We start from the raw sequence: 55,420 nt of genomic DNA, 5'->3' as shown, positions 1-55,420 counted from the left end.
CTGGTGCTGGGCGTCATGGGCGGAGCATAGGAGCGCCGGCGCGGGGCTGTCTGTGACCTGCCACCCAGCGACCGCGACGCCGTCGGCGGGCGTGGCTAGAGTGCCTGGCAGTCGACGTCGACGTCGGCGACCCCACGAACCCCTCTGGAGGGCCTGGCATGTCTGACCGTCCCGTCTCCGTCATCGTCGCGGGAGCTCGCACCCCGATGGGCCGCATGAGCGGCTCGCTCAAGGGCTTCTCCGGCTCCGACCTCGGGGGCTTCGCGATCGCGGGCGCGCTCGAGCGCTCGGGCGTCTCGCCGCAGGACGTCGACTACGTGATCATGGGCCAGGTGCTCACCGCCGGCGAGGGCCAGATCCCCGCCCGGCAGGCGGCCGTCAAGGCCGGCATCCCGATGACCGTGCCGGCGCTCACCGTCAACAAGGTCTGCCTGTCCGGCATCGACGCCATCGCGCTCGCCGACCAGCTCATCCGCGCCGGCGAGTTCGACGTCGTCGTCGCCGGCGGCCAGGAGTCGATGACCAACGCCCCGCACCTGCTGCCCAAGTCGCGCGACGGCATCAAGTACGGCGACGCGACCCTGCAGGACTCCATGGCCTACGACGGCCTCTACGACGTCCTCACCGGCCAGGCGATGGGCTCGCTCACCGAGACCGGCAACAGCTCGGGCGAGCAGCTCTCCCGCGAGGAGCAGGACGCCTTCGCCGCGCGCAGCCACCAGGCCGCCGCGCAGGCGTGGGCCGAGGGCCGGCTCGCCGAGGAGGTCGTGCCGGTCGAGGTGCCCCAGCGCAAGGGCGACCCGGTCGTCTTCGCCCAGGACGAGGGCATCCGCGCCGACACCACCACCGAGAGCCTGGGCCGGCTGCGTCCCGCCTTCGCGAAGGACGGCACGATCACCGCCGGCTCGGCCTCGCAGATCTCCGACGGGGCCTGCGCGGTCGTCGTCATGAGCAAGGCGAAGGCGGAGGAGCTGGGTCTGGACTACCTCGCCGAGATCGGGGCGCACGGCGTCGTCGCCGGCCCGGACTCGAGCCTGCAGGCGCAGCCCGCGAACGCCATCGAGGCGGCCTGCGCGAAGGAGGGCATCAGCCCCGCCGACCTCCAGCTCGTCGAGATCAACGAGGCCTTCGCCGCCGTCGGCATCGCGTCGACGAAGCAGCTGGGCATCGACCCCGAGATCGTCAACGTCAACGGCGGCGCCATCGCGATGGGGCACCCGCTCGGCATGTCCGGCGCCCGCGTCGTGCTCACGCTCGCCCACGAGCTCAAGCGCCGCGGCGGCGGTGTCGGTGCGGCCGCCCTGTGCGGTGGCGGCGGCCAGGGCGACGCGCTCGTCCTGCGGGTGCCCAGCGCCTGATCGTGCCCCGACCCGTCGACGTCCCCTCTCTCGTCGCTGCGGCGAGGGAGGGGACTGCGCGTGCCGTCGCGCGGCTCATCTCGCTCGTCGAGGACGAGCACCCGGCACTTCCCGAGATCGTCGCGGCGCTCGCGCCGCACGTCGGGGGAGCCCATGTCGTCGGGCTCACCGGTGCGCCCGGGGTCGGCAAGTCGACGACGACGAGCGCGCTCGTCTCGGTCCTGCGGGCGGCGGGGCGCCGGGTGGCGGTGCTCGCCGTCGACCCCAGCTCGCCCTTCTCCGGCGGGGCCCTGCTCGGCGACCGCATCCGGATGACCGAGCACGCGGGTGACGACGGCGTCTTCATCCGATCCATGGCCAGCCGGGGCCATCTCGGTGGCCTGTCCGCGACGGCTCCCTCGGCGATCCGCGTGCTCGACGCCGCCGGCTTCGACGTCGTGCTCCTCGAGACCGTCGGCGTCGGTCAGTCGGAGGTCGAGGTCGCCCGGCTCGCCGACACCTCCGTCGTCGTCCTCGCCCCGGGCATGGGCGACGGGATCCAGGCGGCCAAGGCCGGGATCCTCGAGATCGGCGAGGTCTTCGTCGTCAACAAGTCCGACCGGGCCGGGGCCGACGACACCGTGCGGGACCTGCGCCGGATGGTCAGCCTCGGCGACCGCACCGAGCCGCACCTGTGGCGCCCGCCGGTCGTGCGGGCGGTCGCCCTCGACGGCACGGGCGTGAGCGAGATCGTCGAGGCGGTCGACGCCCACCTCGCGTGGTCGCGCGAGCACGGCGGGCTCGAGGCGCGACGTCGGCGACGCACCGTCGACGAGATCGAGGCGCTCGCCCTCGCGGGGCTGCGCCGCCGGTTCGCGGGCGACGCCGGTGATGACCGGCTCGACGCCCTCGCCCAGGAGGTCCTCGACGGAGGGCTCGACCCCTTCGCCGCCGCCGACCGCCTGCTCGAGCAGGCGGGTCTCAGCTCGTCGAGATCGTGAGCCCGTCGTAGTCGGTGCCCTCGGGCACCGTCGACAGGCAGCTCGCCGTCGCCGACTCGCCGGGCTGGACCGAGCTCGTCGTGCACAGCGCGTCCTCGACCTCGGTGCCGCCCTGGGTGAAGTTGACGTAGAAGAAGTAGGTCTGCGCGGTCGACGTCGTGTTGGTGACCTCGATGCCCGAGGGCTCGAGGCCGAGCGCGTTGGACGTGATCTCCCAGCCCGAGGCGATGCTGCCGTCCGAGATCGTCACGGCCTGCCCCTCGGTCACCGGGGTGCCCGCGCTGCCGCTCGAGGACGACGAGGTGTAGCTCTCGATCGCCTGGTCGGCCTGGTACGCGGCGAAGCCGAAGAAGCCGAGCACGCCGCAGCAGCACAGGAGGACGACGGCACCGATCCCGCCGAGGACCCACCACAGGGTGTTGTCCTTCTTCGGGGCCCCGTAGGGCGACGGTGCGGCGCCCGGGTACCCGGGCTGCTGGTAGGACATGGTGCTCCCCTTGCTCGTGATGCTGACGGGGACAATCTAGGCCCCAGGCCCGGGGCCCGCGCGGGTGCCACGACCGGGCGGGGAAGGGGACGTGGGGCCACCGACGGCGCCGACCCACCTATCGTGGGGTCGGTGAGCGTCAAGACCACCGAGCCCGGACCGGGCCTCGTCGCCGGGCGGTACCGCACCGAGCGGCCCGTCGGGCGCGGCGGCATGGGCGTCGTGTGGCTGGCCCGCGACGAGCGGCTCGGCCGGCACGTGGCGATCAAGCAGCTCGGCGCCTTCCCCGGCGAGACCGACGACCGCACGAGCCGCGCGATGCGCGAGGCGAGGCACGCAGCCGCGCTCAACCACCCCAACGTCGTCGCCGTCTACGACGTCGTCCAGCACGACGGCGCCCCGTGGCTCGTCATGGAGTACGTCGACGGGCCGACCCTCGCCCAGGCGGTGCGCGCCCGGGGACCGCTGCGACCGCGCGGCGCGGCCGATCTCGGCGCCCAGCTCGCCGCCGCCCTCGTCGCCGCCCACGCGGCCGGCGTCGTGCACCGCGACATCAAGCCCGCGAACGTCCTCATCGGCGACCGACGCCCCAAGCTCGCCGACTTCGGCACCGCGCGGGCCGGCGCCGACGACCAGCTGACGAGCACCGGCATGGTGACGGGCACGCCGACGTACATGGCCCCCGAGGTGGCCGACGGGCACGAGCCGAGCGAGGCGAGCGACCTGTGGGCCCTCGGCGCGACGATCTACTTCGCCGTGGAGGGGCACGACGCGTACCGCTCGCAGGGCAACCCGCTGGCGACCCTGCGTCACATCGCGACCAACCCGCCCGAGCCGGCGACCTCTGCGGGGCCCTTGGCCCCCGTGCTCGAGCGGCTCCTCGACCGCGACCCCGCGAGACGGGGGAGCGCGGCGCAGGCCCGGGCCGACCTGCAGCGCGTCGCCGAGGGTCAGGGCGTCCCGGCGACCTCCGCGCCCACGGCCGCGATGCGGCCGGTGGCTCCCCCTTCGCCGCCGTCGACCTCGACCCCGCCCTCCCGGGCGTCCGCGCCGCCCACCCGCTCTCACCTGCGCCAGGCGCGGCCGGCGCCGGTCCCGGCGCACCGCGGTGCGCACCGCTCGCCACGGCGCCGGTGGGTGCCCTGGCTCGCCGTGGGTGGTGTCCTGCTCCTCCTCGCCGCCGGTCTGGCCCTCCTCGCGGGTCGCGACGACGGGGCCGGGGGGCTCCGCGACGGCGCGGGGGCGGCGTCGAGCTCGGTCGGCGGCGGGAGCACCGCGCAGCCCGCGGGCGACGCCCCGGCCTTCCCCGAGGACGAGGTGCGCACCTTCGTCACCGACCACTACTCCCGGCTGTCCTCGGACCCCCGTGCCACCTGGCGCTCGCTCACGCCGCAGATGCAGCAGGCCGCGGGCGGCGAGGCGGCCTACGTCGAGCTGTGGTCCGGCTTCTCCTCGACGAGCGCCTCGCAGGTCGAGGTCGACGAGGACACCGGAGAGGTGAGCTTCACCCTCACCCGCGAGCACGACGGGACCCAGACGATGAGCGGTCAGAGCATCACGCTCGTGCGCGAGGACGGGGCCCTGAAGATCGACTCCGCCGGCTGACTGCCGGCTGAGAATCTCTTTACGATTTTGTGACCTTCGGCGATCTTTGCCACCCTGGATGGTCAGGCCGTCCCTCCGGCGGCCGTCGTCGAGTTGAAGGAAGCACATCGTGCACCGACCCATCACCCGTGCCCTGGGGACCGCCGTCGCGGTGCTCGGGCTCGTCTGCGCGCTCGTCGGCGGGTGGTTCGTGACCCAGCTCGGGACGTCGGGGACGGCCACCTTCACGGCCGCCCCCGGCGACTCGACGCTCGTCCTGCCGCCCGACGTGCTCAACCGCACGGACTCCGACGTCACCGTCCGCGCGACCGCCGACGGCGACGCCCCCGTGTGGATGGGTCTGGCCCGTCCCTCGGACGTCGACACGGTGATGCAGGACGCGCAGGCCGCCCGCGCGCAGGGCGTCTCCGTCACGGGCTGGGAGCTCGAGACGACGACGAGCGGGTCCGGCAGCGCCGACCCGCAGACCTACGACCTGTGGCAGGGCGAGACCCGCGGCACGGGACAGGCCCAGCTGACGGTCACCCAGGACGCCGCGCCCCAGACGCTCGTCGTCACGGCGGGCGAGGACGCCCAGCTGAGCGAGGTGTCGATGACCGTCACCGACAGCGGCTGGTCCACCCGTGCGATCGTCCTGCTCGTCGTCGGCCTCGTGCTGCTCGTCGGGGGCGTCTACCTCGCCCTCCGCGGCGGGCGTGGCCCGCGCGCCGGCGGCCCGGTCGAGGACGGTCGCGAGGACGAGGACGGCCGCCGGGACGAGGCCGTCCAGACCGACCCGGCGGACGGGGCCGACGCCGCCGACGAGACGCAGGTGCTCGGCACGGCCGACGCGACGGCCACCCCTGACACGACCGACGAGACCGGGACGCCCGCACAGCCGGCAGACCCGACGACGAAGGAGACCCGATGACCCCCCGCCGCACCCGTCTGGCCGCCCTGGCCCTGGCCACCCCGCTCGCGCTGGGCGGCTGCTCCTCGCTCGCCGGCCTGCACGACGCCCCCGCCGAGGACGCCCAGGGGCAGTCGATCTCCGACTCCGCGGGCGCGCAGGTCACCCAGCGCGTCCTCGGCGAGGTTGGCGTCGCGCTCGACGCCGAGGGCAAGGGCAGCGCGAAGGATCGCAAGACCGTGCTCACCGGCCCGGCTCTCGAGGCGGCCGACGCGAAGGTCGACGTCGAGCAGGTCGAGGGCGAGGGCGCGGCTCTGGCCCCCTCCGCCGAGCCGACCGTCATCGCCGTGAGCAAGGGCACGTCCTGGCCGCGCACGATCCTCGCGACCTCGCAGCAGGACGAGGAGCAGCACCTCCACGTGCTCGTCGCCGACAGCCCGCGCTCGCAGTACCGCCTCTACGCCTCGGTGCCGATGGCGGCGGGGGCCACCGTGCCCGCGCTCGCCGAGAGCGACGGCGCGGTCGAGGTGCCGACGAAGGTCGGCGCGAAGGACCTCCAGCCCGTCGCCCGGTGGGCGAAGGCCGTGTCCTACCCCGCTCCGAAGAGCGACCCCAAGGGCGTCGCCGTCGACGACCCCTTCTCGAGCGCGCTGCGCACGAACGCCGCGAAGCAGGCCAAGCGGCTCGGCGACCTCGCGAGCTACAAGGTCTCGCACACGCCCTCCTCGGACGGGATGGTCTTCCCGCTCGCCGACGGCGGCACGCTGACGATCACGACGCTCACCCGCACGGACACGATCTCTGCCGGCGAGGACGCCAAGGAGCTCACCCTGCCCGACGAGCTCACCGACCTCGTCGGCGAGGACACCGTCGGCGACCGGCTGAGCGTCCAGCACCTCGAGACCGTCGCCGTCGTCGCGCCGAAGGGGGGCGACGTCACCGTCGTCGGCGCCTCCGAGCAGCTCTCCTCGGCCAAGGGATCCTGACCCCGGGGCCGTCTGCGAAGATCGGGGCATGACCGAACCGCACTCCTCGCTCCGCGGCGCCGTCGACCTCGGCGCCCTTGGCCAGCCCGCTCCCGCCCCCGCTGCCGGGGGTGGCGCCGGACCGACCGGGGCGGGTGGTGGGGCCGCGGGCGGTGCGCCCGCGGGGGGCGACCCCTTCGCCTCGCCGGTCGTCGTCATCGGTGACGACGCGAGCTTCAACCAGCTCGTCCAGCGCTCGGTGAGCGTGCCCGCGCTCGCCGTCCTGTGGTCCTCGCAGAGCCCGCAGAGCCGGGCCGCGCTCGACGTCGTCGTGCCGGCCGCCGAGCGGCTCCAGGGGCGGGTGCAGGTCGTGAGCATCGACCTCGCCACCAACCCCGGCATCCTCCAGGCGCTGCGTCCGCCGCAGATGCCGATCACCATCGGCCTGCTGCAGGGCCAGGCGATCCCGCTCTTCCCGGACGTGCCCAGCGCCGAAGACCTCGACCGGGTGCTCGCCGAGTTCCTCCAGCTCGCCGTCAAGCAGGGCGTCACCGGTCGTGTCGAGGTCGGCGACCTCGGGGTCGAGCAGGTCGAGGAGGAGCTCTCGCCGCTGCACGTCGAGGCGTACGACGCCGTCGAGCGCGGTGACCTCGCGGCGGCGGCGGCAGCCTTCGAGCAGGCGCTGACCCAGGACCCGTCCGACGAGGACGCGCGTCTCGGCCTGGCCCAGGTCTCGCTCATGGCCCGCACCCAGGGCGTCGACCTCCAGCAAGCCCGCGAGGCCGCGGCCGCCGACCCCACCGACGTCGACGCGGCGATCATGGTCGCCGACCTCGACGTGCTCGGCGGGCACGTCGAGGACGCCTTCGCCCGCCTCGTCGACGTCGTGCGCGCGACGCAGGAGGACGAGCGCGAGCGCGCCAAGGCCCACCTTCTCGACCTCTTCGAGGTCGTCGGGGCCCAGGACGAGCGGGTCCGCCGCGGCCGCACCGCCCTCATGAGCGCCCTCTTCTGAGCGGCCCCCTCACTTTCCCGCCCAGGGCGGGAACATTCGACCTCGGGAAGGAAATGTTCTTTCCCGAGGTCGAGCTTTCCCGCCCTGGGCGGGAAAGCTGGGACAGGAGGTCGTGACCTCGCCTTGACATCACCGTGACCTCTCCGTGACCATTGACGACGGCCGGCGCGGCCTGGATCCCCCTTCGCGGGTGGGTCGTGGGGGCGCCGTGCGCACAGCCCTCGGGTGATCCCGGGGGCTGCGTCGCGGTCCGGCCCGGCCGTGTCCCCGTGAGAAACGACCCCCTGTGCGCCATCTCAGCAAGACCTCCGCCCTGCTCGCCGCCGTCGCCCTGGCTGCCACCGGCACCGCCGTGAGCGAGGTGCTCGCCCCCTCGAGCGCCTCCGCCAGTGACATCACGACCTCGCGCTCGAACATCTGGCAGTCCTACGTGCTCGCCAACAGCCGCGTCGGCGACACCCCGTACCGCTACGGCGGCACCTCGCTGTGGACGGGTGCGGACTGCTCCGGCTTCACCCAGACGGTCTACGACAAGCGCTCCGGGGCCAACCTGCCCCGCACCGCCGAGCAGCAGCGCCGCGCCGTGCGCGCGATTTCGAAGCGCTGGGCCCGCCCGGGCGACCTCGTCTTCTTCGGCGCCCCGGCCTACCACATGGGCATCTACGCGGGGAACGGCTACGTCGTCGACGCCTCCCGCTCCGGCTCCACGGTCAAGAAGCGCAAGATCTGGACCTCCGACGTGCGCTACGGCACGCTCCGCGCCTCCTGAGCGCACCCCGCCCACGACGAAGGGGGTGACCCGGCACCTGGCCGGGTCACCCCCTTCGTCGTGCTCTCGGCGGGTCGCTCAGGCGCCGCCGACGCCGCCGATCGGCGGGTCCGGGGCCGGGCGGGGCGCCGGGGCGGCGGCCACGGGAGCCGGCGTCCCGGTCGGCTCGACGGAGCTCTCCACGGACCGCTCGTCCGCGTCCGCGTCCGAGGAAGCGGCGATCGGGCGGAGGTAGATCGCGCTGAGCCGTGCGATGCGCACCTCGACCGAGCAGGGCTGCCCCTGCCACGGGTGCTCCTGCGCGGTGAGGACGACCCCGCCCTGGCTCGGCGAGCTGTGCTCGTCGAAGCCGGCGGTGTCGAGGACGACCTCCCAGTCGCCGCCGCGCGGCAGCCCGAGCCGGACGACCTCGCGGTCGGCGCCGCCGAAGTTCACCGCGACGGCGAGGACGTCACCGGTGCGGTCCCGCTCGCCGAAGCGCAGGAAGGACAGCGTGTTGCCGCCGTTGTCGTCGGCGTCCAGCCACTCGAAGCCTGCCGGCTCGGTGTCGAGCGCCCACATCGCGGTGCCGGCCGTGTACGTGGCGTTGAGCTCCTTGACGAGGTTGTGCACCCGGTAGTGCGACGCGTGGTCGAGCAGGTGCCACTCGAGCGAGCGCCCGTCCGCCCACTCGCTCGTCTGCGCGAACTCGATGCCCATGAAGAGCAGCTGCTTGCCGGGGTGGGCCCACATGTAGGCGAGGAAGGCGCGCAGCGTCGCGAGCTGGTCGTAGTCGCTGCCGGGGATCTTGCGGGGCAGCGAGCCCTTGCCGTGGACGACCTCGTCGTGGCTGATCGGCAGCAGGTAGTTCTCCGCGTACGTGTACATCATCGCGAAGGTCAGCAGGTTGTGGTGGTACTGCCGGTTGACCGGCTCCTCGCCGAGGTAGCGCAGCGAGTCGTTCATCCACCCCATGTTCCACTTGAGGCCGAAGCCGAGACCGCCCTGGTCGGTGGAGCGGGTGACGCCCGGCCAGGCCGTCGACTCCTCGGCGATGGTGATGACGCCGGGGACCCGCTTGTAGGCCGTCGCGTTGGCCTCCTGGAGCAGCCCGATCGCCTCGAGGTTCTCGCGGCCGCCGTGGGCGTTGGGCACCCACTCGCCGTCCTTGCGGCTGTAGTCGAGGTAGAGCATCGAGGCGACGCCGTCGACGCGCAGCCCGTCGACGTGGAACTCCTCGAGCCAGTACAGCGCGTTGGCGACGAGGAAGTTGCGCACCTCGAGCCGGCCGAAGTCGAAGACGTAGCTGCCCCAGTCCGGCTGCCAGCCCTTGCGCGGGTCGGGGTGCTCGTAGAGGGGCAGGCCGTCGAAGCGCACGAGCGCCCACTCGTCGGTGGCGAAGTGCCCCGGGACCCAGTCGAGGATGACCCCGATGCCGGCCTGGTGCAGCGCGTCGACGAGGTAGCGGAAGTCGTCGGGGGAGCCGAAGCGCGAGTTGGGCGCGTAGTAGCTCGTCACGTGGTAGCCCCACGACGGCGGGTACGGGTGGTCCATGACGGGCAGCAGCTCGACGTGGGTGAAGCCGAGGTCGGCGACGTAGTTGACGAGGTGCTCGGCCAGCTCGCGATAGCTGAGCCCCTGGCGCCACGAGCCGAGGTGCACCTCGTAGATGCTCATCGGCCCGGTGTGCGGGTTGCGCTCGGCCCGCTGCGTCAACCACTCCTCGTCCTGCCACGTGTACGTGCTATCGGTGACCACCGAGCTCGTCGCCGGGGCGACCTCGGCCCGCCGGGCCATCGGGTCGGCCTTGTGGCGCACGACGTCGTCGGCGCCGCGGATCGCGAACTTGTAGAGGTCGCCCGCGGCCATGCCCGGCACGAAGAGCTCCCACACGCCCGAGCTGCCGAGCGCGCGCATCGGGTGCGCCGTCTCGTTCCAGCCGTTGACGTCGCCGACGAGGCTGACCGCCTTGGCCCGCGGCGCCCACACGGCGAAGCTCACCCCTTCGACCTCGCCGAGCGGCCCGGGGTAGCGGCGCACGTGCGCGCCGAGGACGGTCCACAGCTCCTCGTGGCGGCCCTCGCCGACCAGGTGGAGGTCGAGGTCGCCGAGCGTCGGCGCGAAGCGGTACGGGTCGTCCTGCTCGACCTCGTGACCGCCCCACGTCGTGAGCACGCGGTAGTCCATCGTGCGCTCGGCGTCGGCGCGCGTGCCGGCGAAGATGCCGTGGTCCTCGTGCTCGAGGTCGATCTCGACGCCGTCCTCGAAGCGGACCCGCACGCGCTCGGCGAGGGGGCGCAGGACGCGGACCTGCAGGCCCTCGTCGAGCAGGTGCTGGCCGAGCACGTCGTGGGGCTGGCTGTGCCGCCCGTGCGCGAGCGCCCACAGGGCGCCGGGCAGGGCGGACTCGGGGATCGGGGTCACACGTCCTCCTGGAGGAGTCGGGTCACGGCTCGCACGGGGATCGCGAGCCAGGTCGGTCGGTTGCGCGCCTCGTAGACGACCTCGTAGAGGGCCTTGTCGAGGGTGAGCGCGGTGAGGACGGCGGCGTCGTCGCGGGCGTCGTGCCCGGCCTCGGCGTAGCCCTCGAGGAAGGCGCGGGAGGTCTCGGCCACCCAGGCCGCCGCTTCGGCGTCGGGCAGCCCGCTGGAGGCGCCCGCGTAGTCGATCGAGCGCAGCATGCCCGCGACGTCGCGAAGGGGGGCGTCGAGGGCGTTGCGCTCGGCGAGGGGGCGCAGCGGCTCGCCCTCGAAGTCGATGACGACCCACCCGCGGTCGGGCACGTGGAGCACCTGGCCGAGGTGGTAGTCGCCATGGATGCGCTGCATCGCCGGCCAGCGAGCGGCCCGGGCCCGGGTGAAGACGTCGCGGAAGGCCGGCTCGTGCTCGGCGAGGGCCGGCACCTCGCCGAGGGCGAGGGAGGCCCGGCGGCGCATGCCGGAGACCTGCGCGGCGACGAGATCGTCGTCGGCCGGCCGGGTCGGCAGCACCCGGGCGAGGGTGTGGTGGATGTCGGCCGTGACGACCCCGAGGGCGCGGGCCTCGTCGGCGAAGGGGGTGCCCGAGCTCGCCCGCTCGAGCGCCACCCGCCACGCGTCCCGGCTGCCGCGCAGGTACTCCTGGGCGACGGCGAGGTGGCCGAGGTGGGTCTGCCCGTCGGCGTCCCGCCACGCGCCGGCGACGTGGCCGACGGTCGCGGGGACGTACGGGCAGTTCGCCGCGCCGAGCGCGCCCTGGAGGGTGACGTCGGGGTTGTCGCCGGGGGAGAGGGTGCGGAAGATCTTGACGATGACCGGCTCGGCGCCGGTCTCGACGACGACCGAGGTGTTCGACTGCTCGCCGCGCAGGACCGAGCTGGTCACGACCTCGGGATCGCTCGTCCACGCCGGGTGCGGCGCCCCGGCGACGTCGGGCCTCGGGGTGTCGGAGACCGAGCCCTCCTGCGCCTGGGCCCGGCCCCGCACGAGGGCGAGCAGCTGGGAGACGTAGACCGGGTCGTGGGGGGCGTCGTAGACCCACCGGTGCCCGAGGACGGGGTGGTCGAGCTCGCCGACGAGGGCGTCGTCGGCCCCCGGCAGCGGGGCGCCGCGGTAGGTGAGGGGCACCTGGTAGGTGACGCCCGGCCCGCCGTCGGCGCCGGAGAGGTCCTCGTAGACGAGGGTCTCGATGCCGACCTCGCCGGCCGGGTCGTCGAGGCGCCACGAGTCGAGCCGGCGCAGCCGGGGGGTGCGCCCCTTCGCCTGGTACCAGCGCTGGGCGCCGACCCAGGCGAGGACGAGGTCGTCCTTGCCGGGGGTGAGGGTGACGTCGTGGACGGTGGCCATCAGCGCCCCCGCACCGCGAGGACGTGGACCGGCTCGCCGTCGGCGCCCAGGCGCACGAAGGCGTCCTGGCCCCACTCCCACACCGCGCCGGTCACGAGGTCCTCGACCTCGAAGCGCTCCCAGCCCTCCATGCCGAGCGCGCCCATGTCGAGGCGCACCGTGGACTCGCGGGTGCTGTGCGGGTCGAGGTTGGCCACGACGAGCACCGTGTCGGTGCTCCCGTCGGGCAGGGCCCGCGACTTGCTGAAGGCGAGGAAGTTCTCGTCGTCGACGTGGTGGCGGCGGTAGTTGCGCAGCAGGCGCAGCGACGGGTGGTCGCGCCGGATCCGGTTGAGCATCGTCAGCCACCCGGCGAGCGACTGCCCCTCGCGCGGTCCGCCGGGCTCGTAGTCCGACCAGCGGCGGTCCTTGTACTGGTACTTCTCGTTGTCGATCTGCTCCTCGGCGCCGGGGCGGGCGACGTGCTCCATGAGCTCGTAGCCGGCGTAGATGCCCCACGTCGGCACGAGGGTCGCGGCGAGCGCCGCACGGACCTTCCACGCCGCCGGTCCGCCGAACTGCATGTACGGCGTGAGGATGTCGTGCGTCGTCGGCCAGAAGCTGGGGCGCATGTAGGCCGCGGACTCGCCGGAGAGCTCGGTGAGGTACTCGTCGAGCTCGTAGGCGCTGTTGCGCCACGCGTAGTACGTGTAGCTCTGCTGGAAGCCGACCTTGGCGAGGGTGTGCATCATCGCCGGCTTCGTGAAGGCCTCCGAGAGCCAGATGACCTCCGGGTGGTCCTGGGCGACGTCGGCGATGAGCCACTGCCAGAACTCGACGGCCTTCGTGTGCGGGTTGTCGACGCGGAAGAGGGTGACGCCGTGGTCGACCCACACCTGGATGACCCGGCGCACCTCGGCGTAGATGCCCGCCGGGTCGTTGTCGAAGTTCACCGGGTAGATGTCCTGGTACTTCTTCGGCGGGTTCTCGGCGTAGGCGATGGTGCCGTCTGCGCGCGTCGTGAACCACTCGGGGTGCTCGGTGACCCACGGGTGGTCCGGCGAGCACTGCAGGGCGATGTCGAGGGCGACCTCGAGCCCCTCCTCGCGGGCCCGGGCGACGAAGGCGTCGAAGTCCTCGAAGGTGCCCAGGTCGGGGTGGATCGCGTCGTGCCCGCCGTCGGGGGAGCCGATGGCGTAGGGCGAGCCCGGGTCCTCCGGGCCGGCGTCGAGGGTGTTGTTCGGGCCCTTGCGCGCCGTCGTGCCGATGGGGTGGATCGGGGTGAGGTAGACGACGTCGAAGCCCATGCCCGCGATCGCCGGCAGGCGCTCGGCAGCGGTGCGCAGGGTCCCCGAGACCCAGCGCCCCGTCTCCTCGTCGAGGTAGGCGCCCTCGCTGCGGGGGAAGATCTCGTACCAGCCACCGGCGAGGGCGAGCTCGCGCTCGACGAGCAGGGGCAGGTCGTCGCTGGCGGTGACGAGCTCACGAAGGGGGAGCGTCACCTCGAGCTCGGTGCGCAGCTCGGGCGTCGACGCGGCGTGGAGCCGGGCACGCGGGCTGTGGTCGCCGGGGGCGGTGAGCGCCTCGAGGGCCTCGCGGACGAGCTGGCGACCGCCGGGGGAGCGGCCCGGCACGTCGAGGGCCCGCTCGAGGACGAGGACGCCCTCGGCGAGCATGAGCTCCTCGTCGACGCCGGCGTCGATCTTCACCGTCGCGTCGTGCAGCCAGGTGCCCCAGGGGTCGGACCAGCCCTCGACGCGGTAGCTCCACCAGCCGGGGCGGTCGGCGCTCACCTCGCGCACCCAGTGGCTCAGGCCCGGGTTGACGCACGTCATCGGCAGCACGCTCTCGGCCCCGTCGGGGTCGGTGAGCACGACGCTCGCCGCGACGGCGTCGTGGCCCTCGCGGAAGACGGTCGCGGTGACGTCGAAGGGCTCGTCGACGACCGACTTCGCGGGTCGGTCGCCGTGGTCGACGCACGGGCGCACGTCGAGCACGGGGATGCGCCCGAGCGGCACCTGGGGCGCCTGGCTGCGTGGCACGCGCAGGCGCGAGGTCGTGGCGGGCGTGGGGTCGGGTGCGGCGTCGGTCCTCACCGTCGCGACGCTACCGGCCCGGTGGGAGCACGGACGAGGGAAGGGGCAGGTGCATCGCCGTGACCTGCAAGGTCACGTCATCGTTTGCAAGAACCTGGCGAAGGGGGAGCCCGTGCGCTTACCCTTCGGGGTGTGAAGGCCATCCGTCGTTTCAGCGTCCGTACCGTCCTGCCCGAGCCGATCGCCGCCCTGGGCGAGATCGCGACCAACTTGCGGTGGAGCTGGTACAGCCCCGCCCGCGAGCTGTTCGCGAGCATCGACCCCGCGCGCTGGGACAGCGTGCGCCGCGACCCGGTCCGGCTGCTCTCCGCCCTCAGCCCGGCCGAGCTCCGCGCGCTCGCCGAGGACCCCGCCTTCGTCCTGCGGGTCCAGGAGGCCAAGGCCGACCTCGACCGCTACCTCGGGTCGCGCCAGTGGTACCAGGAGTACGCCGAGCGCACCGAGGGCGCGCCGAGCGCCATCGCCTACTTCAGCCCGGAGTACGGCATCACCGAGGTGCTGCCGCAGTACTCCGGTGGTCTGGGCATCCTCGCCGGCGACCACCTCAAGGCCGCGAGCGACCTCGGCGTGCCGATCGTCGGCGTCGGGCTCTTCTACAAGACCGGCTACTTCAAGCAGTCCCTCAACGCCGACGGCTGGCAGCGCGAGGACTACCCCGTGCTCGACCCGCAGGGCCTGCCGCTCTCGCTCCTGCGCGAGGACGACGGCACCCCCGTGACGATCACCCTGGCGATGCCGCACGGCCGCGAGCTGCACGCCCACGTGTGGCGCGCCCAGGTCGGCCGCGTGCCCCTCCTGCTGCTCGACAGCGACGTCCAGGGCAACGACGACGCGATGCGCCAGGTGACCAACCGGCTCTACGGCGGCGGCGGCGAGCAGCGCCTGCAGCAGGAGATGCTCCTGGGCATCGGCGGGGTCCGCGCCCTGCGCGCCTGGTCCCGGCTCACCGGCGCCCCCGCGCCCGAGGTCTTCCACACGAACGAGGGCCACGCCGGCTTCCTCGGCGTCGAGCGGATCAGCGAGCTCACCCAGCAGGGCTCGATGACCTTCGACGAGGCGATGGAGGCGACGAAGTCCGGCATGGTCTTCACGACCCACACCCCCGTCCCCGCGGGCATCGACCGCTTCGACGCCTCGCTCGTCGAGCTCTACCTCGGCGGCGAGCAGGCCCTGCCGGGCGTGCCCACCGAGCGTCTCCTCGAGCTCGGCGCCGAGACCTACGAGGGCGGCAGCCGCGGCGTCTTCAACATGGCGGTCATGGGCCTGCGGATGGCCGAGCGCGCCAACGGCGTGTCCCAGCTGCACGGCGTCGTCTCCCGCGAGATGTTCGACGGGCTGTGGCCGGGCTTCGACGACGTCGAGGTGCCGATCACCTCGATCACCAACGGCGTCCACGCGCCGACCTGGGTCGACGACCGGGTCTTCGACCTCGCCCGCGAGCACATCGGCGGCGCCGACCTCGAGACGGGCGACCGCTGGTCCGAGATCGGCGCGATCCCCGGCGACCGCGTCTGGGCGACGAAGCGCGAGATGCGCCAGCAGCTCGTCGACGAGGCTCGCCGCCGGCTGCGCTCGAGCTGGCTCAAGCGCGGCGCGAGCGAGGCCGAGCTCGGGTGGACCACCTCGGTGCTCGACCCCGACGTGCTGACGATCGGCTTCGCCCGACGCGTGCCGACGTACAAGCGCCTCACGCTCATGCTGCGCGACCCGCAGCGGCTCAAGGCCCTGCTCACCCACCCCGAGCGCCCGATCCAGCTCGTCATCGCCGGCAAGTCCCACCCCGCCGACGAGACGGGCAAGCAGCTCATCCAGCAGATGGTCCGCTTCGCCGACGACCCCGAGGTCCGCGACCGCATCGTCTTCCTGCCCAACTACGACATCGCGATGGCCAAGGACCTCTACCCGGGCTGCGACGTCTGGCTCAACAACCCGCTGCGCCCCTTCGAGGCCTGCGGCACGTCGGGCATGAAGGCCGCGCTCAACGGCGGTCTCAACCTCTCGATCCTCGACGGCTGGTGGGACGAGTGGTTCGACGGCGAGAACGGCTGGGCGATCCCGACGGCCGACGGCGTCGAGGACCCCGACCGTCGTGACGACATCGAGGCCGCCGCGCTCTACGACCTCGTCGAGAAGCACGTCGCCCCGATCTTCTACGACCGCGACGAGCAGGGCCTGCCCGTGCGCTGGCTGGAGATGCTGCGCCACACGCTGAGCACCCTCGGCCCGAAGGTCCTCGCCACCCGCATGGTCCGCGACTACACCGAGCGGCTCTACACGCCGACGGCTCGGGGCAACGCCGCCGTGAGCGCCGACGGCCACGCCGGTGCTCGTGACCTCGCCGCTTACAAGGGCAAGGTGCGCGCCGCCTGGCCGAAGCTGAGCGTCGACCACGTCGAGGCCAGCGGCCTGTCCGACGACCCGCAGGTCGGCGAGACCCTCCACGTCGACGCCTACGTCTCGCTCGACGGGCTCGACCCGCAGGACGTCGACGTCCAGGTCGTCACAGGCACCGCGGCCATCGCCACGGACGACATCTCGGACTGGACCGCGAGCTCGTTGTCCTTCGTCGAGCGCTACGACAACGGCACGGCGAAGTACGCCGGGTCGGTCGCCATCGAGACCACCGGCCAGTTCGGCTACACGGTGCGCGTGCTGCCCACGCACGAGCACATGGCCTTCCAGTCCTCGATGGGTCTCGTGACCAACGCCTGACCCCCCCTTCGCCGAGGTATGGCAGATCGGCCCCGGATCCGTGGATCCGGGGCCGATCGCCATACCTCGGCGTAGTCCGGGGCGGCATCATCGGGTCATGGACCCCGCACGCAGCGCTGCCGCCCTCGACGACGAGATCGCCCGGATCGAGGCGCTGCTGCGCGACGCGTCGCCGCACGACTGGAGCCGGTCGCTGCCGACCTGCCCGCGGTGGGAGCTCGCCGACCTCGTCGGGCACCTCGGCGGCGTGCACCGCTGGGTCGTCGGCGCGGTCCGCGAGGGCCACGGGCGCACGGAGAGCACGCCACCGCCGGCGGAGGGGCTGGCCGGGTGGTTCGGCGAGGGCGCCCGCGAGCTGCGCGAGACGATCGCCGTCGACCCGGCGAGACCTGCGTGGACCTTCGAGCGGGGTGACCGCACCGTCGGCTTCTGGCAGCGGCGGCAGGTGCACGAGCACACCGTGCACCGGGTCGACGTCGAGCTCGCGCTCGTCGGCGAGACGAGCCCGGTCCCCGTCGACGTGGCCGCGGACGGCGTGGCCGAGGTCGTCGAGGTCTTCGTGCCCCGGAGGCTGGCGAAGGGGTGGCTCGACCCGATCCCCGCGGCGGTCCGGCTCGTCGCCACCGACGCCCCGGTCGACGTCGTCGTCGGCGACGGCGACCCGGTCGCCCAGGTGAGCGCCCCCGCTGCCGACCTCTACCTCGCGCTGTGGCAGCGCGCCCCCCTCGACGACGAGCGCACGACGTACGAGGGCGACGAGGTCGTCGCTCGCGAGGTGCTGAGGATGCCCCTCACGCCGTAGCGAGGGGGTGGGCGGTGGTCTCGAGGCTCGCTGGCGCTCGCACCTCGACCAGCAAGGTGACATCACTGGTCTCGAGGCTCGCTCGCGCTCGCACCTCGACCAACGAAGGGCGCTGGCGCTCGCGCCTCACCAGCGACGGGTCAGGCGGGGGTGGCGACGTAGAGGCGGATGCTCGCGGCGGTGACGTCCACCCCTTCGCCCGCGGGCACGTGCACCCGCTCGCCCTCGTCGGGGCGCTCCCAGGCCGAGTCCCACCACAGCTCGAAGCCCGCCACGCCCGGCGGGGCGGGCAGGACGACGTGACCGTCGTGCCCGGCGCCGTGCAGTACCACGAGCGCGGACCGGTGCCCGAGCGGAGCGCCGTCGAGGTGCATCTGGAGGACCCGGCGCGAGGAGTCGCCCCACTGGTGGGTCATCGCCGACCCGTGCTCGTCGTACCAGCCGATGTCGCTCGCCCCGTGGTCGTCGAGCGGGCTCCCCGTGTAGTGGCGGCGATGCCGCAGGGTCGCCAGCTCGTGGCGCCACCCGCTGAGGGCGCGGGTCGTCGCGAGCAGGTCCTCCTGCTCCGCCCCGAGGTCCCAGTCCAGCCACGTGAGCGGCCCGTCCTGGCAGTACGGGTTGTTGTTGCCCTGCGTCGTGCGGCCGATCTCGTCGCCCGCGGCGATCATCGGCACCCCGGTCGACAGCAGGAGGGTGGCCAGGAGGTTGCGCCGCGAGCGCCGGCGCAGCGTGAGCACCTCGGGGTCGTCGGTGGGCCCCTCGACCCCGTGGTTCCACGACCGGTTGTGGTCGCTGCCGTCGCGCCCGTCCTCGCCGTTGGCCTCGTTGTGCTTGACGTCGTACGCGGTGAGGTCGGCGAGGGTGAAGCCGTCGTGCGCGGTGACGAAGCCGATCGAGCTCGCCGGGCCCCGCTCCCCGCTCCCGAAGAGGTCGCGCGAGCCGGCGAGCCGGGTAGCGATCTCGCGCACCCCGTGGGTGCTCGAGCCCTGACGCGCGCCGCGCGCGACCGCGAGGTCGGAGAGCCAGAACTCCCGAGCCGCGTCGCGGTACCGGTCGTTCCACTCCGCGAGCGGCGGGGGCATCTGCCCGGTGCGCCACCCGTGCGGCCCGACGTCCCACGGCTCGGCGATGAGGTGCACGCCGCTGAGCACGGGGTCGGTACGCAGCGCGGTGAGGAAGGGGTGGCCGGGGTCGTAGTCGTCGTGGGTGCCGCGGGCGAGCGCGACGGCGAGGTCGAAGCGGAAGCCGTCGACCCCGCACTGCGTCACCCAGTAGCGAAGGGAGTCGAGCACCATCCGCTGCGTCGTCGCGTCGCGCAGGTCGAGGGTGTTGCCGCACCCCGTGACGTCGACGTCACGGCCGCGCTCGTCGAGCCGGTAGGACGTGCGCCCGGCCAGACCCCGCCAGGACAGCGTCGCGCCCTGCACCGACTGCTCCGCCGTGTGGTTGTAGACGACGTCGAGGATGACCTCGATGCCGGCGGCGTGGAGCATCTTCACCATGCCCTTGAGCTCGTCGAGCGCGCCCTGCGGGTCGGTGGTCGACGCGTACGGCAGGTGCGGGGCGAAGAAGCCGAGGGTGTTGTAGCCCCAGTGGTTGACGAGCCCCCGGGCGAGCACCTCGGGCTCGGAGACGAAGTGGTGCACCGGCAGCAGCTCGACCGCCGTGACGCCGAGCGAGAGCAGGTGCTCGACGCACGCGGGGTGCGCCATGCCGGCGTAGGTGCCGCGGAGGTGCTCGGGCACCCCGGGCATCGTGGCGGTCATCTCGCGCACGTGCACCTCGTAGACGACGCTGTCGGCGAGCTCGCGACGCGGTCGGGGGTGCTCGCCCCAGTCGAAGCGCTCGTCGACGACGACCCCGAGCGGGGCGACGCCCGCGGAGTCGAGATCGCTGCGGACGGCGATGTCGGCGCGGCCGTCCTCGCCGACGACGTGGCCGAAGAGCGCGGACGGGTAGGCGTCGAGCACCCGGTCGACCATCCGCGCGTAGGGGTCGAGCAGCACCTTCGCCGGGTTGTGCCGGTGGCCCGCCTCCGGCTCCCACGGCCCGTCCACCCGGTACCCGTAGCGCTCGCCGGCGCCCACCCCGTCGACCCGGCCGGACCACCAGCCGCGCCGCCGCTGGACGAGCCGCACCTGACGCTCCTGCGCGGGGTCTCCGCTGGGCCCGAAGAGGCACAGCGTCACCGCCGTGGCGAAGGGGGCGTGCACCGCCACCTCGAGCCCGCCGGCGACGAGGTGAGCCCCCGGCACCGGGGCGTGGTCGAGCGGGGTGGCGTCTCGACGCGGGGCTGCTGCCGCGACGTCGTCGAGGCGGGTGTGCGGCGGCATGGTCGCAACTGTAGGCAGTAGGTACGTTGGGGGGCATGAGCGATCCCACCGCACTGCCGAACTTCACCCCCAGCACCGGCGGCCCCGCCCAGGGCGGCGACGACGCCCCCGCCGAGGCCCCCCTTCGCGACCGTGTCAACGAGGCCCTCACCGAGCTCGGTGTCGAGTCCCGCATCGACGACGACGGTGACGTCGCCTTCGCCTTCGAGGACCAGCAGCTCTTCGTGCGCTGCGCCGACGACGAGTCCAACGTCCTGCGCGTCTTCGGCCAGTGGTCCCTCGAGGACCCGGTGCCCGCCGACGAGCTCGAGCGCCTCAAGATCAGCAACGACGTCAACGTCGCCTTCAACCTCGTCAAGGCCGCCGTCGCCAACGACACCCTCCTCGTGACGAGCGAGCACATCCTGCCCCGCGGCGCCGACGTGCGCGGCCTGCTCGGCATCGCCGTGCCCCTCGTCATCCAGGGCGTGCAGCTGTGGCACCAGCGCGCGACCGGCCAGGTCCCCGGCATGCAGCCGGGCGAGGGCGAGCCGGGCGCCGACGCCGCGGCCCCCGCCCCGGGCGAGGGCGAGCTGCCCCGGTGAGCGACTTCGTCACCCTCGAGGTCGAGGGCGGCATCGGGGTCATCCGGATCGACCGCCCGAAGATGAACCCGCTCAACGCCCAGGTGCAGCGCGAGCTCGTCGCCGCGGCCGAGGAGGCGACCGAGCGCTCCGACGTGCGCGCCGTCATCCTCTACGGCGGGGAGCGGGTCTTCGCGGCCGGCGCCGACATCAAGGAGATGCAGACGATGTCCTACACGGACATGGTCGACCACTCCCAGGCGCTGCAGGACTTCACCCGCAAGCTCGCGGGCATCCCCAAGCCGACCGTCGCCGCGATCGCCGGCTTCGCGCTCGGCGCGGGCTACGAGGTCGCGCTGTGCGCGGACTTCCGGGTGGCGAAGGTCGGCACGAAGGTCGGCCAGCCCGAGATCCTCCTCGGGGTCATCCCCGGGGCCGGGGGCACCCAGCGTCTCGCCCGCCTCGTCGGGCCGGCCAAGGCCAAGGACCTCGTCTTCTCGGGCCGCTTCGTCGACGCCGAGGAGGCGCTGGCGATGGGTCTCGTCGACCGGGTCGTCGAGGGCGACGTGCTCGAGGCGGCCAAGGAGATGGTGGCGCCCTACGTCACCGGCCCGGCGTACGCCCTGCGCGCCGCGAAGCAGGCCATCGATGCCGGTCTCGAGGTCGACCTGCAGACCGGGCTGGAGATCGAGCGGATGCTCTTCGCCGGGCTCTTCGCGACGAAGGACCGCACGACCGGCATGCGCTCCTTCGTCGAGGACGGCCCGGGCAAGGCGACCTTCGAGGGCGCCTGATGCAGCAGCCGGCGAGCGCGCAGGACGTGGAGCGCGCCTGGGAGGACAACACCCTCGCCCAGGTGCTCTACCACGACTGGGAGGCGCAGACCTACGACGAGAAGTGGTCGATCAGCTTCGACGAGCGGTGCACCGCCGTCGTGCGCGACCGCTTCGAGCGGGTCGTGCGGGGCCGGCGGCTGCCGGGCGAGGAGGTGCCCTACGGGCGCGCTCTCGAGCTCGGCGCCGGCACCGGCTTCTTCTCCTTGAACCTCGTGCTCGCCGGCCTCCTGCGGGAGGTCCACGTCACCGACCTCTCGCCCGGCATGGTCGAGGTGGCGCAGGAGAACGCGCGCCGGCTCGGCCTCGAGGCCCACGGCCGGGTGGCCGACGCCGGGTCGCTGCCCTACGACGACGACAGCTTCGACCTCGTCGTCGGTCACGCCGTGCTCCACCACATCCCCGACGTCGAGGCGACGCTGCGCGAGGTGCTGCGCGTGCTGCGCCCTGGCGGGCGCTTCGTCATCGCGGGGGAGCCGACCCGGATCGGCCACCGGTACGCCCGCGCGCTCGGTCGGGCGACGTGGGAGGTCGCGACCCGGGTCGCCGCGCTGCCGCCGCTGCGCGCCCGCTGGGCCCGACCGCAGGCTGAGCTCGACGAGTCCTCGCGCGCGGCCGCCCTCGAGGCGGTCGTCGACCTGCACACCTTCGACCCCGACGAGCTCGCCGAGACCGCCCGCCGGGCCGGGGCCGAGCACGTGGGCACCGCGACCGAGGAGCTCGCCTCGGCCGTCTTCGGCTGGCCCGTGCGGACCTTCGAGTGCGCGGTGCGCGAGGACGCGCTCGGGCTGCGCTGGGCGATCTTCGCCTACCGCGGCTGGCAGCGCCTCATGCGCGTCGACGACGTGCTCGCGCGCGTCGTGCCGCAGCGCTTCTTCTACAACGTCGGCGTCACCGGCGTGAAGCCGCGGTGAGCCTCGTCGCGCGGCTGCGCCGCCCGTCCCTCGCGGCGGGGGAGCGCTGGGGCGCCGCGCGCTGGGTCGCCTGGGTCGTGAGCAACCGCGCGTGGACCCACCACCACCTCCTGGGATACCTGCGGATGATCCGCGCCCGCGCGGCGAACCCCGGTCTCGTCTTCGAGGGCCCGTGCTTCATCGGCCCGGACGTGCGCTTCGAGGTCCGGCCCGGCTTCGGGCGGCTCGTCGTCGGCCCCTTCGTCCACATCGGGCCCCACTCCCGCCTGCGCGCCCACGAGGGCACCCTGCGCATCGGCGCGAAGACGGTCATCGGCACCCGCAACACGATCAACACCTGGCTCGACATCGAGATCGGCAGCTCGTGCCTCTTCGCCGACGACGTCTACGTCTGCGACTTCGACCACCGCACCGACTCGCTCGAGACCCCGATCAAGGACCAGGGCATCGTCAAGTCGCCCGTGCGCATCGGTGACGACGTGTGGGTCGCGACGAAGTGCGTCGTCCTGCGCGGCACCGACGTCGGGGACCAGAGCGTCCTCGCCGCCGGCACCATCGCCCGCGCGAGCTATCCCGCCCGCTCCGTCGTCGTCGGCGTCCCCGGACGTGTCGTGCGCACCCGGGGCGAGGACCCGGCCGCGCCGACGACGGGGTGAGCCGCCCCCTTCGTGCGTGGACGTGTGGTGAGGGTCATGGCGCCTCGATGGCCGCGCGGCGCAGGCAGAGGGATACCGTCGGGGGAGTCGGCCTGCACCCGGCCCGGGGCACACCCAGGGGCGAGGCGGGGCCGGCGGACACCAGACCCACACGAGGAAGAGGACGAGCCAGCGATGAACATCGTCGTCTGCGTCAAGTACGTGCCGGACGCACAGTCCGACCGCACGTTCACCGAGGACCACACCACCGATCGTGACGGGGTCGACGGCCTCCTCTCCGAGCTCGACGAGTACGCCGTCGAAGAGGCCCTGAAAATCGTCGAGGCCACCGGCGAGGGCGAGATCACCGTCCTCACCATCGGCCCCGAGGCGGCCGCCGACGCCGTGAAGAAGTCGCTGCAGATGGGGGTCGACAAGGGCGTGCACGTCCTCGACGACGCGATCGCCGGCTCGGACGCCCCCGCGACCTCGCTCGTGCTCGCCGAGGCGATCACCAAGCTCGGCACCCCCGACCTCGTGCTCACCGGCATGGCGTCGACGGACGGCACGATGTCGGTCGTCCCGGCGATGCTCGCCGAGCGTCTCGGCCTGCCCCAGGTCACCTACGCCTCCGAGCTCACCGTCTCCGAGGGCACCGTGACGATCCGCCGCGACGGCGACACCGCGAGCGAGACCATCGAGTCCTCGCTGCCGGCGCTCGTCTCGGTCACCGACCAGATCAACGAGCCGCGCTACCCCTCCTTCAAGGGGATCATGGCGGCCAAGAAGAAGCCGGTCGAGACGTGGAGCCTCGCCGACCTCGGCGTCGACGCCGGTCAGGTCGGCCAGGCCAACGCGTGGACCGAGGTCCTCGAGACCACGAAGCGTCCCCCGCGCGAGCAGGGCGAGATCGTCACCGACGAGGGCGAGGGCGGCAGCAAGCTCGCCGACTTCCTCGCCGCGCAGAAGTTCGTCTGAGCCGCGCCCAGGACCAGGAGGAAAGACACAACCATGGCTGAAGTACTCGTGCTCGTCGACCACGCCCAGGGCGTGGTGAAGAAGCCCGCCGCCGAGATGCTGACGATCGCCCGCCGCCTCGGCGAGCCGACCGCCGTCTTCATCGGCCCCGGCGCCGAGACCGCGAAGGACCTGCTCGCCCGCTACGGCGCGGAGAAGATCATCTCCGTCTCCGACCCCGCCGTCGGGGAGTACCTAGTGGCCCCCCAGGCCGAGGTGCTCGCCCAGATCGTCGAGGCCAGCAAGCCCGTCGCCGTGCTCATCCCGAGCAACGCCGCCGGCAAGGAGGTCGCCGCGCGTCTGGCCGTCAAGACCGGCTCCGGTCTCATCACCGACGCCGTCGACGTCCAGGCCGGCGAGAGCGGCCCCGTCACGACGCAGTCGGTCTTCGCGGGCAGCTACAGCGTGAAGTCCCGGGTCACCCAGGGCGCCGCGATCATCACCGTCAAGCCCAACTCCGCCACCCCGGAGCAGGCCGCCGGCGCCGGCGCCTTCGAGGAGCTCACCCCGCAGATCTCCGACGCCGCCAAGGCCGCGAAGATCACCGCGTCCGAGCCGAAGAAGGCCTCCGGTCGTCCCGAGCTCACCGAGGCGGCCATCGTCGTCTCCGGTGGCCGTGGCACCGGCGGCGACTTCGCCCCGGTCGAGGCCTTCGCCGACAGCCTCGGCGCCGCGGTCGGCGCCTCGCGCGCCGCGGTCGACGCCGGCTGGTACCCGCACACCAGCCAGGTCGGCCAGACCGGCAAGCAGGTCAGCCCGCAGCTCTACGTCGCGGCCGGCATCTCCGGTGCCATCCAGCACCGCGCCGGCATGCAGACGAGCAAGACGATCGTCGCCGTCAACAAGGACGAGGAGGCGCCGATCTTCGAGCTCGTCGACTTCGGCGTCGTCGGCGACCTCTTCCAGGTGCTCCCGCAGGCCACCGAGGCGGTCAAGGGCAAGAAGGGCTGACGCCCCCTTCGCCTGCACGCGCAGCTCGCCCCCCGGCCGACCGGCCGGGGGGCGACGTGCGTCGCGGCGCGTTATCGAAATGTGACTTCACGCCCGGGTCTCGCTACTGTGGTGGTACCCCGGCTCGCCAGAGCCGGGTCTGCTCTGCCCCCGAAGCGAAGGTCTGCCCCCTGTGACCCAGCCTCCCAAGCACGCGGCGCGTCACGGTGCCCCTGCCCGGCGCTCCCTCTCGCGCACGCTGCCCCGCGGCGCGGCCCTGAAGTCCGCCGCCTGCGTCGGCCTCGTCGTCGGCGCCTCCGCCCTCGTCGCCGCGCCGACCGCGACCGGTGCGGCCTCCGCCGAGCCCACCCCCGACGCCTCCGCGTCCTCGCGGGCCAGCTCGATGCTCGAGGGCCGCGGTGACGACGCCGCGCAGCGCAGCACCGCGCGCGTCGCCCTCGCCGTCCCGACCGACCTGCCCGCCCCCGTGCTGCAGAGCGCGATGTCGGCCGGCGACCTCGACGTGGGCGCGGTGAAGAAGCCCGAGCCCAAGCCGGTCCCGAAGCCGGAGCCCGCGCCCGTGGTCGAGCAGGAGACCCCGGAGCCGGTCGAGCAGACCGAGGAGGCACAGCCCGAGCCGCAGGAGCAGGAGGCTCCCGAGCCCGAGGCGACGCCCGAGGAGACGACGCAGGCCCCCGCGCCCGCCGGTGGCCTCGACACGACGAGCTACCTCGCGCAGGCCCAGGCCGTCGGCCTCGGCCCGAACGCCCAGGCGGTCTACTCCGCGGTCCGCTCGCAGTACCCCCACCTGACGAACATCGGCGGCTACCGCGCCGGCGACCCCGGCGACCACGGCACCGGCAACGCTGTCGACGTCATGTGCGGCTCGGCCGACGGCGACGCCGTGGCGGCCTTCGTGCAGCAGCACGCGAGCGAGCTCAACGTGAAGTACGTCATCTGGAAGCAGCGGATCTGGATGCCCGGCGGCTCGTGGAAGCCGATGGAGGACCGGGGCGACCCGACCCAGAACCACTTCGACCACGTGCACATCTCGGTGGGCTGACCCAGCCCCCGCACGACCCCGGGCGGGACCACCCGCCCGGGGTCTCGCACGTCCGGCAGGGCATGATCCTCCTCGACCCACCCCCACCCCACAGGAGCACCACACATGGACTGGCTGCAGGCGATCGTCCTCGGCGTCGTGCAGGGGCTCACCGAGTTCCTGCCCATCAGCTCGAGCGCGCACCAGTCGATCGTCGGGCGCTTCTTCGGCGAGGACCCGGGCTCGGCCTTCACGGCGATCACCCAGCTCGGCACGGAAGCGGCGGTCCTCGTCTACTTCCGCAAGGATATCGCCGGGATCATCCGGTCGTGGTGCCTCGCCGTCGCGGGCAAGCTCCCGCACAGCGACCCGCAGGCGCGCCTGGGGTGGATGGTCATCCTCGGCTCGATCCCCATCGGCCTGCTCGGCATCGCGCTCAAGGACGTCATCACCGGTCCGGCGCGCAACCTGTGGATCACCGCGACGATGCTGCTCGTCTTCGCGCTCGTCATCGACGTCGCCGACCGCCGGGCGAAGCAGGACCGCCAGCTCGAGCAGCTGACCGTCCGGCACGGCCTGTACTACGGCCTGTGGCAGGCGCTGGCGCTCGTCCCGGGCGTCTCGCGCTCGGGCGGCACGATCGCCGGTGGTCTCTTCATGGGCTACACCCGTGAGGCCGCCGCCCGCTACTCCTTCCTCCTCGCGATCCCCGCGGTGCTGCTCTCGGGCTTCCAGCAGCTCTTCGACATCGCGGACGAGCCGGTCGAGCCGGCGTGGGGCCCGATCGCCGTCGCGACGGTCATCTCCTTCGTCATCGGCTACGCGGTCATCGCCTGGCTGCTGCGCTACATCTCCACCCACACCTTCCGCCCCTTCGTCATCTACCGGATCGGGCTCGCCCTCGTCCTCTTCGTCCTCCTGGGCACCGGCGTTATCGCCGCCTGACCGAGGGCGAAGGGGGATCCGACCCGGCAGGACGGGCGGGCCGCCCCCACAGGTGGGCGGCCTAGACTCGACGGCGATGAGCACCTACCTCGACCACGCGGCGACCACCCCGATCCGCCCGGTCGCCCGGGACGCCGTCCTCGCGCAGATGGCTCGCGTCGGCAACCCCTCGAGCCTGCACTCCGCCGGCCGCGCGGCCCGGCGCGTCCTCGAGGAGTCGCGCGAGGCGGTCGCCGACGCCCTCGGTGCCCGTCCGTCCGAGGTGATCTTCACCTCCGGCGGCACCGAGTCCGACAACATCGCCCTGCTCGGCTCCTACCTCGCCGCGCGCCAGGCCGACCCCGCCCGCGACCGCGTCGTGCTGTCCGGGATGGAGCACCACGCGGTGCTCGACGCGGCGACCCACCTCGCCGACACCTCCGGGGCGCGGCTGACCTTCGTCGAGCCGGGGGAGTGCGGCACGATCGAGGTCGACGCCGTGCGCGCCGCCGTCGAGGAGGACCCGGCCTCTGTCGCCGTCGTCAGCGTCATGTGGGCCAACAACGAGGTCGGCACCGTCCAGGACGTCGCCGCGATCGCACGGCTGTGCCACGAGCACGCCATCCCCTTCCACACCGACGCGGTGCAGGTCGCGGGCCACCTGCCCGTCGACTTCGCCGCGGTCGAGGCGGACACGCTCGCCGTGAGCGGGCACAAGTTCGGCGGGCCGACCGGGGTGGGCGTGCTGCTCGCCCGGCGCGACGCCCGGCTCGTCCCGACGAGCCACGGCGGGGGCCAGGAGCGCTCGCTGCGCAGCGGCACGGTCGCCGTCGCGGGCATCGCCGGCCTCGCCGCTGCCCTCACCGAGGCGGTCGGCGAGATCGAGACCGAGGCCGCCCGGGTCGCCGCGCTGCGCGACCGCTTCCTCACCCGCGCCCGCGAGATCGACCCGAGCATCCGCGTCTCCGGCTGCTGGGAGCTCGGCGACGTCACCCGTCGTCTGCCCGGCAACGCCCACATCACCATCCCCGGCTGCGACGGCGACTCGTTGCTGTACCTGCTCGACGCCGCCGGTGTCGAGGTCTCGACCGGCTCGGCCTGCCAGGCCGGCGTGCCGCAGCCCAGCCACGTGCTGCTCGCGATGGGCCGCAGCGAGGAGGAGACCCGCGGCTCGCTGCGCGTTTCGCTCGGGTGGACCTCGACCGAGGCCGACGTCGACGCCGCGCTCTCCGCGCTGCCCGACGCCGTCGACCGTGCCCGCCGCGCCAGCGGCGCTGCCTGATCGCCATGCGTGTCGTCGCCGCCATGAGCGGTGGGGTGGACTCCGCCGTCGCCGCCGCCCGGATGCTCGACGAGGGCCACGACGTCGTCGGCGTGCACCTCGCCCTGTCGCGCAGCGCCGCGACGCTGCGCGAGGGCGCGCGCGGGTGCTGCACGATCGAGGACTCCGGCGACGCCCGCCGGGTGGCCGACCGGCTCGGCATCCCCTTCTACGTGTGGGACATGGCCGGGGCCTTCCAGCGCGACGTCATGGACGACTTCGTCGCCGAGTACGAGGCCGGGCGCACGCCCAACCCCTGCCTGCGGTGCAACGAGAAGATCAAGTTCGCCGCGCTCCTCGACAAGGCGCTCGCCCTCGGCTTCGACGCCGTCGCGACGGGGCACTACGCGCAGGTCGAGCAGGGTCCGGCGGGGCGCGAGCTGCACCGCGCCGTCGACCCGGCCAAGGACCAGAGCTACGTCCTCGGGGTCCTCGACGCCGAGCAGCTGGCCCGCTCCTTCTTCCCGCTCGGGCGCTCGACGAAGCCGCAGGTGCGCGAGGAGGCGCAGGAGCGAGGCTTCTCCGTCGCCCGCAAGCCCGACAGCCACGACATCTGCTTCATCAGCGACGGCGACACCCGCGGCTGGCTCGCGGGCCGGCTCGGGGAGCGGCCCGGCGAGGTCGTCGACGAGCGCTCGGGCGAGGTCGTCGGCGCCCACACAGGCGCCTACGGCTTCACCGTCGGTCAGCGACGGGGGCTCGGCCTCGAGCGCAGCAGCCTCGACGGCGAGCCGCGCTTCGTCACCCGGGTCGACGCCTCGAGCAACCGCGTCTTCATCGGCACCTCCGACCTGCTCGGCGTGCGCCAGGTCATCGGCACCCAGCCGCGCTGGTGCGGTCCCGCGCCGACCGGCGAGGTGCGCGTGGGTGCGCAGCTGCGCGCCCACGGCGAGGAGATCCCGGCCCGCGCCCGCCTCGAGGGCGGAGACGGCTCCGGCCCTCGCCTTGAGGACGGAGACGGCTCTGGCCCTCGCCTCGTCGTGGACCTCGACGAGGCCGTGCGCGGCATCGCGCCGGGCCAGTCGGTCGTGCTCTACGAGGGCACTCGTGTCGTCGGCTCGGCGACCATCGCGTCCACCGCCCGCTGACCGCGCACACCCCCTCCGGGACCGCCGCCGCGTCATCACCGCGTGCGTCCTTCTACGTGCGCCGGTGGAAGTGGATCGTCGCGGTGTCGTCGGGTGCGCGGTGGGTGGTGTGCTGCCAGTCGGGTCCGTCGATCATGCGGTGGTGGTAGCCGCACAGGGGGATGGCGTTGAGCAGGTCGGTGAGACCGCCGTCGCGCCAGGCGTGGAGGTGGTGGATCTCGGTCCAGGCGAAGGGGCGTTCGCATCCTTGGGCGGCGCAGGTGTCGTAGCGCAGGGACAGGGCGAGGGCTTGGGCTTCGGTGAAGAGGCGCTTCTGTCGGGCGAGGTCGAGGGGCTGTGAGGGTCCGCCGAGGACGACGGGGATGATCCCGGCGGCGCAGGCCATGCGGCGGATGGTGCCGGTGTCGAGGTGGTCGCCGGCGTCGGTGCTCCCGGCTCGGCGCAGGTCTCCGGTGAGGTCGTCGAGGCGGGTGGTGACCAGGAGGGTGGCGGCGACCTTGCGGGAGAGGTGGTCGGTGGGGATGCGGGTGAGGAGGTCGGCGAAGGCCAGGCCGCGGCGGTGCTGCCAGTCGAGCTCGTCGACGCGGGTGTCGCCGGTGAGGCGGACGAGGTCGCTGGGCTCGGTGATCACGGTGTCCGAGCCGGGCTGGGTGCGTCGTCGGGGTGCGGTCATCGCGTCGATGACCTTGCCAAGGATTGCACCGGCGGCCCAGGGGACGGTGAAGTGCCCGGTCATGGTGCCGTCGTGGTTGTCGCGGATCCAGAAGGCCGACTCGTCGCGGGCGTGCGCCTCTTGCGCGGCAAGGATTTCGTCCTCGTGGGCGTCGACGACGTCCTCGTCGGGTTCGACGGCTGCGAGGACGCGCCTGGCGGCGATCCGTAGCTTGGCTGGGGCGCGGTTGACCGCGAGGAGGAGGAGCTCGGCCTCGCAGGTGCGGCGCTGCTCCTGGGTGAGGGTGTCGGGCAGGTCGGCCATCGCACCGGTGATGACCCGGGCGTGGTCGGCGCTGATCCGCCCGTCGTCGAGGGCAGCGGCGGTCTGCGCGAGCTCAGCCTGCGGCTGTGCGGGTGGCGTGGTGGTGGGGTCGGCGCCGACGAGGGTCAGGCCGGGGGAGTCGCCTTGCGATGGGGGCTCGATGGTGCTGGGTGCGGTGAGTGCAGTGGCGAGTCGGACGTCGCGTGAGGCGGGACGACGGTCGCCATTGGTGCTCTGCGCGACCCAGGCTCCGGTGTCGGTGTGCCCGGTGCGCTCGGCGACCCGCACGGAGTCCGCGCGGGCGACGAGGCGCAGCCGTGCGGCCTCGACCCGTCGGGCCAGGCGTTCGACCTCGACGAGGTCGGCGCGCAGCGCCCGCCCGGCGGTGCGCTGGTCGGCGGCGATCGCGTCCTGGAGGCTGTCGATGACGGCGTGGGCCTGGTCGAGGAGGGCTGGCACGCGGCTCTGGCCCGGGGTGCCCGGGTCCAGGAGCTGCGGCATCGTCGCCATGACCCCATGCTATCGAACAGGTGTTCGACAGGCCAGGTCTTTGTCGGTGAACGGTCAGCAAGGGTTTCGAGGCTCCGGGCCTGGCGGCCCTCGCGCCTCGACCGCCGATGGCGCGTCACCTCGACCTCCAGCTGTCGGGTGGCCTCGAGGCTCGGGCCTGGCGGCCCTCGCACCTCGACCACCGACGGCCCCGTGGTCTCGAGGCTCGGGCCTGGCGGCCCTCGCACCTCAACCACCAAGCGGCCCTCCCCCCTCGACCATCAGCCTTCACAAGGCTGACGGGGGGTGGTGCCACGATGGCGGGGTGGACATGGACTTCGAGGCGGAGGTCGTCGAGTGGCGGGGGCCGGCGCCCTACGTCTTCGCGGTGATGCCGGCCGCGCAGGCGCAGGAGGTGGCCGATGTCGCGCGAGACCTCACCTACGGCTGGGGGTGCATCCCGGTGTCGGGCCGGGTGGGGGCCACCGACTTCACCACCTCGCTCTTCCCCCGCGAGGGCGGCTACTACGTGCCCATCAAGGTCGCGGTCCAGCGCGCCGAGGGGGTGGGCGTCGGCGACACCGTGCGGCTGCGGCTCACCCTGTGAGCGACGCCGGTGCGATGATGCCCGGCGTGACCTCGACGAGCCCCGACCTGCCCATGACGACCCGGGTGAGCGGCGTCGGCAGCTGGCCGGGCGAGAGCCCCCGCGAGGCCGTCCGGGCCGTGCGCGACCTCCTCGGCGACGGCGTGCCCCACCTGCCCGAGCTCCCCGGCCGCGGGGTCGGGGCCGACATGGTCGGCCGCGCGGCATCGCTCCTCGAGGGCCTGCACGTCGAGACCCAGCCCTTCGGCTGGCGGCTCGTCGACCGCCCCGGCCGCGACGAGGGCCGGGCCGCGGCCCACCTGCGCCACGACCTCGACGAGCTCGCCGAGGCCTACGACGGCTGGCAGGGCCCGCTCAAGCTCCAGGTCAGCGGTCCATGGACCCTCGCCGCCACCCTCGAGCTCACCCGTGGCGAGCGGGTCGTCAGCGACCACGGCGCACGTCGCGACCTCACCGACTCGCTCGCCGAGGGCCTGCGCACGCACGTCGCCGAGGTCGCCCGCCTCGTCCCCGGCGCAGACCTCGTCGTCCAGGTCGACGAGCCCGCGGTGCCCGCCGTGCTCGAGGGACGTCTGCCGACGCAGTCCGGGTACGGGCGGCTGCGTGCCGTCGACCGCTCGGAGGTGCGCGACTCCCTTCGCGTCGTCCTCGACGCCGCCGGCGACCACCGCGCCGTCGTCCACTGCTGCGCCGCAGAGGTCCCCGTCGCGCTCCTTCACGAGGCCGGTGCCGACGGGCTCTCGCTCGACACGACCCTCCTCGACGGCTCGCGCTGGGAGCAGCTCGCCGCGGCCGTCGAAGGGGGAGCGCACCTGTGGGCAGGAGCGGTGCGGGTCGGCGCCGACTGGCGCAGCGCCCACGACCGGCTCACCGGGGCCTGGGGGCGGATCGGTCTGACGACGGCGAGCCTCGCCGACGTCGTCGTCACCCCGACGTGCGGTCTGGCCGGGGCCACCCCGGCGTCCGCCGTCGCGACCCTGCGCACCGCGAAGGACCTCGCCGAGGCCCTGGCCGAGAGCGGCCGGTGACGCAGACCGGCTCCCCGGGGCGACCCCCCTTCGCCCGGCGCCTCTGGCGCACGTGGTGGCAGATGACCCGGTGGATGCTCGGGCTCTTCGTCGTCGTCGCGCTCGGGATGATGGTCTTCATGGGGGACTGGCGGCACCACGCGCTCGGTCTCACCGACCGGCGCGAGGTGATGGTCACCCACGTCACGGCGAACACCGACCGGTGCGCGAAGAACGACGTCGGTGACCGCGTGGACGTCAGGTGGACCGACGACGACGGCCGGACCCGCACGGGCTGGTGGGTCGCCTGCCGCGGGGACGGCCGCGTCGAGACCGGTGACCGGCGCGAGCTCTGGGTCGCACCCGGTCGCCGGGGCTACGACTACTCGACGTGGTCGCTGTGGACCCAGCTGCCCAAGGCCGCCCTCCTCGCGAGCTCGATCCTCACGGCCGTCGTCATGTGGAACGAGCGACGCCGCCGGCGCTAGCCGAAGGGCATCCACCCGGGGAGCCCCGCGTCGCCCGCGTTGCTCAGGATCAGCAGCCCGACGATCGCGAGCACCCAGGCCACGGTCTCGCCGGATGTGCGCTCCATCCACGCGGCCACCCGCCGCAGCACCGGCTCGAGACGTCGCCCGAGACCCAGCCGCAGACCGAGCAGGAGCAGCGCCGGCAGCACCATGACGACGCAGTACCCGGCGAGCACGAGCGCCCGCTCGGCCGCACCGACGGGAGCGCTCGTGACGATCCCGATACCGGCGAGGTAGGGGATCATCGACGCCGCCTCGATCGCCGCCGCGGCGACGGCCAGACCGACGAGGGCCCCGGTGCCACCGCGCTGCCCGTCGACACCCATCGCCCGGTCGCGCCAGCGGTGCACCCGCCGGCTCGTCGCGCCGCCCCCGTCGCCCTTCTTCCTCGTCGGCATGAGGACGCCGGTCGCGAGCAGCAGCACGCCGACGGCCACCTGGACGCGGGTGCCGGTCGTCGTCGAGAGCCACTGCCCGAGGTCGCCGGCCACGGTGAGCAGCCCGGTCGCCAGCGCCACCCCGAGGACCCAGTAGAAGCCCGCGACCGTGCCGAGGAAGACGAGCACCCGGCCAGGGCGCACCCGGCCCGGCGCGAGCATGAACCACAGCGGGATGAGCAGGGTGCCGAAGCTCGTCGAGTCGACGAGGGCGAGCACGGCGAGGGTGAGCAGCTGGGGCAGGTCCATGGCAGCCACCGTGACCCGCGCGACGTGTCGCGCACATCGGCCGAAGGGGGAGCGGCCGCGGCCGCGGCGTCCGCCTTTCGGATGACGCCCGGTGCCGGGCCCCGTGATTCGATGACGTCGTGACGACGCAGCGCAGGGCCGAGGCGATCGGTCTCGACCTGCGCGGCGCAGCGCTCATGGCGCTCCTCGGCACGGTCCTCGTCGCCATCGACCTCGTCGACATCTGGGGCCAGGGCACGCGCGGCCCGAGCGGGCGCTGGTGGCACCTCGTGCCCCTGCTCCTGCTGTGCGCGGTCATGGTGTGGCGCAGGGTGCGGCCCCTCACCTGCCTCGCCCTGGGCGTCGTCGTCTTCGCCGTCGAGACGGCGTACGGCGGCAGCATCGGCTCGCTCCTCGTCATCATCGAGCTCGTCTACGCCGCCGGGCTGCACGGCCGGGGCCGCGCTGTCGTCTCCCTCGACTGGGCCATCGGCATCGGTGTCGCCGCGAGCGGTCTGGCGGTCTGGGCGCTCACCGGCGACCTGCAGGACGGCGTGCTCACCGCGCTCACCGTCTTCGCCGTCTTCGGCACGTCCTTCTGGTGGGGGCGCTCGAGCCGTCGCTCCCTCGACCTCCTCGCCGCGCAGCGCCGGCAGGCCCAGGACGAGGCCCGGCTCGCCGAGCTGCGCGCCCGCGAGGAGCGGCGGGGCGAGCGCGAGCAGATGGCCCGCGACCTCCACGACGCGCTCTCCGGCAGCCTCGCGGCGATCACCATCCATGCCGAGGCCGGGCTGCACGACGAGAGGTCGCAGCGGCGCGCCCTCGAGGTCGTCCGCGCCACCTCGAAGGACGCGGTCCGCGAGCTCCAGTCGATGCTCGCCGTCCTGCGACCGGACGTGCCGATGACCGTCTCGCCCTCCCTGGCCGACCTCCCCGCGCTCGTCGAGCACTCCCGGTCGCGGGGCACCGAGGTCGCCCTGCGCCTCGACCCCGACCCGCTGCCCGAGCTGCCCGCCCCCACCGGCCAGGCGCTCTACCGGGTGCTCCAGGAGGCCCTGCACAACGTCGCCCGCCACGCCGCCTCCCCGCGGGCCGAGGTCGCCGTCGCGGTGCAGGACGACCTCGTCCTCACCGTCGTCTCGCCGCTGCCCCAGGGGCCGGACCGCGACGAGCCGGGACTGGGCCTCGGGCTGCGCTCGATGCGAGAGCGCGTCGAGGCGCTCGGCGGCCACCTCGAGGCCGGCCCGTCCGGGGACTCGTGGCGCGTGCGCGCCGCCGTGCCCCTCCACCGCGCGAGCACCCGCGACACGAGCACCCATGAGGCGAGCGCCCACGAGACGAGCACCCGCACGCCGGGCACCCAGGAGAGCACCGCATGACGAGCGTCCTCATCGCCGACGACCACGCGACCGTGCGCTCCGGGCTGCGCCTGCTCCTCGAGGCGCACGGGCTCGACGTCGTCGGCGAGGCGGGAGACGGCCGGGTGGCGGTCGAGCAGGCCCGCGCCCTGCGGCCGGACGTCACCCTCATGGACGTGCGGATGCCCGGTGTCGACGGCATCGCCGCGACCCGCGAGATCGTCGAGCAGTCGTTGTCGCGGGTGCTCGTGCTCACGAGCTTCGAGATCGACGAGCACGTGTCCGGCGCGCTGCGAGCGGGGGCCGACGGCTACCTGCTCAAGACGGTCGACGCCGGCCCGCTCGTCGACGCCGTCGAGCGCGTCGCGGCCGGCGAGGCGGTCCTCGCGCCCGAGGTCACCCGGCACGTCATCGCCGGCTTCGCGGCGGCTCCCGAACCCTCGCCGCCGGCCGAGGAGGTCGAGGGGGGCTCCCCCTTCGCCCTCACGCCCCGCGAGGTCGACGTGCTGCGTGCGCTCGCCCAGGGTCTGTCGAACGCCCAGATCTCCACCGCGCTGCACATCTCGGAGGCGACGACGAAGACCCACGTGTCGCGCGTCCTCGCCAAGCTGGGCTGCGCGTCACGGGTGCAGGCGGCGATCCTCGCCCGCGAGCGCGGTCTGGCCTAGACCGTCGCGCGGCTGCGCAGCCGGATGTCGGCGCAGGCCTCGCAGGTCTCCTCGGGGATGACGCCGAGGCGCATGAGGTGACCGAAGGCCCAGCACCCGGCGCAGAAGCCGGCGGCCGACTCGAGCAGCGCGAAGACCGTGAGCACGCCGAGCAGCACCGCGGCGGCGGTCGTCAGGCCGAGGCCCAGCGCGAGCACGGCGGCGGTCGTCGAGACCACCGCGCCGATGCCCTGGGCGAAGCGCTTGGGCGGTCCCGGGGTGAGGACCGGCTCGCCCAGGCGCGGCGCGACGACGCGCATCGCGACCCAGCCGAGGGGGCTGAGCCGAGGCCCGGCGAGCACCCGTCCGAGGAAGCCCAGCGCGAGCGGCACCGTGATCCACCACCACCCGGTGACGAGGACGAGGGCGCTCGTCGCGGCGACGACCGCCGCGACGGTCCGGGCCGCCTTCTCGTTGACGGGGTTGGGGAAGACGAAGAAGCTCACCGACAGATCATAACGTCGGGTTATGGGAGCCATAAGCACGAAGGGGGTGGCCTGGGCCACCCCCTTCGTCACGTCACGACCACCGGGTCGCGACGCGGGTCACTCCGCGGGCGCCTCGACCGAGCGGCGCAGGATCTTGCCAGTGGGCCCCTTCGGCAGCTCGTCGAGCTGCCAGATGCGGCGGGGGTACTTGTACGCGGCGATCCGCTCCTTGACGTAGGCCTGGACCTCCTCGAGCGTCGTCGTCGACTCCGGCGCGAGCGCGACGGCCGCGCCGATCTCCTCGCCCATGAGATCGTCGGGCACGCCGACGACGGCGCACTCGACGACGTCCGGGTGCGAGTAGAGGACCTCCTCGACCTCGCGCGGGTAGACATTCATCCCGCCGCGGATGATGAGGTCCTTCTTGCGGTCGACGATGGTGAAGTAGCCCTCGTCGTCGACCGTCGCGAGGTCACCGCTGCGGAACCAGCCGTCGGGGATCGCCGTCGCGGTCTCCTCGGGCTTGCCCCAGTAGCCCTTCATGATGTTGTCGCCGCGGATCGCGATCTCGCCGACCCCGCCGCCCGGCGGCACGTCGTTGCCGTCGGCGTCGACGAGCTTCATCTCGCAGCCGGGGATGGCCCGCCCGATGGTGCCGGGCTTCGTCGGGGCGTCGGGCATGTTGAAGGACGCGACCGGCGAGGTCTCCGACAGGCCGTAGCCCTCGAGGATCTGGGTGTCGAAGGCCTCCTCGAAGCGGCGCATCGTGTCCTCGGGCAGCGCCGAGCCGCCGGAGACGCAGGTGCGCAGGCTCGACGTGTCGGTGGTCTGCGCCGACGGGTGGCCCAGCATCGCGCCGTACATCGTCGGCACGCCCTCGAAGATCGTCACGCGGTCGCGCTGGACGACCTCGAGCGCCTTCGCCGGGTCGAAGCGGGGGATGAGGGTGAGCGTCGCGCCCGACCGCACGGCGGCGTTGAGCCCGCACGTGAGGCCGAAGACGTGGAAGAGCGGCAGGCAGCCCATGATGACGTCGTCGGAGGTCATCTCCATGATGTTCTCGGCGGAGCGCTGCGCGTTGAGGTCGAGGTTGCGGTGGGTGAGCTCGGCCCCCTTCGGGCGCCCGGTCGTGCCCGAGGTGTAGAGGATGACCGCCGTGTCCTGGGGGTCGCGCTCCGTCGGCTCGGCGATCGGGTCCGCGGGGGAGAGGTCCTCCTCCGACGGGCCGAGCGGGCCGGAGCGGATGACGCGGGTGCTCAGGTCCTGCGCACCGCTCACCGCCTCGTCGACGAAGTCGCCCCAGACGAAGGCGAGCTTCGCGCCCGAGTCGGAGAAGAAGTACTCGATCTCGCCGGACTTGAGCAGCGGGTTCATCGGCACGACGGTGCCGCCGGCGAGGAGCGTGCCGTAGAAGAGCACGGGGAAGGCCGGCACGTTGGGCAGGATGAGCGCCACCCGGTCACCGGGCTCGACACCGGCCGCCCGGATCGCCCCGGCGGCCTTCGCGGCGAGGCCGTGCAGCTGGCTCCACGTCAGCTCGGCGTCGTCGAGCCGGATGGCCACCTCGTCCGGGTGCTTCTGGGCGGTTGCGACGAGGTTGCTCGCCAGGTTCGTCATCGGTGACTCCTCGGTAGGTCGGCGGGAGCCCTCATCCTCACCCGCCGAGCCCCTCAGCGGAAGAGCGGGTCCGGGGGTTGTCCGGCGAAGGGGGGTCCGCCGGTCAGGAGCCGCGGGCGTCCCGGACCTCGACGGCGGGGAGTCCGACGAGGGTTCCGATGGCCTCGGCAGCGGTGCGCGGGTCCGCGGAGGTCATGAGCACGGCGCTCGCGAGCCGGTGGCGGCGCGGCATCTCGTGCCCCGTCCATGGGGCGGGCTCGCGGGCCGGCAGCGCCGCGTCGTGGGCGAGAAGGAGGCCGATCTGGGGGTCGGGGCCGGCGGTGAGCGCCGGCCACCCCGTCGTCTGCGGCGGCCGGCCGACGTCGCCGTGCCGCACCTCGACGACGTCGCGGACGGGCACGACGAGGTCCTCTGTGAGGAAGGCCGGTGAGGTGATGACGAGGTCGTCGCCGACGCGCTCGACGGTCGTCGGGTTCGTCCGGGCGCGCCACGCGGCGGCGAGGAGGTTGCCCGCCGGGGTGGCGAGCGCCGCGAAGACGGCCACCTGGACGAAGGCGCCGACACCGGGCGAGCGGGTCGTGAGGAAGGCCCGCAGGATCATGCCGACGCAGCCGAGCAGCCACACGGCGGCAAACCCCCAGCGCAGGCCCGCCCGCCCGGTCTCCGGACGCCCGAGGTCGACCCGGGCGTCGTGCGTGCGGGGCGTCTCGTCCATGGCGACATCGTCCCACTGCCCGCGTCGCGCTGTCGGTGCGGTGCGGCAGGATTGGCGGGTGAGCGAGATCCCCGAGACCTCCGGCGACGCCGCCGCCGAGCACACCCCGGAGACCCCGGACCAGGTGCCCGACGCCCTGCGCGAGGAGTGGAGCGAGCTGGCCGACCAGGCGACGGCGGCGCAGTTCGCCTACCACGTGCGTGACGCGCCGACGATCAGCGACGGCGAGTACGACCGCCTCATCCGCCGCCTGCAGGAGATCGAGGAGGCGCACCCCTCCCTGCGCACCCCCGAGAGCCCGACGCAGCGCGTCGGCGGGGCGATCTTCTCCACCGACTTCACCGCCGTCGACCACCTCGAGCGCATGCTCAGCCTCGACAACGCCTTCAGCGCGCAGGAGATGCAGGAGTGGGCGGCCCGCGTCGAGCGCGAGGTCGGCTCGGACGTGCACTACCTGTGCGAGCTGAAGATCGACGGCCTGGCCGTCAACCTCCTCTACGAAGGGGGACGCCTCACCCGGGCGCTCACCCGCGGCGACGGGCGCACCGGCGAGGACGTGACGATGAACGTGCGGACCATCGCCGACGTCCCCGAGCGCCTCGAGGGCGGCGACGCCCCGGTGCCCGACCTCGTCGAGATCCGCGGCGAGGTCTTCTTCCCGCTCGAGGGTTTCGCCGAGCTCAACGCCGGGCTCGTCGAGGCGGGCAAGGCCCCCTTCGCCAACCCGCGCAACTCCGCCGCCGGCTCGCTGCGGCAGAAGGACCCGCGGGTCACCGCGTCGCGGCCGCTGCACATGCTCGTCCACGGCACGGGCCGGCGCGAGGGCTTCGAGATCGACAGCCAGAGCCACGCGTACGAGCTCATGCAGGCGTGGGGCCTGCCGACCTCGACGCACTACCGGGTGCTCGGCTCGATGGACGAGGTCACCGACTTCATCGCCGAGGTCGAGCGGCGTCGGCACGACTACGAGCACGAGATCGACGGGGTCGTCGTCAAGGTCGACGAGATCGCGCTGCAGCGGCGGCTCGGCTCGACGTCGCGCGCACCCCGCTGGGCCATCGCGTACAAGTACGCGCCCGAGGAGGTCAACACCCGCCTGCTCGACATCCAGGTCAACGTCGGCCGGACCGGGCGGGTCACCCCCTTCGGCGTCATGGAGCCGGTGACCGTCGCCGGGTCCACGGTCTCGATGGCCACCCTGCACAACGCGCACGAGGTGCGCCGCAAGGGCGTGCTCATCGGCGACACCGTCGTCCTGCGCAAGGCCGGCGACGTCATCCCCGAGATCCTCGGCCCGGTGGCCGAGCTGCGCGACGGCAGCGAGCGCGAGTTCGAGATGCCGACGCACTGCCCGTCCTGCGGCACGCGCCTCGCCCCGCAGAAGGAGGGCGACAAGGACATCCGCTGCCCCAACGCGCGGTCCTGCCCCAGCCAGCTGCGCGAGCGGCTCTTCAGCCTCGCCGGGCGCGGGGCGCTCGACATCGAGGCGCTCGGCTGGGAGGGCGCGATCAGCCTGCTCGACGCCGGGATCCTCGCCGACGAGTCGACCCTCTTCGACCTCACTGACGAGGACGTCGCCCGGGTGCCGCTCTACACACGGGCGGCCAAGAAGTCCGACCCGCCCGAGGCGGTCGTCGACGGGCGCGTGCTGTCGGCCAACGGCGCGCGGCTCGTCGCCAACCTCGAGCAGGCCAAGCAGCAGCCGCTGTGGCGCGTGCTCGTCGCCCTGTCGATCCGCCACGTCGGTCCGACCGCGGCGCGCGCGCTCGCCCAGCACTTCGGGTCGATGAGCGCCATCCGCGAGGCCAGCGAGGAGCAGCTGGCGGCCGTCGACGGCGTCGGCCCGACGATCGCCGACTCGGTGCGTGAGTGGTTCGACGGGCCGGGTGCCTCGTGGCACGGCCAGATCGTCGACCGCTGGGCGGCGGCCGGGGTGCGGATGGAGGACGAGCGCGACGAGTCCACGCCGCGCACGCTCGAGGGCCTCACCGTCGTCGTCACCGGCTCGCTCGAGGGCTTCAGCCGCGACGAGACGAAGGAGGCGATCCTCTCCCGTGGGGGCAAGGCGTCGGGCTCGGTGAGCAAGAAGACCGACTGGGTCGTCGTCGGCGAGAACGCCGGGTCGAAGGCGACGAAGGCCGAGGACCTCGGGCTGCGCATCCTCGACGAGGACCAGTTCCGCGAGCTGCTCGAGACGGGCACGGTCGCGGCCTTCGCCACGCAGGACGGGCGCGAGGAGGGCGGCGAGGACGAAGGGGACGGGGAGCAGGACGATAGCTCGGCGGGGGAGCAGTGAGCGGCGTGACCCGCGAGAGCGTCCAGTGGTACGTCGACACGGCCCTGGTGAAGATGCTCGGCCGGGCCGAAGACCTCGGTGACGAGCTGCTGAGCACCCGCCCCGACGTCGAGGGGGCCAACAGCGTCTACGCGCTCGTCGTCCACTGCTGCGGGGTCATGGAGCGCTGGGGCGGCGAGGCCATCGCGGGGCGCACCATCAGCCGTGACCGCGCGAGTGAGTTCACCGCCACCGGCACGCTCGCCCAGCTCGAGGAGCTCGTCGCCGCCCAGCGTCGACGCTGGGTCGACGACCTCGCCGGCTTCGATCCGGGGGCGGCCCCCCGCGGGCCCGCCCCGCGCGACGACGGCGACCCCGAGGTCATCACCCAGGAGTTCGTCGCGCTGCACGTCGTCGAGGAGCTCTTCCAGCACCTGGGCCACGTCGACCTCACCGTCGACCTGCTGCGGTCCTGACCTGCTGCCGGCCCGCCGGCTGGCCGGGCCGACGGCGCCCGGCCGACGGCTGGCCGGGCGGTCCCCCTTCGCCCCGGCGGTCCCCCTTCGCCCACGACGTGCGAGAGCCGCGCCGTCTGGTGCGACGACGCGGCTCTCGGGGTCTGGAGGGGGAGGGTCAGCCGAGCGAGGCGATGGCCGCGTCGTAGTCCGGCTCCTGGCCGATCTCGGGGACGAGCTGGCTGTGCAGGACGGTGCCGTCCGCGTCGAGCACGACGACAGCGCGGGCGAGCAGCCCGGCCATCGGGCCGTCTGTGAGGGTCACGCCGTAGTCCTCGCCGAAGGAGGAGCGGAAGGCCGAGCCCATCTTCACCTTGTCGATGCCCTCGGCGCCGCAGAAGCGGGCCTGCGCGAAGGGGAGGTCCTTGCTGACGTTGACGACCGTGGTGTCGGTGAGGTCGACGGCGCGCTCGTTGAAGGTGCGCACGCTCTGCGCGCAGATGCCGGTGTCGACGCTCGGGAAGATGTTGAGCACGACGCGGCCGGTGAGGTCGCCGGAGGTGAGCGGCGCGAGGCCCTCGCCGACGAGCTCGAAGGCCGGGGCCTTCGTGCGGGCGGCGGGGAGCTCGCCGACGGTCGTGACGCGGTTGCCCTTGAGTGCGGTGTTAGCCATGAGCCCAGCCAACCCCACGACGAGCCCTGATGTCACGCCGGGGTCCGCCTGGCGGCACCGGGCGGGTCAGAGCGGTCCGGGGCCCACGACGTGCTCGCCGTGCCCGTCGGCCCGCAGCCGCTCCCGCAGACGCTGCGCCGCCGACTCGAAGCGGTCGTCGGGCACGTCGCGCATCGGCGAGTGCGGCTCGACGTCGGCGGGCGACCACGCGGGCCACACGTGCACGTGGAGGTGCGGCACGAGGAAGCCCTCGAGGAGCATCCCGACCCGCGGCGCCTCCCACTCGGCCTGCTGCGCCCGACCGACGGCCATCGCCACCCGCTGGAGGTGGGCCCAGGTCTGCTCGTCGGCGTCGGTCCACTGCTCGAGCTCGGCGCGCGGCACGACCATGCAGTGCCCGTCGGTGAGCGGCTCGATGGTGAGCATGACGACGCACACGTCGTCGGCCCACACGAAGCGCCCGGGGATCTCGCCGGCGATGATCTGGCTGAAGAGCGTGGCCATGGCGCCACCCTAGGGGCCTACGGTGGGGTCATGCCCCAGGTGAGCGCCGACGTCCACGTGCCCGTCCCGCCCGAGCTGGCCTTCGCGGTCTCGCAGACCCACGGCGCGATCCGCCGTGGGTGGGACCCCTTCATCCGCGAGCAGCACTTCCTCGACGGGGCGCCGCACCCGGCGACCGGCGTGCGGACCTTCACCCGGTCGGCCTTCCTCGGCCCGATCAGCCCGACGATGGTCAGCGAGTACGTGTCGTGGCGCCCGCCGACGTCGGTCGGGATGACGATGGTCAGCGGCCCGCCCTTCTTCTCCCGCTTCGGCGGGGGGTGGCGCTTCACGCCCGAGGGTGACGGCACCCGCGCGGTGTGGAAGTACACCTACGACGTCGTCGGCCCGCCGTGGTTCCGCCGCATCGGCGTGACGATCGGGCAGTGGCTCCTCGGGCGCGAGATCCGCAAGCGGATCGACGCCTTCGCCGCCGCGTGCCGCGACGAGCAGGTCGTCTTCGTCGCGCGAGCCGACCTCGAGGCCCGCGCGGCGCTCGAGGCGCAGGAGAGCGCGAAGGGGGAGCCGCGTGCCTGAGCCCATGAGGGTCGCCGGGGTCCAGCTCGTCGCCTCGCACGACGTCGAGGACAACCTCGCGCAGGTCGTCGACGGCGTGCGGCGAGCGGCCGTGGCCGGGGCGCGTCTCGTCGTCTTCCCCGAGGCGACGATGGCGCCCTTCAGCCGACGGCTCGACACGGCCGCGCAGCCGCTCGACGGCCCCTTCGCCGACGGGGTGCGCCGAGCAGCGGCCGAGCACGGCGTCGTCGCGGTCGTCGGGCTCTTCACCCCCGCCGACGACGTCGAGGTCGACGGCCAGGTGCGGCACCGGGTGCACAACACGCTCCTGCTCACCGGCGCCGGGGTCGAGGAGACGAGCTATCGCAAGATCCACCTCTTCGACGCCTTCGACTCCCGCGAGTCCGACACCGTCGCCGCGGGGGACGCCGTCGTCACGGCGCAGGTCGACGGCTGGACCGTCGGGCTGGCGACCTGCTTCGACGTGCGCTTCGCCGACCACTTCACCGAGCTCGGCCGACGCGGCAGCGAGCTCGTCGTCCTGCCGGCGTCATGGGGCGACGGCCCCGGCAAGGCCGACCAATGGGACCTGCTCACCCAGGCCCGCGCCCACGACGCGCAGGCCTGGCTCCTCGGCGTCGGCCAGGCCTGGACCCCGCAGTCCGGCGACGGCCCCTTCGGCATCGGGCGCTCGGTCCTCGCCGACCCGACCGGCGCGGTCCGCTCCCGGCTCGACGCCGCCCCGGGGATGCTCGTCGCCGATCTCGACCCCGCCCCGGTCGCCGCCACCCGCCGTCGCGTCCCCATCCTCTGACCGCCTGCGTCCACCGGGAAGCCCAGCGGTGACCGGGCAACCCTTCGTGGGCCGAGGTATGTCTCGGTCGGCCCGGGGTTGCCCGGTCACGACCGGGCTGCCCGGTCGCGGCACGGCGAAGGGGGCCACGGCCACGTCGTCCCGGCCCCGGGTCGGGGGCGGCCGGGAGGTGGACGGGCCAGCCGCAGCGGTCCGTAGACTGGCGGCCATGTCCGACCTCACCCGCGACGACGTCGCCCACCTCGCCTCCCTGGCCCGGATCGAGCTCGAGCCGCAGGAGCTGGACCGGCTCGTCAGCGACCTCGACACCGTGCTCAGCCACGTCGCGCAGGTGCAGCAGGCGCCCACCGAGGGCGTCGAGCCGATGAGCCACCCCATGCCGCTCGTCAACGTCACCCGCCCCGACGAGGTCCGCCCCTCCCTCACGCCGGAGCAGGCGCTCGCCGCCGCCCCGCTGGCCGAGGAGCAGCGCTTCTCCGTCCCGCGCATCCTCACCGAGGACTGAGCGCCGCCGACGGGGGCGGCCACGCCCCCTTCGCACCCCGAGCCCGCCGCGACACCCGCCCCGAAGGACCGAACTTGAGCGACATCACCCGGCTGACCGCCGCCGCCCTGGCCGACTCCCTCGCCTCCGGAGAGATCTCCTCCGTCGAGGCGACCCGTGCCCACCTCGACCGCATCGACGCCGTCGACGAGTCGGTGCACGCCTACCTCCACGTCGCCGGCGCGGTGGCGATGGAGCAGGCCCAGCAGGTCGACGACCGCCGGGCGAAGGGGGAGACCCTCCACCGTCTCGCCGGCGTCCCGATCGCGGTCAAGGACGTCATGACGACCATCGGCATGCCGACGACGTGCGGCAGCCGGATGCTCGAGGGCTGGGAGCCGCCGTACGACGCGACCGTCGTGCGCCGCCTCAAGGACGCGGGCCTGCCGATCCTCGGCAAGACGAACATGGACGAGTTCGCGATGGGCTCGTCGACGGAGCACTCCGCGTACGGCGTCACCCGCAACCCCTGGGACCTCGAGCGCGTGCCCGGCGGGTCCGGCGGTGGCTCGAGCGCCGTCGTCGCCTCCTTCCAGGCGCCGCTCGCGACGGGCACCGACACCGGTGGCTCGATCCGCCAGCCGGCCGCCGTCACCGGCAGCGTGGGGGTCAAGCCGACGTACGGCGGGGTCTCGCGCTACGGCCTCGTCGCGCTCGCCTCCTCGCTCGACCAGGCCGGTCCGTGCGCCCGCACCGTCCTCGACACCGCGCTGCTCCACGAGGTCATGGCCGGCCACGACCCGATGGACTCGACGTCGATCGACGCCCCGGTGCCCGCGGTCGTCGCCGCCGCCGAGCGCGCCGACGTCTCCGGCATGCGCATCGGCATCATCCGCGAGCTCACCGGCGAGGGCTTCCAGCCCGGTGTGCAGGCCCGCTTCGACGAGGCCGTCCAGCACCTCGTCGACGCCGGCGCCGAGGTCGTCGAGGTCTCGTGCCCGAGCTTCACCTACGCGCTCGCCGCCTACTACCTCATCCTCCCGAGCGAGGCGAGCAGCAACCTCGCGAAGTTCGACGCCATGCGCTACGGCCTGCGCGTCGGCCCGAAGGGCGTCGAGGCCCCCTCCGCCGAGCAGGTCATGGCCGCCAGCCGGGACGCGGGCTTCGGCGACGAGGTCAAGCGCCGCATCATCCTGGGCACCTACGCCCTGTCCTCGGGCTACTACGACGCGTACTACGGCAGCGCCCAGAAGGTGCGCCGCCTCATCGCCGACGACTTCGCAAAGGCCTTCGAGAGCGCCGACGTCCTCGTCAGCCCCACCGCCCCGACGACGGCCTTCCGCTTCGGCGAGAAGACCGACGACCCGATGGCGATGTACCGCGGCGACATCGCGACGATCCCGGCCAACCTCGCCGGTCTGCCGGGCATGTCCCTGCCGAGCGGCCTGGCCGACGAGGACGGCCTGCCCGCCGGTCTCCAGGTGCTCGCGCCCGCCATGGCCGACGACCGCCTCTACTCCGTCGGGGCCGCGCTCGAGCAGCGTCTCGTCGCGCAGTGGGGCGGCCACCTCCTCGACCGCGCCCCGGCCCTGACCGGCACGACCACCACCCAGGGAGCCTGAGATGAGCACCACCCGCGCCGACGCCGTCCTCGGCTACGACGAGGCCCTCGGCGTCTACGACCCGGTCATGGGCCTCGAGGTCCACGTCGAGCTCGGCACCGCGACGAAGATGTTCTGCGGCTGCGCGACGACCTTCGGCGCCGAGCCCAACACCCAGGTCTGCCCGGTCTGCCTCGGCCTGCCCGGCGCCCTGCCGGTCGTCAACGCCACGGCCGTCGAGTCGGCGATCCGGATCGGTCTGGCGCTGCACTGCTCCATCGCGCCGTGGAGCCGTTTCGCCCGGAAGAACTACTTCTACCCGGACATGCCGAAGAACTTCCAGACCTCGCAGTACGACGAGCCGATCTGCTTCGACGGCTACCTCGACGTCGAGCTCGACGGGGGCGAGGTCTACCGCGTCGAGATCGAGCGCGCGCACATGGAGGAGGACACCGGCAAGAGCTGGCACGTCGGCGGCTCCACCGGCCGCATCCACGGCGCCGAGTACTCGCTCGTCGACTACAACCGCGCCGGCATCCCCCTCATCGAGATCGTCACCAAGCCGCTCGTCGGTGCGGGGGAGCGCGCGCCCGAGGTGGCCCGCGCCTACGTCGCCGCGCTGCGCGACCTCCTGCGCGCCCTCGACGTCTCGGACGTGAAGATGGAGCAGGGCTCGATGCGCTGCGACGTCAACCTCTCGCTGCGCGCGAAGGCCGGCGACGACGCCCGCTCGCCCGAGCAGCTCGCCGTGCCGCTGGGCACCCGCTCGGAGACCAAGAACGTCAACTCTCTGCGCTCCGTCGAGCGCGCCGTGCGGTACGAGATCTGCCGCCACGCGGCGGTGCTCGAGTCCGGCGGCTCGATCGTGCAGGAGACGCGTCACTGGCACGAGGACACCGGCATGACGACCTCGGGCCGCGAGAAGTCCGACGCCGAGGACTACCGCTACTTCCCCGAGCCCGACCTCGTGCCCGTCGCCCCCGACGACGCGTGGGTCGAGCAGCTGCGCGGCACCCTGCCCGAGCCGCCGGCCCAGCGCCGGAAGCGCCTGCAGGAGCAGTGGGGCTACTCCGACCTCGAGATGCGCGACGTCCTCAACGCCGGCGCGCTCGAGATCGTCGAGGCGACCGTCGCGGCGGGTGCGACCCCGCAGGCGGCCCGCAAGTGGTGGCTCGGCGAGCCGTCCCGCCGGGCCAACGGCGAGGGGGTCGACCTCGTGACCTACGCCGGTCAGGTCGGTCTGCTCCCGGCGCACGTCGCCGAGCTCGAGTCGCTCGTCGCCTCCGGTCGCCTCAACGACAAGATGGCCCGACAGGTCCTCGAGGGCGTCCTCGACGGCGAAGGGGGACCGACCCAGGTCGCCGACGCCCGGGGCCTCGAGCTCGTCCAGGACGACGGTGCGCTCGAGGCGGCCGTCGACACCGTCATCGCCGCCAACCCCGACATCGCCGACAAGATCCGCGCCGGCAAGGTGCAGGCCGCCGGCGCGCTCATCGGCCAGGTGATGAAGGAGATGCGGGGTCAGGCCGACGCCGGCCGGGCCCGCGAGATCATCCTCGCCCGCCTCGGCGCCTGAGCGACGCAGCGCCCGAAGGGGGCCGCCCGGGATCACCCGGGCGGCCCCCTTCGCGCGTCCTCGCGGTCAGGCCGGTCCGTAGCCGCCGATGTAGCCCTCCTGCTTCGCGCCGGTGAGGATCGGGCGCCCGGACAACGAGCCGGAGACGGTCGCCTCGCGCCAGAAGGAGTAGAAGGTCCCGTCGCCGTCGTCGGTCACCGGTCCGCTGGCGTAGAGGGTGAAGTCCGGCTCGATCGGCCAGCGATCGGTGCCGCGGCGCCCGACGATGAGGCCCTCTTGCTTCGCAGAGAGGCCGGTCGAGCTGACCCGGCCGACCTTCTGCCGCTCGAAGTTCTCGAAGGTCATCGTCTGACGGTGCACGCACCGCGACGACGCCCACGTCGGGCTGACGCTCGCGCCGGCCGGGCAGTAGTAGGAGCGCATCGACCCGCTGACGACGCCGTTGTCCGTCGTCAGCCTGACCTGGTGGCGGTTGCCCCGGATCGGCGGGCCGAACTCGTTCTGGAAGCCCCCGCCGAGCACGACCCAGCTCGTCGCGTAGCGGTGGTCGGTCGTCGGGGTGATGTCGCGCCCGGCGCCCCGCGGGTCCGGGGCGGCGCTGCTCGGCACGGCGCTCGCCGCGGCGAGGAGGGCCGCCCCTGCGAGGACGGCCGCGGAGCGGGCGAGATGACGCTGTCGGTGCATGATGGGTCCCTGCTCTCGTGCTCGTCGGCGCCGACGGCTCCAGCGCCGTCCTCATAGGGACCCACCACAGGCCCGCGCTGTCCATGAGCAGAAGTACTCAACCTAGACTCGCCGCCATGGTGACCGTCTCCTTCCCCGACCAGTCCTGGCTCGACGACGTCGGCCCGGTCGACGGGATCACGCCCGTCGTCTGGGACCCGGAGGGCCCGGTGCCCGACGAGGACGTCGAGGTCTTCGTCGCGCCGTACATGGGCGGCGCGCGCAGCGTCGAGCCGGTCGCGCAGAAGCCGTCGGTCCGCCTCGTCCAGCTCTTCTCCGCCGGGTACGAGGACGTCCTTCCCGTCCTGCCGAAGGGGGTGGCGCTGGCCAACGGCGCGGGGGTCCACGACGACTCGACCGCGGAGCTGGCCGTGGGTCTGGCCCTGGCCTCCCTGCGCGGCATCGACGACGCGGCCCGCGACATGACGAGCGGCAGCTGGACCGCCCACCGCCGCGAGCGCCGCTCGCTCGCCGACAGCCGGGTCCTGCTCCTCGGCTACGGCTCGATCGGCCGCGCGATCACCCGGCGGCTCGCCCCCTTCGAGGTCTCGGTCACCGCGGTGGCCTCCCGGGCCCGCGCCGGCGACGACCTCGTCGACAGCGTCCACGGCGTCGACGAGCTGCCCGAGCTGCTGCCGCAGCACGACGTCGTCGTCGTCATCGTGCCGCTGACCGACGCCACGGCGGGGCTGCTCGGTGACGAGCTGCTCGGCGCGCTGCCGGACGGCGCGCTCGTCGTCAACGTCGCCCGCGGACCCGTCCTCGACACCGACGCGGTGCTGCGCCACGCAGGGAGGATCTCCTTCGCGCTCGACGTCACCGACCCCGAGCCGCTGCCCGCCGACCACCCGCTGTGGTCCGCGCCGGGCGTGCTCGTCACGCCGCACGTCGGTGGGATGAGCACCGCCTTCCGGCCCCGCGGGGTGCGTCTGCTGCGCGAGCAGCTGCGCGCTCTCGGCGCCGGTGAGGACCCGATCAACGTCGTGGGGCACGGCTGACCCTGGCGAGCAGGCCCCGATGAGAGTTGACTAGCGCCATGACACGGGCAGCGGAGTCCAAGACGATCGTGCTGGTGCGTCACGCCGAGGCGGCCGCTGCCCCGCCAGGAGGCCAGGACGCCGAGCGGGCCCTCACCGAGCAGGGGCAGGAGCGCGCCGAGGACTTCGGGCGCTGGCTGCGGGCGCACGGCATGGGGTGCGACGAGGTCATCACCTCGCCGGCCGCCCGCGCCCGGCAGACCGTCGAGGCGATCGCCTGCGGCGGCTGCGCCGAGGCCGAGGTGCAGGTCGAGCGGCGGCTCTACGAGGGCGAGGTCGACGACGTCCTGCAGGTGCTGCGTGAGTCGACACCCGACGCCGAGCTCGTCCTCGTCGTCGGTCACGCGCCGACCGTGCCGGCCGCGGTGAGCCTGCTCGCCGACGGCGAGGGTGCCGACGCGGCGCACGAGGCGCTCTCGCTCGGCTTCCCGCCCGGTGCTGCGGCGGTGCTGCGCTACCAGGGGCAGTGGAGCGACCTCAGCTTCGGCGCCGCCTCCCTCGAGGACTTCCGCACCCCGTGACGAGCGGGGAGTGCTCCCCGTCGTCGCCAGGCCCCCCAGCCGATAGCCTCCGTGTGCGGCGACCGGCCGCACCACGTCACAGGGGAAGAAAGTGAACATGAAGACGATGATCCGGGGCGCTGCTGTCGCCCTCGCCGCCGTGGGCCTGACCGCCGCGACCGCCCTGCCCTCCACCTCGGCGCCGAGCGACGAGAGCCGCCGCGTCTACTACGGCGCGATCGCGATGAACACCCGCACGCTCGACGTCGGCTACATCAACGACTACGGCAGCTCGACCCTGGCGAAGCAGTACGCGCTCAACCGTTGCAAGAAGAACACGCAGTACTCGAGCAACGACGGCTACTGCAAGAACATCGTCGCCGTCCGCAACGGCTGCGCCGCCGTCGCGGTGAAGTACGACAGCAAGAACCGTCCGGTCCGCTACGGCTACGGCACGGACTTCGCGAAGTGGCCTGCCGTCCGCGAGGCCCAGCGCCAGGCCCAGGGCAGCTCCTCGGCCGGCACGGTCAAGACCCGCATCTACCTGTGCACGACGCGCTACTACTGAGCAACGCATCGACGCGACGGTCTGCGTGACCTGACGAGCAGCGGCGGTCGACCTCACGGTCGGCCGCCGCTGCTGCGCGTGGCGGGTCAGCCGGCGTCGAGCTCGAGGTGACGCCACGTCGAGGTGACGTGCATCCCGATGTGCTCGTAGAGGCCGAGCGCCCCGGTGCGCGAGTCGGTCGACAGCTGCCCGACGGGGAGCCCGCGCTCACGGCCGGTGGCGTAGGCCACCCCGAGCAGCGCCGCGCCGAGACCGCGCCCGCGGTGCTCGCGGTCGACGGCGAGCTCGTGGACGAAGGCGACGTCGCCCTCGGCCCCCGTGACGATCGCGACGCCGACCACCTGGCCGGACCCGTCGCGCGCCACCTGCAGGTGCCACGGCGCGGCGTCGTCGCGCTCGACGAAGGAGGCGCGCCAGTCCTCGTAGCCGACCGGCCGGCGCCCCTCCCACTCGCCGAAGGCGGTCTCGACGACCCGGTGCACGTCGGGCAGCTCCTCGGCCCGGGCCAGCCCGAGCTCGTAGCCGCTCGGCACCCCCGTGGGTACCGGGCTGTCGGCGGGCAGCTCGAGGATCCACGCGTCGTAGGTCGCCCGCCCGCCCGCGTCGACGAGGAGCTCCTCGGCGGTGCTGCCCACGGGCACGCTCTGCCCGTGGGTGGTGCCGCCGTCGCGCGCCACCGTGCGACGGGCCCAGGCGAGCAGGGCGGTCCCGATGCCCTGACCGCGGTGGTCGGGGTGCACGGCGAGCAGGCCGGTGTCGCTCGGCCGCAGGAAGCCCCCGGCGACGAGCGTCTCGCCGCGGTAGACCCCGATCGAGCGGCGCGCGAGGTCGAGGCTCGGCCCGCGCCACTCGGCCGAGACGTCCGCGTCCTCGATGAGCGCCTCGCCGGCGTCGAGCGCCTCGGTCGCCCGGACGAGCGTGACGAAGGGGGAGACGTCCGCCGCGGTGAAGGGGCGGGCGGCGAGGCCCTCGGGCAGGGCGATGTCGAGGGTGGGTGAGGCGTCCATCCCCGAAGGCTCGCGCACCCGCCCGCCCCTGTCACCCGGTTATCGGGTCGAGCGCTCGTGCTGGTCGAGGCGCGACGAGCGCAGCGAGGAGCCTCGAGACCTCTTGACCCGCGACGGGTCTCCCTTCGCTCCGGCAACTGTCCACGATGTGGTCCCCGCTGTCTCGAAGTTTGACACCGCGGCGAGGCCGGGAGGACAGTGCTCCCGTGGCCATCACCCTCGTACTTCACCGGCGCGCTGCCTGAGCGACTCGCTCGACCGCAGCGCGCGCCCTTCATGTCCTCGCCCCAGGACTGGAGGGTTTTTTCATGGGGCGGATGATGGTCCGGACCGACACGAGAAGTGGAGCCAAGCCGTGAGCGACAGCGCGACCCAGTCGTCGACGCCGCCTGCACCCAGCCCGGCGAGCATCGCTCGTCAGGCGCAGGCCGCGCACCCCCCTGCCCCCGTCCCGGTGACGGGCGCCCAGAGCCTCGTGCTCTCGCTCGAGTCGGTCGGTGCGGAGGTCGTCTTCGGCATCCCCGGCGGTGCGATCCTCCCGGCCTACGACCCGCTCATGGACTCGGTGAAGGTCCGCCACATCCTCGTGCGCCACGAGCAGGGCGCCGGCCACGCCGCCGAGGGCTACGCCACCGCGACCGGCAAGGTCGGCGTGTGCATGGCCACCTCCGGCCCGGGCGCGACGAACCTCGTCACGGCCATCGCCGACGCCTACATGGACTCCGTGCCGATGGTCGCCATCACCGGTCAGGTGGCCTCGGCCGCGATCGGGACGGACGCCTTCCAGGAGGCCGACATCCGCGGCATCACCATGCCGATCACCAAGCACAACTACCTCGTGACCGACGCCGCGGAGATCCCGCGCGTCATCGCCGAGGCCTTCCACGTCGCGAGCACCGGCCGACCCGGCCCGGTCCTCGTCGACATCGCCAAGGACGCCCTGCAGGCCCGCACCACCTTCGCCTGGCCCCCGCAGGTCGACCTGCCCGGCTACCACCCGGTGACCAAGCCGCACGCGAAGCAGATCCGCGAGGCGGCCAAGCTCATCGCGGCCAGCCGCCAGCCCGTGCTCTACGTCGGCGGCGGCGTCATCCGCGCCGGGGCCCACGAGGAGCTCGCCGCGCTCGTCGAGGCGACCGGCATCCCCGTCGTCACGACCCTCATGGCGCGCGGCGCCTTCCCCGACCAGCACCCGCTGCACCTCGGCATGCCGGGCATGCACGGGTCGGTCGCCGCGGTGACCGCGCTCCAGCGCGCCGACCTGCTCATCACCCTCGGCGCCCGCTTCGACGACCGGGTCACCGGCCAGCTGAGCTCCTTCGCCCCGGACGCGAAGGTCATCCACGCCGACATCGACCCGGCCGAGATCGGCAAGAACCGGATCGCCGACGTGCCGATCGTCGGTGACGCGAAGGCGATCATCGCCGAGCTCACCGCCGCCGTCGCCGCCTCCGAGGCCCCCCGCCCCGACCTGTCGGGCTGGGTGCGCCGCACCCAGGGCTGGGCGCGCAGCTACCCGGTCGGCTACACCCCGAGCGAGGACCCGGGCGCCCTCGCCCCCCAGCTCGTCATCGAGACGATCGGGCGCATCGCCGGCCCCGAGGCCGTCTACGCCGCGGGCGTGGGCCAGCACCAGATGTGGGCCGCTCAGTTCATCGACTACGAGCGCCCCGGCAGCTGGCTCAACTCCGGCGGCGCCGGGACGATGGGCTACTCCGTGCCGGCGGCCATGGGCGCGAAGGTCGGCCAGCCCGACCGCGTCGTGTGGGCGATCGACGGCGACGGCTGCTTCCAGATGACCAACCAGGAGCTCGCGACCTGCGTCATCAACGACATCCCGATCAAGGTCGCGATCATCAACAACTCGAGTCTGGGCATGGTCCGGCAGTGGCAGTCGCTCTTCTACGACAAGCGCTACTCCAACACCGACCTGCACACCTCGGTCGGCAGCCGGGTGCCCGACTTCGTCAAGCTCGCCGACGCCTACGGCTGCGTCGGGCTGCGCTGCGAGCGCCCGGAGGACGTCGAGGAGACGATCCGCCAGGCGATGGCGATCAACGACCGCCCGGTCGTCGTCGACTTCGTCGTCGAGCGCGACGCGATGGTGTGGCCGATGGTGCCCGCCGGGGTGAGCAACGACGCGATCCAGATCGCCCGCGACGCCGCGCCCCAGTGGGACCGCGAGGACTCCGACGCCGTCGAGCAGTCGACCGACGCCGACCACAGCAGCCAGACCGCCGCCGCCGACCAGGACGCGTGAGGAGCCGAGCATGAGCAGCAAGCACACCCTGTCGGTCCTCGTCCAGGACAAGCCCGGCGTCCTCGCCCGCATCTCCGCGCTCTTCTCGCGGCGCGGCTTCAACATCGACAGCCTCGCCGTCGGCCCGACCGAGCAGCCCGACGTGTCGCGGATGACCGTCGTCGTCGAGGTCGAGCAGCTGCCGCTGGAGCAGGTGACCAAGCAGCTCAACAAGCTCGTCGAGGTGCTCAAGGTCGTCGAGCTCGACCCGCTCGCCTCCGTCGACCGCGAGCTGCTCCTCGTCAAGGTCCGCGCGGACGCGAGCAGTCGCAGCGCGATCCTCGAGACCACCCAGCTCTTCAAGGCGCGCATCCTCGACGTCACCGCCGACGCCCTGACCATCGAGTCGACGGGCAACGCCGAGAAGCACCGCGCGATGCTCGAGATCCTCGACCCGTACGGCGTCAAGGAGATCGTCAAGTCCGGCATGGTCGCCATCGGCCGTGGTGGACGCTCGATCACCGACCGCGGCGGGCGTCACTGATCACCAGGCGTCACTGACCCATCGGGTGACGGGCCCAGCCCGTCACCGGCATCCCAGACCGAACCACACCGAAGCTGAAGGAGAGGCCCACCAATGGCCGAGATGTACTACGACGACGACGCGGACCTGTCGATCATCCAGGGGCGCAAGGTGGCCGTCATCGGCTACGGCTCGCAGGGCCACGCCCACGCGCTCAACCTGCGCGACTCCGGCGTCGACGTCCGCGTCGGCCTCCAGGAGGGCAGCAAGAGCCGCGCCAAGGCGCAGGACGAGGGCCTGCGGGTCGTCACCCCGGCCGAGGCGGTGGAGGAGGCCGACGTCATCGTCATCCTCACCCCCGACCAGGTGCAGCGTCACGTCTACGCGCAGGACATCGAGCCGGGCCTGACCGAGGGCGACGCCCTCGTCTTCGGCCACGGCTTCAACATCCGCTTCGGCTACATCCAGCCGCCGAAGGGGGTCGACGTCATCCTCGTCGCGCCCAAGGCGCCGGGCCACACCGTGCGTCGTGAGTACGTCGCCGGCCGCGGCATCCCCGACATCATCGCCGTCGAGCAGGACGCCTCGGGCAGCGCCTGGGACCTCGCGAAGTCCTACGCGAAGGGCATCGGCGGCACCCGCGCCGGCGTCATCAAGACGACCTTCACCGAGGAGACCGAGACCGACCTCTTCGGCGAGCAGGCCGTGCTCTGCGGTGGCATGAGCCACCTCGTGCAGGCCGGCTTCGAGACCCTCACCGAGGCGGGCTACCAGCCGGAGATCGCCTACTTCGAGGTGCTCCACGAGCTCAAGCTCATCGTCGACCTCATGTGGGAGGGCGGCATCGCCAAGCAGCGCTGGTCGATCTCCGACACCGCCGAGTACGGCGACTACGTCTCGGGCCCGCGCGTCGTCGACGACCGGGTCAAGGAGTCGATGCGCGGCATCCTCGCCGACATCCAGGACGGCACCTTCGCCCAGCGCTTCATCGACGACCAGGACAAGGGCGCCGTCGAGTTCGCCCGCCTGCGCGAGCAGGAGGCCGGTCACCCCATCGAGGCCACCGGCAAGGACCTGCGCGCCCACTTCGCGTGGAAGCAGAGCGACGACGACTACACGGAGGGCTCGGCCGCGCGCTGACCCCCTTCGGCGCCGCCGACGACGCCGGCTACCGCCCCGTACTGGTCGTGATGACGACCGGTACGGGGCGGTAGCGCGTCACGGGGGAGTCAGCGGGGCTGCGCGGCGAGCCAGGTCGCGAAGGGGGTGCCGCCCACCTCGGCGCCCGGGCCGGCGAGGATGCCGCCCTGCGGCCCGAAGGCGCGCATCGTCGCCCCGAGGGGCGGCAGCGCGAGGAGCCGGGGCGGACGTCGCCCGTCGTGCGCGGCGAGCAGCCGCTCGATCTCGCCGAGGTCGAGCACGTCGGGACCGGCGAGGTCGGGGCCCGGCCGCGGGCCGTCCGGGACCTCCCCGGTCGCCAGCTGCGCCATCCGCCGCCCGACCCACGACAGCTCCACGGGCTGCACCCGCATCCCGCGCACGCCGAGCGCGAGCGGCCCGAGGCGCAGCGCGCGCCCGATCTGAGCGGCGAAGGGGTGGAACTGCGTCGCCCGCACGACCGTCGCGGGCAGGCCGGAGGCGAGGACGAGCTCGTCGGCCGTGCGCTTGGCCCGGTAGTACGGGTAGGGCACCCGCTCGCAGCCGACGATCGAGATCGTCACGACGTG

At 73.4% G+C, this 55,420-nt stretch carries 53 protein-coding genes (2 of these 53 only partly in view); 37 read left to right on the top strand and 16 right to left on the bottom strand.

The window, feature by feature from the left end:
• On the bottom strand, positions 1–17 hold the 5' end (the start) of the coding sequence (gene mce, locus LIV55_RS04165) for a methylmalonyl-CoA epimerase (protein ID WP_229299264.1). 439 nt of this gene lie to the left of the window's left edge; 17 of the gene's 456 nt are visible here — the first part of the coding sequence; it begins with the start codon at positions 15–17; its stop codon lies beyond the left edge, outside the window.
• Between the two features lie 141 nt (positions 18–158).
• On the opposite strand from mce, the gene LIV55_RS04160 reads away from it, so the two are divergent.
• On the top strand, positions 159–1,358 hold the full coding sequence (locus LIV55_RS04160; protein ID WP_229299263.1) for an acetyl-CoA C-acetyltransferase: 1,200 nt from the start codon (positions 159–161) through the stop codon (positions 1,356–1,358).
• 2 nt (positions 1,359–1,360) lie between these two features.
• The gene (gene meaB, locus LIV55_RS04155) at positions 1,361–2,338 is read left to right on the top strand and encodes a methylmalonyl Co-A mutase-associated GTPase MeaB (protein ID WP_308012869.1); all 978 of its coding nucleotides are present in this window, start codon (positions 1,361–1,363) and stop codon (positions 2,336–2,338) included.
• Here meaB and LIV55_RS04150 read toward each other — a convergent pair.
• Positions 2,319–2,825 (bottom strand): hypothetical protein, encoded by a 507-nt coding sequence (locus LIV55_RS04150; protein WP_123092027.1) that lies wholly within the window; start codon positions 2,823–2,825, stop codon positions 2,319–2,321. The two genes, meaB and LIV55_RS04150, sit on opposite strands and share 20 nt — an antisense overlap.
• Before the next feature lie 132 nt (positions 2,826–2,957).
• On the opposite strand from LIV55_RS04150, the gene LIV55_RS04145 reads away from it, so the two are divergent.
• The 5 genes from LIV55_RS04145 to LIV55_RS04125 all read left to right on the top strand — a co-directional run bounded on the left by LIV55_RS04145 (position 2,958) and on the right by LIV55_RS04125 (position 8,068).
• Positions 2,958–4,430: a serine/threonine-protein kinase gene (locus tag LIV55_RS04145; RefSeq protein WP_229299262.1), complete on the top strand. Its 1,473-nt coding sequence runs from the start codon at positions 2,958–2,960 to the stop codon at positions 4,428–4,430.
• A gap of 109 nt (positions 4,431–4,539) precedes the next feature.
• A complete protein-coding gene (locus tag LIV55_RS04140; RefSeq protein ID WP_229299261.1) occupies positions 4,540–5,340 on the top strand; it encodes a hypothetical protein in 801 nt (266 codons plus the stop codon).
• Positions 5,337–6,305 (top strand): hypothetical protein, encoded by a 969-nt coding sequence (locus tag LIV55_RS04135; RefSeq protein WP_229299260.1) that lies wholly within the window; start codon positions 5,337–5,339, stop codon positions 6,303–6,305. Before LIV55_RS04140 ends, LIV55_RS04135 begins: the two co-directional genes overlap by 4 nt.
• A gap of 28 nt (positions 6,306–6,333) precedes the next feature.
• Positions 6,334–7,299: a co-chaperone YbbN gene (locus LIV55_RS04130; RefSeq protein ID WP_229299259.1), complete on the top strand. Its 966-nt coding sequence runs from the start codon at positions 6,334–6,336 to the stop codon at positions 7,297–7,299.
• A gap of 286 nt (positions 7,300–7,585) precedes the next feature.
• Positions 7,586–8,068, top strand: coding sequence for a C40 family peptidase (locus LIV55_RS04125; protein WP_229299258.1), 483 nt, complete (start codon positions 7,586–7,588; stop codon positions 8,066–8,068).
• Positions 8,069–8,146: 78 nt separating this feature from the next.
• On the opposite strand, the gene glgB is transcribed toward LIV55_RS04125, so the two are convergent.
• From glgB to LIV55_RS04110, 3 genes are read right to left on the bottom strand one after another with little or no spacing between them, the layout of a single operon-like run.
• Entirely contained in the window at positions 8,147–10,471 is a 2,325-nt protein-coding gene (glgB, locus tag LIV55_RS04120; protein ID WP_229299257.1) for a 1,4-alpha-glucan branching protein GlgB, read from the bottom strand.
• Positions 10,468–11,871 (bottom strand): maltokinase N-terminal cap-like domain-containing protein, encoded by a 1,404-nt coding sequence (locus LIV55_RS04115; protein ID WP_229299256.1) that lies wholly within the window; start codon positions 11,869–11,871, stop codon positions 10,468–10,470. Before LIV55_RS04115 ends, glgB begins: the two co-directional genes overlap by 4 nt.
• On the bottom strand, positions 11,871–13,946 hold the full coding sequence (locus LIV55_RS04110) for an alpha-1,4-glucan--maltose-1-phosphate maltosyltransferase (RefSeq protein WP_372456491.1): 2,076 nt from the start codon (positions 13,944–13,946) through the stop codon (positions 11,871–11,873). Before LIV55_RS04110 ends, LIV55_RS04115 begins: the two co-directional genes overlap by 1 nt.
• A gap of 132 nt (positions 13,947–14,078) precedes the next feature.
• Between LIV55_RS04110 and glgP the strand changes: the two genes are divergently transcribed.
• Positions 14,079–16,658: an alpha-glucan family phosphorylase gene (glgP, locus tag LIV55_RS04105; protein WP_229299255.1), complete on the top strand. Its 2,580-nt coding sequence runs from the start codon at positions 14,079–14,081 to the stop codon at positions 16,656–16,658.
• A 97-nt stretch (positions 16,659–16,755) separates the two neighbouring features.
• Complete coding sequence (locus LIV55_RS04100) at positions 16,756–17,460, top strand: maleylpyruvate isomerase family mycothiol-dependent enzyme (RefSeq protein ID WP_229299254.1); 705 nt, start codon at positions 16,756–16,758, stop codon at positions 17,458–17,460.
• A 140-nt stretch (positions 17,461–17,600) separates the two neighbouring features.
• On the opposite strand, the gene glgX is transcribed toward LIV55_RS04100, so the two are convergent.
• Complete coding sequence (gene glgX / locus LIV55_RS04095; RefSeq protein ID WP_229299253.1) at positions 17,601–19,793, bottom strand: glycogen debranching protein GlgX; 2,193 nt, start codon at positions 19,791–19,793, stop codon at positions 17,601–17,603.
• A gap of 35 nt (positions 19,794–19,828) precedes the next feature.
• Here glgX and LIV55_RS04090 point away from each other — a divergent pair, with 35 nt between their 5' ends.
• From LIV55_RS04090 to mnmA, 10 genes are all read left to right on the top strand, one after another.
• Entirely contained in the window at positions 19,829–20,377 is a 549-nt protein-coding gene (locus LIV55_RS04090; protein WP_068277741.1) for a T3SS (YopN, CesT) and YbjN peptide-binding chaperone 1, read from the top strand.
• Positions 20,374–21,150 carry an enoyl-CoA hydratase/isomerase family protein gene (locus LIV55_RS04085; RefSeq protein WP_068277739.1) on the top strand — a complete coding sequence of 259 codons (777 nt, stop codon included), beginning with the start codon at positions 20,374–20,376 and terminating at the stop codon, positions 21,148–21,150. The genes LIV55_RS04090 and LIV55_RS04085 overlap by 4 nt, the downstream gene beginning before the upstream one ends.
• A complete protein-coding gene (locus tag LIV55_RS04080) occupies positions 21,150–22,103 on the top strand; it encodes a class I SAM-dependent methyltransferase (RefSeq protein WP_229299252.1) in 954 nt (317 codons plus the stop codon). Before LIV55_RS04085 ends, LIV55_RS04080 begins: the two co-directional genes overlap by 1 nt.
• Complete coding sequence (locus tag LIV55_RS04075) at positions 22,100–22,759, top strand: acyltransferase (RefSeq protein ID WP_229299251.1); 660 nt, start codon at positions 22,100–22,102, stop codon at positions 22,757–22,759. Before LIV55_RS04080 ends, LIV55_RS04075 begins: the two co-directional genes overlap by 4 nt.
• A gap of 174 nt (positions 22,760–22,933) precedes the next feature.
• A complete protein-coding gene (locus LIV55_RS04070; RefSeq protein WP_068277733.1) occupies positions 22,934–23,716 on the top strand; it encodes an electron transfer flavoprotein subunit beta/FixA family protein in 783 nt (260 codons plus the stop codon).
• 33 nt (positions 23,717–23,749) lie between these two features.
• The gene (locus tag LIV55_RS04065; protein ID WP_191563216.1) at positions 23,750–24,706 is read left to right on the top strand and encodes an electron transfer flavoprotein subunit alpha/FixB family protein; all 957 of its coding nucleotides are present in this window, start codon (positions 23,750–23,752) and stop codon (positions 24,704–24,706) included.
• 172 nt (positions 24,707–24,878) lie between these two features.
• Positions 24,879–25,748: a VldE C-terminal domain-containing protein gene (locus tag LIV55_RS04060; RefSeq protein WP_229299250.1), complete on the top strand. Its 870-nt coding sequence runs from the start codon at positions 24,879–24,881 to the stop codon at positions 25,746–25,748.
• A 105-nt stretch (positions 25,749–25,853) separates the two neighbouring features.
• Positions 25,854–26,672 (top strand): undecaprenyl-diphosphate phosphatase, encoded by an 819-nt coding sequence (locus LIV55_RS04055; RefSeq protein WP_123092013.1) that lies wholly within the window; start codon positions 25,854–25,856, stop codon positions 26,670–26,672.
• A gap of 76 nt (positions 26,673–26,748) precedes the next feature.
• Positions 26,749–27,933, top strand: coding sequence for a cysteine desulfurase family protein (locus tag LIV55_RS04050; protein ID WP_229299249.1), 1,185 nt, complete (start codon positions 26,749–26,751; stop codon positions 27,931–27,933).
• 5 nt (positions 27,934–27,938) lie between these two features.
• Positions 27,939–29,060, top strand: coding sequence for a tRNA 2-thiouridine(34) synthase MnmA (gene mnmA / locus LIV55_RS04045; protein WP_229299248.1), 1,122 nt, complete (start codon positions 27,939–27,941; stop codon positions 29,058–29,060).
• A 52-nt stretch (positions 29,061–29,112) separates the two neighbouring features.
• Here mnmA and LIV55_RS04040 read toward each other — a convergent pair whose 3' ends face one another.
• The gene (locus LIV55_RS04040; protein ID WP_229299247.1) at positions 29,113–30,546 is read right to left on the bottom strand and encodes an HNH endonuclease signature motif containing protein; all 1,434 of its coding nucleotides are present in this window, start codon (positions 30,544–30,546) and stop codon (positions 29,113–29,115) included.
• A 310-nt stretch (positions 30,547–30,856) separates the two neighbouring features.
• Between LIV55_RS04040 and LIV55_RS04035 the strand changes: the two genes are divergently transcribed.
• The 3 genes from LIV55_RS04035 to LIV55_RS04025 are packed head-to-tail and all read left to right on the top strand — an operon-like array spanning position 30,857 to position 32,627.
• Positions 30,857–31,132 (top strand): DUF1905 domain-containing protein, encoded by a 276-nt coding sequence (locus tag LIV55_RS04035; protein ID WP_267492583.1) that lies wholly within the window; start codon positions 30,857–30,859, stop codon positions 31,130–31,132.
• 26 nt (positions 31,133–31,158) lie between these two features.
• Positions 31,159–32,160 (top strand): uroporphyrinogen decarboxylase/cobalamine-independent methonine synthase family protein, encoded by a 1,002-nt coding sequence (locus LIV55_RS04030; protein ID WP_308012868.1) that lies wholly within the window; start codon positions 31,159–31,161, stop codon positions 32,158–32,160.
• Positions 32,157–32,627: a hypothetical protein gene (locus LIV55_RS04025; RefSeq protein WP_123093332.1), complete on the top strand. Its 471-nt coding sequence runs from the start codon at positions 32,157–32,159 to the stop codon at positions 32,625–32,627. The genes LIV55_RS04030 and LIV55_RS04025 overlap by 4 nt, the downstream gene beginning before the upstream one ends.
• Here the strand turns inward: LIV55_RS04025 and LIV55_RS04020 are convergent.
• A complete protein-coding gene (locus tag LIV55_RS04020; RefSeq protein WP_229299245.1) occupies positions 32,624–33,355 on the bottom strand; it encodes a GAP family protein in 732 nt (243 codons plus the stop codon). The genes LIV55_RS04025 and LIV55_RS04020 overlap by 4 nt on opposite strands.
• 119 nt (positions 33,356–33,474) lie before the next feature.
• Here LIV55_RS04020 and LIV55_RS17105 point away from each other — a divergent pair, with 119 nt between their 5' ends.
• Together LIV55_RS17105 and LIV55_RS04010 are read left to right on the top strand one after the other, a co-directional pair.
• Complete coding sequence (locus LIV55_RS17105; RefSeq protein WP_229299244.1) at positions 33,475–34,713, top strand: sensor histidine kinase; 1,239 nt, start codon at positions 33,475–33,477, stop codon at positions 34,711–34,713.
• On the top strand, positions 34,710–35,360 hold the full coding sequence (locus LIV55_RS04010) for a response regulator (RefSeq protein WP_229299243.1): 651 nt from the start codon (positions 34,710–34,712) through the stop codon (positions 35,358–35,360). Before LIV55_RS17105 ends, LIV55_RS04010 begins: the two co-directional genes overlap by 4 nt.
• Here the strand turns inward: LIV55_RS04010 and LIV55_RS04005 are convergent.
• From LIV55_RS04005 to LIV55_RS03995, 3 genes are all read right to left on the bottom strand, one after another.
• Positions 35,357–35,845 (bottom strand): DUF4395 domain-containing protein, encoded by a 489-nt coding sequence (locus LIV55_RS04005; protein WP_224767033.1) that lies wholly within the window; start codon positions 35,843–35,845, stop codon positions 35,357–35,359. The two genes, LIV55_RS04010 and LIV55_RS04005, sit on opposite strands and share 4 nt — an antisense overlap.
• Positions 35,846–35,944: 99 nt before the next feature.
• On the bottom strand, positions 35,945–37,444 hold the full coding sequence (locus LIV55_RS04000) for a long-chain-fatty-acid--CoA ligase (protein WP_191564857.1): 1,500 nt from the start codon (positions 37,442–37,444) through the stop codon (positions 35,945–35,947).
• A 103-nt stretch (positions 37,445–37,547) separates the two neighbouring features.
• Positions 37,548–38,159 (bottom strand): hypothetical protein, encoded by a 612-nt coding sequence (locus LIV55_RS03995; protein WP_229299242.1) that lies wholly within the window; start codon positions 38,157–38,159, stop codon positions 37,548–37,550.
• Between LIV55_RS03995 and ligA the strand changes: the two genes are divergently transcribed.
• Both ligA and LIV55_RS03985 read left to right on the top strand, forming a co-directional pair.
• The gene (gene ligA, locus LIV55_RS03990) at positions 38,158–40,455 is read left to right on the top strand and encodes an NAD-dependent DNA ligase LigA (protein ID WP_372456490.1); all 2,298 of its coding nucleotides are present in this window, start codon (positions 38,158–38,160) and stop codon (positions 40,453–40,455) included. The two genes, LIV55_RS03995 and ligA, sit on opposite strands and share 2 nt — an antisense overlap.
• Before the next feature lie 5 nt (positions 40,456–40,460).
• A complete protein-coding gene (locus LIV55_RS03985) occupies positions 40,461–40,910 on the top strand; it encodes a mycothiol transferase (protein WP_229299241.1) in 450 nt (149 codons plus the stop codon).
• Between the two features lie 157 nt (positions 40,911–41,067).
• Here LIV55_RS03985 and tpx read toward each other — a convergent pair whose 3' ends face one another.
• Positions 41,068–41,562: a thiol peroxidase gene (tpx, locus tag LIV55_RS03980; protein WP_068274468.1), complete on the bottom strand. Its 495-nt coding sequence runs from the start codon at positions 41,560–41,562 to the stop codon at positions 41,068–41,070.
• 66 nt (positions 41,563–41,628) lie between these two features.
• Positions 41,629–42,066 (bottom strand): HIT family protein, encoded by a 438-nt coding sequence (locus LIV55_RS03975; protein WP_068274472.1) that lies wholly within the window; start codon positions 42,064–42,066, stop codon positions 41,629–41,631.
• A gap of 30 nt (positions 42,067–42,096) precedes the next feature.
• Between LIV55_RS03975 and LIV55_RS03970 the strand changes: the two genes are divergently transcribed.
• The 5 genes from LIV55_RS03970 (at position 42,097) to gatB (ending at position 47,096) form a co-directional block, all read left to right on the top strand.
• On the top strand, positions 42,097–42,642 hold the full coding sequence (locus LIV55_RS03970; RefSeq protein ID WP_229299240.1) for an SRPBCC family protein: 546 nt from the start codon (positions 42,097–42,099) through the stop codon (positions 42,640–42,642).
• Complete coding sequence (locus tag LIV55_RS03965) at positions 42,635–43,435, top strand: carbon-nitrogen hydrolase family protein (protein ID WP_229299239.1); 801 nt, start codon at positions 42,635–42,637, stop codon at positions 43,433–43,435. The genes LIV55_RS03970 and LIV55_RS03965 overlap by 8 nt, the downstream gene beginning before the upstream one ends.
• 208 nt (positions 43,436–43,643) lie before the next feature.
• Entirely contained in the window at positions 43,644–43,940 is a 297-nt protein-coding gene (gatC, locus tag LIV55_RS03960; protein WP_068274478.1) for an Asp-tRNA(Asn)/Glu-tRNA(Gln) amidotransferase subunit GatC, read from the top strand.
• Positions 43,941–44,014: 74 nt separating this feature from the next.
• Positions 44,015–45,541 (top strand): Asp-tRNA(Asn)/Glu-tRNA(Gln) amidotransferase subunit GatA, encoded by a 1,527-nt coding sequence (gatA, locus tag LIV55_RS03955; protein ID WP_229299238.1) that lies wholly within the window; start codon positions 44,015–44,017, stop codon positions 45,539–45,541.
• 1 nt (position 45,542) lies between these two features.
• The gene (gene gatB / locus LIV55_RS03950; RefSeq protein WP_191565067.1) at positions 45,543–47,096 is read left to right on the top strand and encodes an Asp-tRNA(Asn)/Glu-tRNA(Gln) amidotransferase subunit GatB; all 1,554 of its coding nucleotides are present in this window, start codon (positions 45,543–45,545) and stop codon (positions 47,094–47,096) included.
• Between the two features lie 66 nt (positions 47,097–47,162).
• Here gatB and LIV55_RS03945 read toward each other — a convergent pair whose 3' ends face one another.
• The gene (locus tag LIV55_RS03945) at positions 47,163–47,780 is read right to left on the bottom strand and encodes a hypothetical protein (protein WP_229299237.1); all 618 of its coding nucleotides are present in this window, start codon (positions 47,778–47,780) and stop codon (positions 47,163–47,165) included.
• Positions 47,781–47,896: 116 nt separating this feature from the next.
• On the opposite strand from LIV55_RS03945, the gene LIV55_RS03940 reads away from it, so the two are divergent.
• The 3 genes from LIV55_RS03940 (at position 47,897) to LIV55_RS03930 (ending at position 49,924) form a co-directional block, all read left to right on the top strand.
• Positions 47,897–48,817, top strand: coding sequence for a 2-hydroxyacid dehydrogenase (locus LIV55_RS03940; protein ID WP_123093318.1), 921 nt, complete (start codon positions 47,897–47,899; stop codon positions 48,815–48,817).
• A gap of 38 nt (positions 48,818–48,855) precedes the next feature.
• On the top strand, positions 48,856–49,377 hold the full coding sequence (locus LIV55_RS03935) for a SixA phosphatase family protein (protein ID WP_123093317.1): 522 nt from the start codon (positions 48,856–48,858) through the stop codon (positions 49,375–49,377).
• Between the two features lie 97 nt (positions 49,378–49,474).
• A complete protein-coding gene (locus LIV55_RS03930) occupies positions 49,475–49,924 on the top strand; it encodes a DUF4189 domain-containing protein (RefSeq protein WP_123093316.1) in 450 nt (149 codons plus the stop codon).
• Between the two features lie 86 nt (positions 49,925–50,010).
• Here the strand turns inward: LIV55_RS03930 and LIV55_RS03925 are convergent, their stop codons facing one another.
• The gene (locus LIV55_RS03925) at positions 50,011–50,931 is read right to left on the bottom strand and encodes a GNAT family N-acetyltransferase (protein WP_229299236.1); all 921 of its coding nucleotides are present in this window, start codon (positions 50,929–50,931) and stop codon (positions 50,011–50,013) included.
• Between the two features lie 355 nt (positions 50,932–51,286).
• Between LIV55_RS03925 and LIV55_RS03920 the strand changes: the two genes are divergently transcribed.
• The 3 genes from LIV55_RS03920 (at position 51,287) to ilvC (ending at position 54,833) form a co-directional block, all read left to right on the top strand.
• Positions 51,287–53,191: an acetolactate synthase large subunit gene (locus LIV55_RS03920; RefSeq protein ID WP_372456489.1), complete on the top strand. Its 1,905-nt coding sequence runs from the start codon at positions 51,287–51,289 to the stop codon at positions 53,189–53,191.
• Between the two features lie 10 nt (positions 53,192–53,201).
• Positions 53,202–53,714: an acetolactate synthase small subunit gene (ilvN, locus tag LIV55_RS03915; RefSeq protein ID WP_068274490.1), complete on the top strand. Its 513-nt coding sequence runs from the start codon at positions 53,202–53,204 to the stop codon at positions 53,712–53,714.
• 93 nt (positions 53,715–53,807) lie between these two features.
• Positions 53,808–54,833 carry a ketol-acid reductoisomerase gene (ilvC, locus tag LIV55_RS03910; protein ID WP_068274492.1) on the top strand — a complete coding sequence of 342 codons (1,026 nt, stop codon included), beginning with the start codon at positions 53,808–53,810 and terminating at the stop codon, positions 54,831–54,833.
• A gap of 89 nt (positions 54,834–54,922) precedes the next feature.
• Here ilvC and LIV55_RS03905 read toward each other — a convergent pair whose 3' ends face one another.
• On the bottom strand, positions 54,923–55,420 hold the 3' portion of the coding sequence (locus LIV55_RS03905; protein WP_229299235.1) for an SDR family oxidoreductase. It continues 261 nt past the right edge of the window; 498 of the gene's 759 nt are visible here — the last part of the coding sequence; its start codon lies off the right edge, out of view — the gene reads right to left on this strand; its stop codon occupies positions 54,923–54,925.

This window comes from Janibacter melonis (assembly GCF_020567375.1).
Taxonomy (GTDB): domain Bacteria; phylum Actinomycetota; class Actinomycetes; order Actinomycetales; family Dermatophilaceae; genus Marihabitans; species Marihabitans melonis.
The sequence above is the reverse complement of the archived record's forward strand: the minus strand, read 5'-3'. Positions and strand labels throughout refer to the sequence as shown.

Excerpts from the sequence above, each read along its gene's own strand:
- LIV55_RS04160 (WP_229299263.1), top strand. The coding sequence starts at position 159 with ATGTCTGACCGTCCCGTCTCCGTCATCGTCGCGGGAGCTCGCACCCCG.
- LIV55_RS04150 (WP_123092027.1), bottom strand. The coding sequence starts at position 2,825 with ATGTCCTACCAGCAGCCCGGGTACCCGGGCGCCGCACCGTCGCCCTAC.
- LIV55_RS04135 (WP_229299260.1), top strand. The coding sequence starts at position 5,337 with ATGACCCCCCGCCGCACCCGTCTGGCCGCCCTGGCCCTGGCCACCCCG.
- LIV55_RS04130 (WP_229299259.1), top strand. The coding sequence starts at position 6,334 with ATGACCGAACCGCACTCCTCGCTCCGCGGCGCCGTCGACCTCGGCGCC.
- LIV55_RS04115 (WP_229299256.1), bottom strand. The coding sequence starts at position 11,871 with ATGGCCACCGTCCACGACGTCACCCTCACCCCCGGCAAGGACGACCTC.
- LIV55_RS04100 (WP_229299254.1), top strand. The coding sequence starts at position 16,756 with ATGGACCCCGCACGCAGCGCTGCCGCCCTCGACGACGAGATCGCCCGG.
- glgX (WP_229299253.1), bottom strand. The coding sequence starts at position 19,793 with ATGCCGCCGCACACCCGCCTCGACGACGTCGCGGCAGCAGCCCCGCGT.
- LIV55_RS04090 (WP_068277741.1), top strand. The coding sequence starts at position 19,829 with ATGAGCGATCCCACCGCACTGCCGAACTTCACCCCCAGCACCGGCGGC.
- LIV55_RS04080 (WP_229299252.1), top strand. The coding sequence starts at position 21,150 with ATGCAGCAGCCGGCGAGCGCGCAGGACGTGGAGCGCGCCTGGGAGGAC.
- LIV55_RS04070 (WP_068277733.1), top strand. The coding sequence starts at position 22,934 with ATGAACATCGTCGTCTGCGTCAAGTACGTGCCGGACGCACAGTCCGAC.
- LIV55_RS04065 (WP_191563216.1), top strand. The coding sequence starts at position 23,750 with ATGGCTGAAGTACTCGTGCTCGTCGACCACGCCCAGGGCGTGGTGAAG.
- LIV55_RS04055 (WP_123092013.1), top strand. The coding sequence starts at position 25,854 with ATGGACTGGCTGCAGGCGATCGTCCTCGGCGTCGTGCAGGGGCTCACC.
- LIV55_RS04050 (WP_229299249.1), top strand. The coding sequence starts at position 26,749 with ATGAGCACCTACCTCGACCACGCGGCGACCACCCCGATCCGCCCGGTC.
- mnmA (WP_229299248.1), top strand. The coding sequence starts at position 27,939 with ATGCGTGTCGTCGCCGCCATGAGCGGTGGGGTGGACTCCGCCGTCGCC.
- LIV55_RS04040 (WP_229299247.1), bottom strand. The coding sequence starts at position 30,546 with ATGGCGACGATGCCGCAGCTCCTGGACCCGGGCACCCCGGGCCAGAGC.
- LIV55_RS04035 (WP_267492583.1), top strand. The coding sequence starts at position 30,857 with ATGGACTTCGAGGCGGAGGTCGTCGAGTGGCGGGGGCCGGCGCCCTAC.
- LIV55_RS04020 (WP_229299245.1), bottom strand. The coding sequence starts at position 33,355 with ATGGACCTGCCCCAGCTGCTCACCCTCGCCGTGCTCGCCCTCGTCGAC.
- LIV55_RS04010 (WP_229299243.1), top strand. The coding sequence starts at position 34,710 with ATGACGAGCGTCCTCATCGCCGACGACCACGCGACCGTGCGCTCCGGG.
- LIV55_RS04000 (WP_191564857.1), bottom strand. The coding sequence starts at position 37,444 with ATGACGAACCTGGCGAGCAACCTCGTCGCAACCGCCCAGAAGCACCCG.
- ligA (WP_372456490.1), top strand. The coding sequence starts at position 38,158 with ATGGCGACATCGTCCCACTGCCCGCGTCGCGCTGTCGGTGCGGTGCGG.
- LIV55_RS03995 (WP_229299242.1), bottom strand. The coding sequence starts at position 38,159 with ATGGACGAGACGCCCCGCACGCACGACGCCCGGGTCGACCTCGGGCGT.
- tpx (WP_068274468.1), bottom strand. The coding sequence starts at position 41,562 with ATGGCTAACACCGCACTCAAGGGCAACCGCGTCACGACCGTCGGCGAG.
- LIV55_RS03975 (WP_068274472.1), bottom strand. The coding sequence starts at position 42,066 with ATGGCCACGCTCTTCAGCCAGATCATCGCCGGCGAGATCCCCGGGCGC.
- LIV55_RS03970 (WP_229299240.1), top strand. The coding sequence starts at position 42,097 with ATGCCCCAGGTGAGCGCCGACGTCCACGTGCCCGTCCCGCCCGAGCTG.
- gatC (WP_068274478.1), top strand. The coding sequence starts at position 43,644 with ATGTCCGACCTCACCCGCGACGACGTCGCCCACCTCGCCTCCCTGGCC.
- gatB (WP_191565067.1), top strand. The coding sequence starts at position 45,543 with ATGAGCACCACCCGCGCCGACGCCGTCCTCGGCTACGACGAGGCCCTC.
- LIV55_RS03945 (WP_229299237.1), bottom strand. The coding sequence starts at position 47,780 with ATGCACCGACAGCGTCATCTCGCCCGCTCCGCGGCCGTCCTCGCAGGG.
- LIV55_RS03940 (WP_123093318.1), top strand. The coding sequence starts at position 47,897 with ATGGTGACCGTCTCCTTCCCCGACCAGTCCTGGCTCGACGACGTCGGC.
- LIV55_RS03935 (WP_123093317.1), top strand. The coding sequence starts at position 48,856 with ATGACACGGGCAGCGGAGTCCAAGACGATCGTGCTGGTGCGTCACGCC.
- LIV55_RS03930 (WP_123093316.1), top strand. The coding sequence starts at position 49,475 with ATGAAGACGATGATCCGGGGCGCTGCTGTCGCCCTCGCCGCCGTGGGC.
- LIV55_RS03925 (WP_229299236.1), bottom strand. The coding sequence starts at position 50,931 with ATGGACGCCTCACCCACCCTCGACATCGCCCTGCCCGAGGGCCTCGCC.
- ilvN (WP_068274490.1), top strand. The coding sequence starts at position 53,202 with ATGAGCAGCAAGCACACCCTGTCGGTCCTCGTCCAGGACAAGCCCGGC.
- ilvC (WP_068274492.1), top strand. The coding sequence starts at position 53,808 with ATGGCCGAGATGTACTACGACGACGACGCGGACCTGTCGATCATCCAG.